Genomic DNA, 57,671 nt, shown 5'->3' on the forward strand with positions numbered 1-57,671 from the left:
AAGATGAAACTTAAAGCAGAAAATATATCATTCAAATATCCCTCCGCTAAAGAATATCTATTGAAAGACGTCAATCTTGAATTAGACAACAACAAGGTTATCGGTTTGATTGGAGATAGTGGAAGCGGAAAATCAACATTATGCAAAATATTATCAGGATATGTTACACAATACGAAGGAAGTGTAACATTTGATGGAAATCCTCTTCCTAAAAAAGGATTCAAACCAGTACAATTAATCTATCAGCACCCTGAAAAAGTAATGAATCCAAAATGGAAAATGAAACAGGTTTTAGAGGAATCATGGGACGTTCCGGATGATATTTTAAAGGAATTTGGTATTCAAAAATCTTGGCTTACAAGATTTCCGCAGGAATTGTCAGGAGGAGAACTTCAAAGGTTTTCCGTTGTAAGATCCCTAAATCCGAATACAAAATTTTTAATAGCTGATGAAATGACAACAATGCTTGATGCAATAACCCAAGTGCAGATTATTGATTCAGTATTGAAACTTGTAAAAGAAAGAAATATGGGATTTTTACTTGTAAGCCACGATATGCCATTAGTTGAAACAATCTGCGATGAAAAAATCTATTTAAAAGACATTAATAACATATAAAATATACTGAAAATATTTTCAATATCAGGTGACAAAAATGAGCTGTTATAAATATTGGGGAAAACTTGAAGAAATTGCAAATAAATTATCTTCATATGGAGATTTAGACAAATACGGAAATTCAACACTGGACGACATCAATATAGACGAAATCATCGAAATATTAGATGACGTGGAAATCATTGCACATGACAAAACCATTGATTTTGATTCTGCAAAACATATTTTAGATGATGAAAAAATGAATAAGGCATTGAAATTAATTAGAAAATTTTATGTTTACATTGGTGCAAGACTTGAAACTGAAAATGCCCTAAAAATTTTAGAATCAGATAATCCTAATGAAACCCTTGATTCATTTCATTTTTATGACAGATATATCGGCCTTGTTGAAAATGAAAGCAAATTAGCTAAATTCAATGAAGATAAAACATTTGTATTTTTAGGTTCAGGACCACTTCCATTAACTTTGATAATGTTTAATAAGGTATTCGGCTGCAAATGTATTGGAATTGAACAGCAGGAAAATGTTGCAGAATTGTCAGTGAAAGTTTTAAAAAGACTTGGTCTTGAAAATGACATCAGAATTGTAGTGGGTGATGAAACAACAATCAAAGATTTGGAATATGACATATTAATGATTGCTGCATTGGCAGAACCTAAAGACAGAGTTTTTGCAAATATCTGGGAATATGTTGATGAAAACACCCCTGTAATATATAGAACATACACAGGAATGAGAGCAATATTATATTCACCTGTTCTTGATAAGGACACAAGAGGATTCCATAAAGAAGTTATGATGCTGCCTTCCGGTAAAACCAACAACACTTCAGTTTTAATTAGAAAAATAGAATGAGATATATACCAAAACAATTAATTCCTTGAAAATGAAAATTAAATAAATTTTAATGAAAGAAGCATTAAGTTAAATGGAATATTAATCCTATTCCTTGAAAATAATTTAAGCTTTCTTTAATTAAAGTTATTGCAAATGAAAAGGAATTAATTCATTAATTTTTTAATTTGCCAGTCAGCCCAGACCATAGTAATATTGTTTGAGACAATTTCACCCAGAACAATTCCCATCCATGCTCCCCATACACCATAGCCTAAAACTACACCCAATAAAACTGCAAAAAGTATTGTAAATCCTGTTTCTCTCATAATTGTCTGAAACATTGCAGTTAATCCTTTACCAATACCCTGGAAGACATATGTTGAGGCCACACCAACTGCCATTGTAGGATAGTAAATCACAATCCATGATAAAAAGCTTGTCAGCTCTGAAGCGATTCTGACACTGCTGCCGCTTGATGCAAATACCGATGCAACATCCCCTGCAAAGAAATTTGTTAAAAAGGCTACGACAAATGCAATGACAATTGATACTTTCATTGCATACCTGTGAACAATTTGAATGTTTTTATAGTTTCGGGCACCGTAATTTGCTGCAATAACACTTATCAAAGCTGTCCCAATAGCTAAAAGAGGAGTTGTTCCAATAGTAACTATCCTCCAGCCTGTTGAATATACCGCAACAGAATCAGTTGAACCTAAATATGCCAAAAGTGCCGAAAAAACTGCTGCAAAAAATGCATTGTTCAGAAGTTGAATACTTGCAGGAATTCCCACTTTTACAATATCTTTTGAAATATCCTTTTTAAAATGGAAATTAACCTTATTAGGCTTCAAATAGGTATCTTTTTTAATATAAAACCAATATAACAATATCAAAATAACAAATATTGATGAAATTAGTGTTGCAATGGCCGCTCCTTTAACTCCCAAATTCAAAATGTAGATGAAAACAGGATCTAAAATCATATTTAAAATAGCTGATGCAATCATTGCATACATTGGCCTTGTTGTATCACCTTCACCTCTAAAAATACCATACAAAGCATTTGAAAAGATTACAAAAACAGAACCTAAAATAATTATTATCCCATAATCTGTTGCATAGCCAATAGTTTGACCTGCACCCATAGCATTTAAAATAGGATTTAGAAAAACCAACAATAAAATAGTAATAATCAAGGAAACAATAACATTAATTAAAATAGAATGAACGGACGCATTATCTGCTTTCAGCTTATTGTTTTCACCAAGATATTTTGACAAAGCAAATGCGGCACCCGAACCCAGACCATTTCCAAAACCAACTAAAATCATGAATATTGGTGTGAAAAATCCAACACCCGCAAGTGCATCAGCTCCAAGGCCAGATACCCAAAAAGCATCAATTAAATTATAAAAACTAGTTATAAGAAGTGAGATTATCAAAGGTATGGACATTGTTATTAATGCTCTTTTAGGATTTTGAAGCATTACATCCACATTATTTGTTGAAACATCACTTACCATAATGTAATTATTAAAATTTTTTCAAATATAAAATTAGTTATTTAACAAAAAAAAGAAAAAAAATTCTAAAATTAAATTATAAATACAATTCAATTTTAGAGATTATTTATATCCTTAAAAAGTAAAATATCATCACACAATACTTCCAATAGCTCTTCATCATGACTAACAGCCAATATACCAATATTATTAGCTTTACAATGACCTATAAGAGCTTCCCAAATTTGAACTTGAGTGACAGCGTCAAGCATGGTTGAAATCTCATCAGCAATGATAAATTTTGTTTTAGGATTAAGAGCCCTCAATATACTGAAACGCTGCAATTCCCCACCTGAAAGCTCACTGGGCCAACGTGTTAGCCAAGAATCCTTTAAACCGAAAGTGTCTTTTAAATCTTTAGAAGGAGTCCATGATTCATTCAATACCTTATCCATTTTCCACTTTGGATTCATGGTCTTTTCTGGATGTTGAAAAATTAATTGTACAGGATAGAAATCTTTATCAGGTATTTTTTTACCATCAAGAGTAACTTCACCTGAATAATTACTGATATAACCAGACAGAATTTTGCATAATGTGGATTTACCACTACCGCTATCTCCGATTAAACCAATAATCTGATTACTATTAATAGATAATGAAACATCCTTCAATATTTGTCTTTTCTTATTATATGAAAAAGAAATATTATTCGCCTTAAGATCCATCATTAACCCCCTCAAAATTGAAACACCTAATCATCACACCGTCATGTTCTACTAATTTAGGTTTATTCTTTTCACATTTATCCATACGTATCGGACAATTTTCCCAATATGGACATCCTGAAACAGCATCTAGAGGCTGAACTCCTTCAGTTAATTTAAAACCGTTTCTTGGAAGAGAATTGATTAAAGCTTTAGTGTATGGATGCAATACATTATCAGCATTTTGGAAGTTTTCAACCTTGTTGATTTCAATTACATAACCTGAATAAAATATAGCTATACGGTCTGCTGTTTTTAAAGCTACATCAATTTCATGAGTAATTAGCAATACCCCTTTGCCGTTTTCCTTCAGATTTTTAATATCTGTGATTGTCTCTTCAACACTTTTTTTATCAAGACCTGGTGTTGGTTCATCAGCAATCAACAGCTTAGGATCGCCAATTAATGCTGTAGACAACAATACCTTTCTGGCCATTCCACCAGACAATTCAAAAGGATATAAATCATCCACACTTTCATCCAAACCATATTTAGCGAATATTTCTCTTTGCTTTATTTTTTTCTCATCATGTTCCTTTTCATCCTTGCATTCACCGATTGCCTGTTCTGATACTTTCATTAGAGGATCCAAGAAATTTACTGATTGAGGTATTAAACATATTTCTTTTCCCCTTAATTTTTCCTTCAACTCCTGATTTAAAACATTTCCCCCATATTTAATCTCACCGGTAACATGAGCATTGTAAGGCAAAATACCTAAGATTGAATGAGCTAAAAGACTTTTACCAGAACCACTTGAACCTAAAATGGCGACAATTTCGCCTTCAGCAACATCAATTGTTAAATCAGATATTACCTTTAGGTCATGCCTGTTTAATCCCTGAACATACTGTGTGAAAGATATGGATAAATTATTTACTTCTAATAAATTTCTCATAATATCACCAATCTAGTTATTTGCCTGTGAAGGGTCAACCAGTCGTTTCAGATTATCTCCAATAATATCAAACAACAATACAACTATCAATAATGCAAGACCTGGGAAGAATGCCAACCACCAAGCCCCCATTGCAAGATAAGTCATTGATTCAGACAAAATTATACCAATTGCAGGTTCATGCGGAGATAAACCGAACCCAAGGAATGTTACACTTGATTCGTGCATAATCGCATGAGGGAATACTAATAATGTTCCTACAAATATCTGGGACAATACCAACGGCAAAATGTGGTGTCTAGCAATCCATAATTTGCTTTTACCAAATCTTCTGGATAATGAAACATACTCGGAAGTGTTGATTTGCAATACTTCGGCTCTAAGCACCCGTGTCAAGTTTACCCAATGGGTAAATGCCACCGCCATCATTACTCCAAAAGCACCTTTTCCCAATCCTATGGAAATCATCATTATTAATAGAATGTGAGGTATTGACGCAAATAGATCAATTAACCATGATACAACCTCATCACAAAACTTGTTTGTACTTGCAACAAAAGCTAATATTGTAGCTATTATACTGGAAAGAATTGAAGCAGCCAATCCAATCATGATACTTAAACTTAAACCTTTCAATGTTCTAATGAACATGTCTCTGCCCATCCAATCAGTTCCAAAAGGATGTTCAAATGAAGGAGGCTTCATTTTTATGGCAAAGTCAGTAGGCAAATTGGCGTCAATCATCCAACCACTTATGAAAATGACTAATAAAACAAATCCAGTAAGCCCAATAGTCAAAAGAGTTTTTTGCCGTAAGTTTAGAGAACTGAATAATCCCCTGTTATACCAAGGAGTTTCACTCATCATCCTCACTCCTTAATCTTGGGTCGACATATTGATAAACCAAATCTGCGATGAAATTTCCCATAAATACAAAAATAGCACTGATAATAACAATACCCAACAATAAAGGAACATCTGACCTTAGTCCTGCAGCTACTGTTGCCTGACCAATTCCAGGGTAAGCAAATACCTGTTCAACAAGGATTGTTCCCCCAAATAATTCATTGAATGACAGAAATTGAATTGTGATTGCCGGAAGTAAAATATTTCTTATTCCGTGATTTTTGATTATACCCCAGAAACTTTCACCTCTAGCTTGTGCAAACAGGAAATAATCGCTTCTTTTTACACTTATAAGCTTATCTCTTGTATACATAGTAAGAGAAGCAATTCCCACAACACTTAAAGTTATTGCAGGCAATATCAACCTATATAACCATTGCCAAAATGTCACCGTATCAGACAGTTGCCCGATTGGAACCGAAAGTCCTATTGGGAACCATCCCAAATACACTGAAAAAACCATTAAAAATACTAATCCTATCCAAAAAGTTGGTGTGGACTGTAATATGTAACAGTAAGTTTTAATTGCTTTGTCTGCCCAACTGCCTTCCTTTGCACCGGCAATCACGCCTAAACCAAAACCTACAACTGCAGATATCACCCATGAAACCACCATAAGTGTTAATGAAGCTGTGAATTTTTGTGCAATAACTTCAGTCACAGGAACCCTATAAATCAATGAAAAACCCATGCTTCCAGATGCCAATGTTTGAAGCCATCCCACAACTCTTTCTGCTAACGATAAATTTGTTCCCCAATATTCTCCAATAATGGCTAATTGTTCTTGACTGACAATTCTTTGTCCAAGATAAGCTTTTACAGGATCAATTGGAGATAATTGTACCATTATAAAACTGATTGCTGCAATAACAATTAATAAAATTAGTAATCTAATAGCTTTAAACCCTAAAAATTTAGCTAATTTCTTATTGTTAATTTTAATCATCTCGTAATTTGTTTTAAAAAAAAAGGGAATAAAAAATGATTTATAAAATAAATCATCCTTTATTTAATTATTTACCTGCAGTTCCGTTAGAAGTTTCATTTACACGTTTCCAATCGTATATGTTACCCCAGATATCTCCACCGTGTGGGTAAATGAGATGTGTACCGTTGGAAATGTCTAAATCATTACTTACAAAGTAAGTATAATCTACAGTACCAATCCATAAAAATGGATAACTGGTAGCAGATTGTTGAGCTGCTTGAGACCATGTGGAATATGAACTGTTTAAATCTTGAGCCATAGCCTGGTCAATTAATGAGTCTACTTGAGAATCATTGAGACCCTCAGGGTTATCATAACCCACGAAAGCTACTCTTGAATCGTATTGGTGTTCAATTTCATATGGATCTGCTGAACCGAATCCCCATACTACGCCCTGACTGTATATATTAGGATCAATATCATCCCAGCTTCCACCTACAGGAGTGACTTCAATACCAATTTGTTTAGCCTGTTCTGCAACAGCTACTGCAATAGCTTGTCTTTCAGTTGCTTTGGCATTATAATATATTGAAAATGCTGCTTTTGTACCGTTTTTCTCTACAATACCATCACCATTAGTATCATTCCAACCGGCATCTGAGAGAACTTTTTTAGCTTCATCTACTTGACCGTCTTTCATTGAAGAATTATATGACCATCCTAATTGGTCAGCGACACCAGTGTAGGATACGTTACCATATCCATTAAATGCACCATCCAATAATGATTGTCTGTTAATACCAATGTTTAATGCTTCCCTAATTGCAGGATCACCAGTTACATTGTTACCTATAGTAACATTATCTTCACTTAATTTTCCTTCAGCCATTTGTGTTGGCAAGGATATTCCACGTACATCAATAGAATCAAAGTATTCCAAGTGGTATCCATTTACAGTTTCATTTGCGTATGCAAGTTGTACTTCAGCAATATCCACATCACCGTTTTTAACTGCTGCAAATGCTGCATCAGGGTCTAGGAACAAATTGGTTATTTTTTCGAAATATGGTTTTGGTCCGTAGTAATCAGGATTTTTTTCTAAGATAAATTGTTGTCCTTTATCCCATTGAGCTAATTTATAAGGACCTGAACCAATTGGGTTTTGTCCATAGGAATCTTCTTTATAATTTGCTTCAGGAACAATTCCTACATCAGTTAATTTGTTAATGAATGTGGAATCTGATTTGTTAAGAGTGAATACTACTTTATTTCCTTCAGCTGTTGCATTATTCATGGAGCTTAAATCTGCTCCTTCACCTAATTCTTTAGCTTTATTATATGAAAATGCTACATCTTTTGCTGTTAATTTTGAACCGTCAGTAAATTTAACATCATCACGAATATCTACTGTGTATGTTTTAAAATCATCAGAAATAGTATAATTTGTAGCCAAATCATTTACGAAATTGTTGTCTTTATCTCTTTTAAGAATTGTACTTTGTATAAGAGGTTCTGTTCCAGAATCGTGGTATCCCCAACCGTGCATTGGGTCAAAACCAAATTCAGGTTCTTCACCGTGAGCAGCAACACAAGCTACTAATTCATTAGCAGCATGCTTTGTGTTTCCTCCCCCCATGGTGACAGCTGCTATACCAACTATTGCTATAACAACTATAATTGCACCTATAATATATTTGTTATCCATTTTTATTTCCTCATCATAAATTAATAAAATCAAAGGCAATATCATTAGTCAGTATTACGAAATTATAAAAATTAAATAAATAAGTAATACTTATTTTAATAAAGATATTACAATAAATAGTATATTTATAAGAGTATTTAAAAATTACGATTAAATTTAAAAAAAGTATTACTAAATGAATTAAAAAAAAATGAAATTAGAATAGTGGATCTTTCACCATTCCAATTCTAAAGGAGTTTAAGATAACTAAAAGAGTTAATCCCAAGTCCCCAACACCAACAGACATCATCAGAGTTATAATACCTACAATTGCAAGTACTGCACATAAAAATTTAATTACAATTGCAAAAGTAATGTTTTGTTTGATAATGCCCATTGTTTTACGGCTTAAAGAGAAGAGATACGGAAGCTTTGATATGTCATCCTGCATTAATGCAATATCTGCTGTTTCAATAGCTACATCAGAACCCGCTGCACCCATTGCAATACCTATGTTTGCACGTGCCAGTGCCGGTGCATCATTAATACCGTCACCAACCATTGCAACATCACCGAATTTGTTTCTTATTGTATCCAAGATATTTAACTTATCTTCAGGAAGCAAATCTGAAAAAACATGCTGAATACCAATTTCAGAAGCAACCTTATGGGCTGCCAGTTTATTATCACCAGTGAGCATTACGGTTTCAACACCTCTCTGTTTTAAATCGTTGATAACTTCTGAAGCGTTGTCCTTGATTTTATCTGATACTGTGATTAAACCAATGACTTTTTCAGCATTTCCAATAAATATGATTGTATTTCCTTCAGCAGTATATCTATTAATTTCATCTCTTGAAATATCAAATGAACTTCCTTCAATCAAAGATTCATTTGCTGCATAGAACTGTTCACCGTTAATGTAAGCAATAATTCCTTTTCCAGGAACATTTTTAAACTCTTCAATTGTATCGGAAACTATATTATTTTCATTAGCATAATTCACGATTGCCTGAGCAATTGGGTGGGAAGATTCAGATTCCAGAGCAGACGCAATTTTAACAATGTCTTCTTCAGAATAATTTTCATCTAAAACCTTAATCTCATTTAATACAAATTTTCCTTCTGTTAAAGTACCAGTCTTATCAAAGATTACTGCTTTAACATTACGCATTTCTTCAACATATGAACTTCCTTTGATAATAACACCATTTCTGGTGGCTGAAGTAATTGCAGAAACCATTCCCACAGGTGTTGAAATTAAAAATGCACATGGACATGAGATTACCAGCAGTGAAAGAGCTTTATAAACCCAATCTATTAAGTTTTGGCCAAACAATAATGGCGGAATTACTGCAACACACAGTGCACCAATCATCATGGCAGGAGTATAATATTTAGATACTCTCTCAACCAGGGTTTCGGTTTCTGATCTGTTAAGCTGTGAACGTTTAACCAATGTCACAATTTTTGAGATAACTGAATCTTTAGCTGCAGTAGTTACTTTAATTTCCAGGTATCCATCTTCATTTACAGTTCCAGAAAATACATCATCCCCAATTTCTTTTAGGACTGGAACGCTTTCACCAGTAATGGAAGCCTGGTTAATTGAAGAAGAACCTGAAATTACTTTCCCATCCAATGGAACCTTATCACCAGGTTTTACAATAACAATATCACCAATATTTACTTCATCGACATTCCTAATTTCTTCTTTATCTCCAACTTTAACTCTTGCAGTATCCGGAGTAATTTCAACTAATGATTTAATTGAACGTTGAGCTCTAAGTTCGGCATAGTCCTCTAAAAATTCTGCAATATAATACAAGAAAGTGACCGCAGCACCTTCTTCAGGATGTCCAATGATAAATGATGCAATACAAGCAATTGACAATAACATTGCAGGACCAACAGTGTGTCTTTTAACTAATGAGTTATAAGCGGAAATAGCAATTTCATAACCTGCAATAACTGCACCAATCATATAAGTTATAGTAACAACAGTTGGACTAAATGACAGCCATTCAAAAATATGTCCTAAAACAAATAATATACCACTGGCAACGATTATTTGTATCGGTCTATTGGACAATAGTGGTTTTCCTTCAGCCAATAATTCTTCATCATCGTCATCATCTGCACAATCAGGACAACCACAAAGACTTATATCACCATCATGCTCATGGTCATGACAACCACAATCATCATCAGTACAAACATCATCTTCATGATGATGCTCATGCTCATGATTATGCTCATGTTCGTGGCCATGGTCATGATGATGCTCATGCTCATGATTATGCTCATGTTCGTGGCCATGGTCATGATGATGCTCATGTTCGTGATCATGGTCATGTTCATCATCATCTGCACAATCAGGGCAACCACAAAGCTTTAAATCAACATCTTCATCATAATCTATTTTTTCGCTATGATCATATATACTTAAATCAGTTTTTGCCTGATAATCTCTCAGTAACTGCTTATTATAATGGTCAGGATTTTCACAGTGAATTTCATCACAATTTGGGTCTAAACAGATGTAATCATAATGTTTGGGATTGCGGCAATTCTCATCAAGGCAATCAGAATCATAACATCTATTTTCTACCATAGTATCACCAATTAAAAATTATTCTAATATATGTTCTAAACCTACTTTATAAATCATTTCAATGTGAAGGTCTGTGAGGGAATATCTGGCCATTTTTCCTTCTTTTTGATATTTTACCATATTGTTGGCACGTAATATTCTTAATTGATTTGAAACAGTAGTTTGGTTTAAATCAAGTGCTTCACAGATATCGCAAACACATAAATCTTCAATACACAGCAGGGAAATAATTTTTAATCTTGTCGGATTTCCAAATATTTTGAAAAATTCTGAAAGTTCTGTAAATTCAGCTTCATCGGGTATGCGCTCTTTTACACGACCTACAACATCTTCATGAGAGTCGAATATTTCACACATATCCTCATTTTTGTTTTCAAGATTATTATTTTCCATAGTCATCACATATATTATATATTTACATATTATGATATGATTATGTATTTAAATGTTTTCATATCATGATATTGTGATATGTTAAAATTTGTTTATTAAAAAATGGAAAAATAAATCACACAGTATATATATTAAACTCATGATAATGCTAAAAAAGCACGATATTTAGAAAATATTTATATGCTTTGAAATAATAAATTAAAAACATAATAAGTAATTTAAAATAAATTTTTAATACTTTTTATAAAAAAATATTTTTAAATTAAGGATAGGAGTAAATATGATAAGAAGAAAAAAACTGATTATAGCAATTTTACTTGTTATTCTTCTTGGACTTCTTGCTATGATTGCTGGAGCATTATTCTTAGGCGGTCCCGATTTGACTGCAGAAGATAAAAATATCTTAGTATTAGCTTCAGATAAGGAAGAACAGTCCCATGGATCGGTAGATATGGCATTTATGGTACACTTAGTAAACGGTTCACTTGACAATTATACTCCAGTATACCCTGGAGGAATGACACATCCAAGTGTAGCCTCACCAGTTACATCAGGAAACCTGCTTCTTCACGATTCATTGTGGAGCGGAACTGATCAGGGTATGGATTATGCTGCAGAGATTGTAGAGGCCAATACCGGAATGCATGCAGATGCAGTAGTAATTGTTTATTCTGATGGTGTTGATGCAGTAATCGATTCAATAAGGCCACTTTATGTTGACGGCCAAGTAAGTAATTTGTCCGCAACTGACATTGTACGTTCAAATGATGCTTACAATGGATATCCTGGAAGTGAAAACGTTCAAGGAAACATGTCCAGAGGAGATTCAGTAATGGTTTTAGTAAAAGCTCTTGTTAACGCTACTAAAGACCCTGAAAAGAAAAGTACTATGGTAAAAACTGCTCTTGATCAGTACACAAAAGGAAATATCCTCATGAAACCAAGCGGGTCATTTACAAAATTACTCGCAACTAAAGGATTCGAAAGCTTGGCGAGATGAAACATATATTAATCTTTAAAGAATTCATATTCTTTAAAGAACTTTTTTTATTCTATTTTAAAATTTAATTTAACATTAACAATTTGAGCCAACAGGCAAAACTTGTTTTTTAAAAGTTCTAGATATATATCCTGACTTAAATTTAGATTTGATTTTAAAAAACATCAACGTTAATGTAAAAACTCATTAATTAAATTAAAAGAAAATATTCATGTGTTGGTTTTATTCGCCGCAAAATAGTGCAAATTGAAAAACTGAAATAATATTGAAACAATATTAATCAACATCCTTTAAAGCTTCAACCATGTCCAAATCATTGATTTTATCTGAAAACAATAAGTTTACAAAAATGGATATTGAAAATGTTATTGCAGCAGTTAACAGAATATTTCCCCAAGTTAAAGAAGGAACATAATAAAGTGAATCACCAGCAGCATTCATCATTAATGTCATGAAATAAAATCCTAGAGGAATTCCAAAAATAAAACCTATTGAAGTGAAAACCAGATTCTGAGTCAATAATAATTTCCTTAAGAAACGTGTTTTAAAACCCAACACCTTTAATGTAGCAATTTCCCTTTCCATTTCTGTAAATGATAGAATTTCCAAATTATAAATAACAAGAACGGCCAAGATTCCTGCAACTATTGTCACTACATAAACCATCATCATTACAGATGTTGTCATCAAATCCCAGCTTTCCTTCATATCATCAATACTGGTGGCAGATTTAATGGAATCAAAGTTCTCTCCGAATTTTTCAGAAGTTAAAATATTTGTTGGAGTGAAATTCAAACCCTGATTATCCAAAGTATCCGGAGACATTATCAAACCTTGGGAGATAGGTTCTGCATGTATCTGACCTATTTTAGATGTAACCCAGTCATCACTTCCCACAATGTGCCATCTAATCTTATCTCCCTTAGCCAGATTAAATCTATCTGCAAGCTTTGTTGAAATGGATACATCACCCTCATCAATATCAATCGGATTTCTGTTGCTGTCCGTATATGATATCAAATCCGTGTTGTTCGATGCAAGTAATGTCACCGTGTCTTCAATGCCATTGGCTTTAATCTCAATTGACTGCTGCATTATAAAACTGCCGTTGGTTTCGTTTAAAACATAATAAAGTTCCATTGGATTTGCATCTCTGGCAATTTGGAGTTTAGATTCAAAATGACTAATGTCATCGTATTCCCATGATTTCAATTCATCCAAACTGTCATTCATACCAAAAGCAGCAATTAGAAGTGCAACACAACCCATAACTCCAATTATTGTCATGACTGCCCTGAATTTATTAACACTTGCATCCCTCCAATTCCACCGGATATTGAAATTTAAGTGCTTCCAAAGTCCTGACCTTTCAATGAAACTCTTTGAAGAAATGTTGGGAGCCTTTGGCCTCATTGCATTTGCTGGATTTTCCTTGGAAATCCTTCTGCATGAGAGATAAGTAACAAAAACTGACAGCACAACCAGCAATACAGCAATGTATACGAAACTCATATCAAAACCGGGATGCCATGAAGGCATGCTATAATTGACAGACATTGACGGATAAAACATTTTGGGAATAATCATAGGTCCTGTTATCAAACCGAGAATAGCTCCTGCCAAAACCGGGAAAAATGCATAGGACAAATAGTGCAGGATTATTCTTGAATCTTTAAAACCTACCGCTTTCAAAATGCCAATTTGTGTCCTTTGATGAGAAACTATTCTTGTCATAGTTGTAAGAAGTGTTAAAAAAGTTACCAAAATAAAAACAATCGGAAATACATCCCCTATCATCTTGTGCTGAGTCATTTCATCTCCAAATTTAGATACACTAAGATGGTCCTGCTGTTTAGTGAATGACAAATAATCAATAGAATCATCAAGTTTTTGGTTAAATTCTTTATCTGATAAATCATATTTAACCAGAAGAGTATTGTATTGCAAATCTTCAGGATATGCTTTGCTTGACAGGTATGCAAAACCCATCTGTGAAAAATCAGGAGTGAACGAACTTGGAGAAGTTTCATATACATATTCAGGAGAATAGCCTATTCCTTTAATCTCCTTTTTAATTTTCAAACCATCAAATTCAAATGTGAGGTTATCTCCAACATGAAGGTCCCTCTCATCTGCAAAACGTTTATCAAGCCATACTCCTGAATCATCAGAAGCATTAAAATCGTTACCTTCTGCGGTATAAAACTTCGAAATCGTTCCTTTCTCTACAAAATGCAGAGTAATATCGGGCTTTCCGTCCATTTCCGCCACTGACTGAACAACCCCCTGTCTGTCAGACTGGGTTGAAAATTCATTTATTTTGCCAACATCAACTGAATCAAAATCCGTATTGTAAATCCAGCCATCAGCCAGATTAGTTTGATCGTAATAATCATTGGAAGTTTGCACTAACCCATAATACTCTGAGTATATTCCGCTGTAAGCAAATATACCTATAAACGCCATTAGAAATATAGCAATAAACTGTGTTTTATTGATTTTTATATCCCTAAGCATTTTTCGAGAAAGTGACATAATATAATATTAGAACATATTTATATAAAAAACTGTTTAAAAATAATTTCTTTGATTGAAATATTGTGCAACATTTATTGAAGCAAATCTACAAACAACATCACTATAATTCAGATTAAATAAGTGAAATTTGATTAAAAATTCAATTCTATAGATACAATCAAATAATCAAAGAAAAACCACAGTAAAAACATAACCGGCTATATATATAAAAAGAATTACAATTGAAAAATAAAATGCCATTTAAGTTAATAATTGCAAATTAATCCATAAACAGAAGAACTCTAGCTCTCCCGCCATATTTCAGTTAAAGATTTACTTAACAAAAAAATCAAATTACCATTCCAAATCTGCAACCTGTTTAGGATTTTCATTAACGACAATACTTTCTATCTGGCCGTTCTTAATTCTTATAACCTTATCTGCCGCTTCTGCCAATATGGCATTGTGAGTTACAATAACGACTGTAGTTCCATTGTTGTTACTCATATCCTGAAGCAGAGTTAAAATTAATACACCTGTTTTTGAATCAAGTGCACCGGTTGGCTCATCACATAAAAGCATTGTAGGTTGTTTAGCAACTGCTCTTGCAATAGATACTCTTTGCTGTTCTCCACCGGACAACTGTGCAGGAAACTGATTAGCATGAGCTTTAAGCCCGACAGAATCTAAAACATTCAATCCGTTGATATCAACATCCACAATATCCTTCATAAGCTCCACATTTTCAAGAGCTGTAAGGTTTGGAATCAGATTATAAAACTGAAAGATAAAACCTACATTTTTAGCCCTATATGTTGTAAGCTCATCATCTGAAAACTTTTCCACATGACTGCCTTTTACAACAATTTCACCTGAAGTAACCGTATCAAGACCGCCCAATAAGTTTAAAAGTGTTGATTTACCGGCACCTGATGGTCCTAAAATTACAACAAATTCCCCTTCATCAATTGTGAAATTAACACAATCCATAGCTTTTAGAATATGTTCTCCAGATTTATAGACCTTATCCACGTTTTTAAATTCAATAATTGTACTCATAGGTATTGCCTTCCTATATCTATTTTGTAATTCATATTAATTAAATTATACTTTTGTTCATCTGAAAACATGATTCAAAGATTAATTTATAACCAAAAGATATTACTTTTCAAAAATACAGAATATCAAAACATTGCAAAAATTGAATAACATAACATTTTTCAAAATAAAATTTTGAAGAAATAACCCTAAAATCACTCACAAATAAGAAACATATAAAACATTTCAAAACTAAAAAGTATATTATAATAAAATAGTACAGGAAAAATGTAAATGTCATTTAAAAAAGATGAAATGTTAGTAATGCCGGCAGTGGACATAAAGAATGGAAAATGTGTCCAGCTTGTTCAAGGCGAACCTGGAAGTGAAATGGTTGAAATAGAAAATCCTGAACTTGTTGCAAGACACTGGGAAGATTTAGGAGCAAAAAACATACATGTTATTGACCTGGACGGTACAATAAACGGTGTTGCAAGCTTTGATATTATTAAAAAAATCTTGAATGAAGTTTCAGTTCCTATCCAACTTGGCGGAGGAATAAGAAGCACAGAATATGCTCGTCAGTTACTTGATTTGGATATCGAAAGACTGATAATCGGAACCATGGGTATCCAAAATCCAAAAACAATAACTGAACTTTCAGAAGAATACGGTTCAGAAAGGATAATGATTTCACTTGACAGCAAAGACAACAGAGTAGTTATTAAAGGATGGCAGGAAAAAATCGACAAATCACCGTCTGAAATCTCACAGGAATTTAAAGACCATGGAGCAGGAAGCATATTATTTACAAATGTGGATGTTGAAGGTCTTTTGGGCGGTTTTTACACAGAACCTGTAGAAGAGCTAAAAAAATCTGTAGATTTGCCTATTGTCTATTCAGGAGGAATCACCACAATAGACGATATTAAAAAATTAAATGAAAGTGGTGTGGAAGGAATTGTAATCGGTTCTGCACTTTATACTAATAAAATTGATTTGACTGAAGCTTTAAAATATCAGAAGAGGTAATTGAATGAAAATAATGGCGACCGGAACATTCGACATACTCCACCCGGGACATGGAGTTTACCTGGAAGAATCTAAAAAACTAGGTGGAGAAGATGCCGAGCTTTATGTTGTTGTAGCACGTGATGCTACTGTTGAGAGAAGAAAAAGAGTGCCAATAGTTGGAGAGGACCAACGTTTAGAATTAATCAAAATGCTAAAACCAGTAACTGACGCTTATTTGGGTGATGCAAACGGCGATGTTTTTAAAATCGTCCGTGAAATTGACCCGGACATTATCACTGTAGGAGCTGATCAAAACCACGATATTGGAAAACTGCAGACAGCCCTTGAAAAAAGAGGATTGAAAGCAAAAGCCGTACGCATTGAAAAATATCGTGACTGTGAACTTGACAGCAGCTGCAAAATTATCAGAAAAATAGAAAATACAGACTTTGAAGGAAAAATATTGGACCATTGTGAAGATTAAGGAGATTATGAAAATGTTTAAAGTAGCTATTATAGGAGCAAGTGGATACACTGGCGGTGAACTTTTAAGAATGCTTTTAAACCATCCTGAAGTTGAAATCACTGATATCACTTCAAGACAATATGATGGAACACCAGCACATAAAATTCACCCACATGTAAGAGATTCAGGACTTGTATTTACAAATAAAAGTCCTTCAGAACTTGATGTGGATGTTGCATTTACCGCAACACCACACGGCGCATCAATGAAAATCGTTCCTGAACTTTTAGATGCAGGCATGAAAGTAGTTGATTTAAGCGGAGACTACAGATACCGAGATACTGCAGTTTATGAAAAATGGTACGGTATGGAACACACTGACAGCAAAAACAAAGGAGCCTTTGGACTTCCTGAGCTGTACAGAGATGAAATTAAAAAAGCAGACCTTGTTGCAAATCCTGGCTGTTTCCCAACAGGAGCAATTTTATCCTCCTACCCTCTGGTTAAAAACAATTTGGTTGACAGAATTATTATCGATTCAAAAACAGGAGTCAGCGGAGCAGGAGTCAATCCGTCTGCAACCACACATTACCCTAATATTGCAGACAATGTAAACCCGTATAAGATTTCATCACACAGACACATGTCTGAAATTCAACAGGAACTACATGGATTTGAAGATGTTAAAGTATCATTCACACCTCATCTGGTGCCTGTAATCAGAGGAATACAAACAACAAGCCACAGCTTATTGAAAGATGAACATGCAGACATCACACCAGAAGAAATCAGAAAAATATATGAAAAAGAATATGGAGAAGAATTCTTTATTAAGCTTATGGATGAAGGAGAAATCCCACACTTAAGTTCAGTTAGAGGATCAAACTTTGTACACATCGGAGGATTCGAAATTGATGAAACCGGAAGACTCATAATGCTTTCAGTAATTGACAACCTTGTAAAAGGAGCATCAGGTCAGGCCATACAAAATATGAACATTATCCTCGGAATTGATGAAACATTAGGTTTAACACATTTCGGTCTTCATCCTTAAATAAGAGGAGATAAGATGAAAACACTAATAATCTATTATTCACAGGGCGGAAAAACAGATTTAGTGGCAAGAACCTTGGCTAAAAAATTACATGCAGATATACTTAGAGTTCATGATTTGAAAAATCGTGAAGGATTTAAAAACAAACTATTTGCTTCAATTAATGCATTTAGAGAAACAAAAACAGACATAGCCCCTGCAAGTGTTGATTTGACCCCATACAGTACAATCTATTTTGGAACACCAACATGGGCGGGAAATCCAACACCTGCAATCCTTACAATCATTGACAGATGCAACCTGAGAGGAAAAGATGTGATACTCTTTGCTACAATGGATGCCAATCGTGGCGACACCAACATCAAAAGACTTGAAGAGAAAGTTAAAATGCGTGGAGCCAGAGTTATTGAAAGCTTTACCATTGCTACTAAAGACAAAGACCCGGATAAACTGGCTTTGGATACAGAAACAATTATAGAAATGAAAGATTTAAAAATGTATAAAAGGTAGATTGAATGGCTAAAGACAAATCCGAATTAAAAATTAAAGCTATTGAAAATGGTACAGTTATTGACCATATCACTGCAAACAAATCATTACATATCCTTAAGATTCTAGGTCTTCCTGATGATGACGTTGTAAATGTTACCATTGCTATGAATGTTTCTTCAGGCGAAATCGGTAGAAAGGATATTTTAAAAATTGAAAGCAGAGAGCTTGACCATAAAGAATTAAATCAAGTTGCTTTAATTGCACCTAAAGCTACAATTAACATTATTAGAGATTATGAACCTGTCAAAAAGGATAAAATTAGGCTTCCTGATACAATCACATCTATTCTTAAATGCACAAACCCAAAATGCATTACAAACTATGAAAATGAGCCTATAACCCCTATATTTAATGTTATTGAAAAAAATCCTCCAGTTGTAAGGTGCCATTACTGTGAAAAATTAATAAAAACAGAAGATATCGATAAACAATTCGAATAATCTTCTTCTATTTTTTTAATAAGTAATCAGCCAGTCTTTTTGACAATGCCAGTATTGTTAAAATAGGAGGCTTTCCAGGAGATACCGGAAGAACACTCGCATCACAGACAAAGAGGTTAGGAATTTCAGTTTCAAGATTGCTGTCTACAACATTACCAATCTTTGCAGTTCCGCCGGGATGTGCTCCTCTGTAGTGTGTTGAACGTATTGTTTTTGGATCAACGCCCATTTTTTCCAAAATAAAACCAGCAGTCGCCACACCTTCAGCCAAATACCTGATATCTTCAATAGTATTGACTTTCTGAACAAAGCCATCACTGTGAACATATCCTTTTGCTTCATCCGGAGTTTTTACCATTATTGAAAATATATCCTTGTCTTCAACATCATCATCAAAAGTAAATGTTGAGAAATGAGGAGATAAAACAAAGTGTTCACCTTTTACAAGACCAGCCATCTGAACCTCACTGTTAAAGTTAACATCCTTCAAATATCCTCCAACAGTTACAAATGGATCAAAGAACAATTCACGGCCAATACCTGTCAATCCCATATTTTTCAAAATTACAGGAGTATTGATAGCACCGGCACACAATATAATTTTATCAGTTTTAATTAAATTCTCTTCATGATCCTTAACATATTTAACACCACAGGCTTCCATATTACAAAGGATAATGTCAGTCACTTCAGCATCACAAATCAAAGTTGCACCAGCTTCAACCGCTTCATCTACAAAATCCTTTGCAGTCCATTTGGCATTAACCGGACATCCAAAAGCGCATTTACCGCACTGTATGCAGTCTTCCTCACGAATTGCCTTTGGCATTTTCTGCACATCAAGGCCCAAATCACGGGCAGCATCTAAAAATAGCTGGGTTCCCTGACCTATATGAGAATCATCCAATTCATGAACTCCTACTAACTCTTCAACATATTTATATTCTTCAGTTAAATCAATACCATACTCATGAAATTCTTCATCAAGAGCCCTTACCATATTGGCCATTGATACAATTGTAGAGCCTGCAATACATGTTGTTGATAGTAAATCAATTCCATGCCCATATTTATCATAACACTCAAATGCATCCTTAGGTTCTATGTAAGGACCTTTTTCTAACATGACCACTTCTTGACCGTTTTTGGCGAGTTCACGGGCTAAAATCCCACCACCAGCACCAGTCCCAATAATGACAATCATAGTCTCACCCAATAAATAACTACTATTATATATAACAATCCATATATAAAAAAGTTTATTATAATATTGGAAACAAATATATATTAGATTAAAAATATTTGAGGGATAAAAATGGAAGAAAATATTTCTTTATTTGAAAAAGTTATTGAAAAAACAACCCCCAAAGTAGATTACATTGACATCCGTTGTGGAATCGGTGAAAACACATCAATATTAATGAAAGATGGAAATGTAGATGAAATTAACACTGGAATGAGTTTAGGTGCAAGAATTAGAGTGTTAAATAACGGAGCATGGGGTTTTGCATACACAACAGACTTATCAAAAATTAACGAAATCACTGAAACTGCAATCAAATTATCCAACTCCCTTAAAGGAGATGTCAAACTAAGTGAAAGTGAAGTAATTAAAGACAATATTGCAGTTGACGTTAAGATACCTTTCAAAGACATTCCCATTGATGAGAAAAAAGACTTAATGAAAGATGCAAGCGATGCTGCTGCAATCGATAAAGTCAACAGTACAACTGCAAGCTACACTGACAGCGAAGTAAATGAGCTGTTTATGAATAGTGAAGGTTCTGAAATTCAAGTAAAAACATCAAGAGTCAGAATGGCATTGAATGCATCTGCAACAGATGGAGAAATTATCCAATTTGGTCATGGAAGTCTTGGAGGAGTGAAAGGCTTTGAAGCAATCAGCGAACAAGATATTGAAGAATTTGGAAGAAACATCGGGGAAAAAGCAGTCAGATTGCTTGACGCCGAACCTGCACCATCAGGACAATTTCCGGTAATAGCAGACCCCGAACTGACAGGCGTTTTAATCCATGAAGCATTAGGTCATGCTGTTGAAGGAGATTTGATTCTGCAGAACGATTCCATCCTTAAAGGAAAACTCGGAGAGCAAATCGCTTCAGATATTGTCAATATCTTTGATGATGCCAGTCTAAAGGAAGGTTTTGGATATTATCCCTACGATGTAGAGGGAATTAAAACAAAACCAAATCAGCTGGTTAAAGACGGAAAACTGATATCTCTTTTAAATTCAAGAGAAACATCATCACAGTTAGGCATGAAATCTTCTGGAAATGCAAGGTCAATTATTTCTGAAAAACCAATAGTCAGAATGAGCAATACCTACCTTCAGCCAGGTGACAATAGCTTTGAGGAACTGCTTGAAGATATTCCTAACGGAATTTATCTGAAAGGTTCCAGAGGAGGACAAGTCGATACAGGAAAAGGAATTTTCCAGTTCAATGCAGCCGAAGGATATCTGATTGAAAACGGTCAGCTGACCACTCCTGTAAGAGATGTTTCATTATCAGGAAATATACTTGAAACTTTAAAAAATATTGATGCAATTGGAAATGACTTTAAATTGAGTGTCGGATTTTGTGGAAAAGATGGTCAGATAGCCCCAGTAGGTGATGGAGGACCACATACAAGAATATTAAATGCATTAGTTGGAGGAATGGGATAATGATAACTGATAGAGCCGGACAATATTTGGTAGATTTAGCTAAAGAAGCTATTGGACATTTTATAGAAACTGGAGAAAAATTAGAAATACCTGAAGATTACCCAATTGAATTAGATGAAAAATTAGGAGTTTTCGTTACATTAAACAAGAATAATACATTGAGAGGATGCATAGGATATGCAGAACCAATTGAACCTGCAATAAAAGCAACAATCGATGTGGCCATTGCAGCCGCTTTCAACGATCCAAGATTCAGTGCAGTAACCAAAGACGAATTTCAAATTCTTGACTTTGAAGTGACCGTTCTAACCCCTCCTGAATTAATTGAAGTTGCCGCTCCCGAACAGTACTTTGATGAAATAGTTATCGGTGAAGACGGTTTAATCATCCAAAAAGGCTATTCAAGAGGACTTCTGCTTCCGCAAGTTGCAACAGAACATGCATTTACTGTGGAAGAGTTTTTAGAAAACACCTGTATGAAAGCTGGAATCAGTGCAGATAGCTGGATGGATGAAAGCTGTGACGTCTATAAATTCCAAGGACAAATTTTTAAATAGTGATTAAAATGATGATACCGACAATACCTACGACTAAAGAACTTTTAGACAAAGGGTTCAGCCGAGGAAAAAAACAAGCAGACCTAGTGAGAAGTCAAAAAATACCTAAACATTTAAAGGGAAAAAGGATTGAAGAGAGAAGAGTAGTCACTTCCTGCCAGGTCATCAAAGACAAATTGAAATCAATACTTGATGCAGTTCCCGAAATTGAAAGTTTACACCCATTTTATCAGGATTACATTGACATTACCGTCGGAGTAGATGATATGAAACAGGCTCTTGGAGGGCTTAACTGGGCTTATGGGATTATAACCCAACTTGAAAAGGAGTACGGTGCAAAAATTAGGAAAAATCCGTCTGAAAATGCAACAGCAATTCAAAAACAGGCTTATGGAAGAATTGCATCTGTTGTAGATAAGATTAAAAAGGATTTGGACTTTCTCGATTTTGCAAAACAAAACCTGAGAAACATGCCTACAATCGATTTTGACGCAACCACAATCGTAATAGCAGGTTTTCCGAATGTTGGAAAATCCACACTTTTAAAACAGATTACCGGAGCTGATCCTCAAGTGGCGAATTATCCTTTTACAACAAAGGGAATTCAAATCGGACATACTGAAAGGCATTGGAAACATATCCAGATTATTGACACTCCAGGACTTTTAGACAGACCTGTTTTGGAGATGAACGATATTGAAATGAATGCAATTGTAGCACTTGAGCATTTGGCTGATGCAATTTTATTTATTTTTGATGCATCTGAAACATGCGGATTCCACCTGGAAAATCAGTATAATCTCCTAAAGCAAATAGAAAAGATTTTTGCCGAAATTCCAGTATTCTATTTATTCAATAAAATGGATCTTGTTAAAGACAAAGAATACCTCAACGAATACATTGACGATGAAGAGAGGTCAATATTCATATCCGCAATTGAAGGAGAAGGTATTGATTTAATTAACAAAAAAATTGATACCATTAAAAAAATAGACCGCAACTTTGAAGTTAACGGTGAAGAAGAAGATGATGATGAGTATTACTAATATCCATTAGTAATCAACTCATTCATACTAATTTTTAAAAATTATAGGAAAAATTTGAAAGAACTATTTGTAATCATATGTTATTTCATTGTTTTCCCAAGTGGTTAACTTATAACCATCCTTTTGATATTCAATATTCTCTACAGGCACCAGAGGTATTTTACCGTACCCTCCCGGTGAATTGAATACATATGTCGGCTTGCACATACCGCTTGTTCTGCCTTCAAGATGCTTCATAATCTCCAAACCTTTGGAGATATCAACCTGAAAGTGCTTAGTGCTTTTAACATCTTTCGGATGGAACAGATAATATGATATAACGCGATACTTCTGAAGCTCTTCATTGGTTTTTTGTATGCAGTACTTGTCATCATTGACGTTATGAAGAAGCACCATCTGATTTCTGATGAGCACTCCATGGTCAACAAGCATATCGATTGCTTTTACAGCCTCCGGAGTAATTTCAGATGCGTGGTTGAATTGGGTTGAAACCTGCACCTTGTATTTTCTAAGAAGAACTGCAAGCTCTTCATCGATTCTGAATGGTAGAGTTACAATTACCCTTGTACCTATTCTTATTACATCAACATGATTTATCTTGGATAATCTAGAAAATATATATTCCAACCTATCATTAGACAGAAGCAGAGCGTCTCCTCCTGTAACCAATACTTCCCTTATAGTCGGATGATTTTCAATAAATTCAATTGATTCATCAAGATCTTCTTTAGAAGAATTTTTATCGAAATTGCCAAATAATCTGCGTCGCTGGCAGTGCCGGCAATACATAGGACAAGCATTGGTAACATTAATAATCAATTTATTAGGATATCTTCTTGTAATTTTTCCTGAGGGATTTGACTGTTCCTCATTCATAGGATCCAAGTGTCCGTCCTCATCCAGTTCCCTGATATCTGGAATGGACTGTAATTTTATCGGACAATTTGGATTGTTAAAATCAATCAATGAAAAATAATATGGAGTGATTGCAAACCTGTGCTCTTCACTGACCCTTTTTATATTTTCATATTCTTCATCAGTTAGATTTACATACTTGGAAATTTCATCAACATCACTGATACGATTTTTTAATTGCCATTTATAATCATTCCAGTCTTCTTCAGTTGCATTCAATTCCTTTAGTATTTTATTTTTAGTATTGGAATATAATTTTTTAGAAAAATCACTAAAGCCTAATCTGACTTTTGATTTATGTTCCATATCTCCCAAAGCTATTTTATCAAGCTCATTGGAACGAATTAATGACTTTTCTCTATTGATATCTATAATACCATACCTCATTTAATATAATTTTCCATAAGTTATTAGTTTATTTATAATTTGTTTTATAAATAAATATCTTTTTTTAAAGGAAAATGCATTACAATTTTATGAACAAAGTTTTTTAAATAGAAGATATAAATTATTAAAGTAATTGAATAATAAAAACAGGAGATAATTAAAAATGAAAATTACAGTTGCGGGGGTGGGATATGTAGGTCTTTCCCTTGCAGTTTTACTCGCTCAAAAACATGATGTTACTGCAATTACAACAACAGAATCAAAAGCTGAAATGCTGAATCAGTTTATAAGTCCCATTCAGGATGATGAGATAGAAAGATTTTTTACAGAGGTCCGTGAAGGTGAAAGGAAACTTAATCTTTATACAACCACAGATAAGGAAGCCGCTTACAAAAGTGCTGACCTTGTCATTATAGCTACACCTACAAATTATGATGATGTCAATCATTTCTTTGATACCTCAGCTGTTGAGGATGCAATAGAATGGACCTTAAAAGTCAATCCTAACGTATTGATGGTTATTAAATCAACAATTCCTGTCGGATATACCGAGTCTGTACGTGAAAAGTACGGCGTTGAAAACATTATATTCTCACCAGAGTTCCTTCGTGAATCAAAGGCTCTTTATGATAACCTCCACCCAAGCAGAATAGTTGTAGGATGCGATGATAATCAAAAAGATGAAGGGCAAATGTTTGCAGATTTACTTCTGGAAGGTGCAAGAGAAGAAGAAAAAAGATCAGGCTGGCCAGAACAGGACATTCCAATACTATTGGCACATTTGACAGAGGCCGAAGCAATCAAACTTTTTGCAAACACCTACCTTGCAGTAAGGGTGAGTTACTTCAACGAACTTGATACATATGCACAGACCAAAGGCCTTGACACACAAATGATTATCGACGGAGTATGTATGGACCCTCGTATTGGAGGACACTACAATAACCCTTCATTCGGTTACGGAGGATACTGCCTGCCAAAAGATACAAAACAGCTATTGGCAAACTATAAAGATGTTCCGCAGACCATGATAAAAGCAGTTGTCGATTCAAATGCTGTTAGAAAAGAGTTCATAGCAAACCAGATTATTTCAAGAAATCCGAAAACTGTAGGTGTTTACAGACTTACCATGAAAAGTAACAGTGACAATTTCCGTGCATCAGCAATACAGGGCGTCATGAAAAGGATAAAAGCGGAAGGAATTCCAATAATTATATATGAACCTACATTAGAGGATGGAAGTGAATTCTTCAAATCCGAAGTGGTAAATGACATTGATCGTTTTAAAGCTGAAAGTGACGTTATTTTAGCAAACCGCTATGATTTAGACCTTCTTGGAGATGTTGTGGATAAGGTATACACAAGAGACCTCTTCAGAAGAGACTGATTGAATGTGAAAATGTGCTTTAAATTGAGCACATCTTTTTTTATTATTTTTTGCAATGTTCATTTTACATCAATACCTCTTAGAATTTTTGAACAAGCATTTAAATATTATTAAAAATATATATTTTTTTACAAATATTACCGAGGTGAAAAAATGAACTTTACAAACGAATACTTTATTGGCGGAGTCCTTTGTTTATTAATTTCAATAGGTTCAATCATTATAGGTAACAGAATTTCTGCAGCAACAGTTGTATCATTTACACTATTCCTTTTTGGTATTTACAAAGCAATGAAATAATAAAAAAATGTAGAGAATTCTACTATCCACGACACCACCAGTCGTGGCATTCTGTTTTTTAACGAAATTTCACCAAATTTCAAATCAATAACAAAAAATAAAGTTTAAAGGAGAGTTAATCTCCCAAAATTAAAATATGGAGAAAAATTAATAAATTGGGAAAGGAGTTTCCCAATTGACAATTCCGGTTTTAGAATGCTACCGGTTTAACATTGTTGTTTTTGTTGAATTGATTTAATGTTGAAATCAGTTTGGCAGTGTTCATGTTGCTTGAGTCTTTAGCCCATGCAACAACAACGTATTGTTCCCCTCCAGCAGATACAATTTCAGATGCACCATGGGTTGCGTGATCATAGTCAGTGAAGTTTGCAATGTGGTCAGAGTTTACATTAACACTTAAATCGTCATCAGAATATAGGTATTCTCTTCCGTCGTGGTGAATCACATTATCCAAGATGTCATCGTTTTCCACATCGTCGTAAACATCATCATTTACATTTTTATAAATTGAAATTCCTGCATCCTGATTGCCGTTTGCGGATACTGAGTAGTATTCACCATTATAGATACTTTTATAATTGCTGTCTAGTTTAAAATCGTTTACACTTGCGGCACAAACGCCTCCCATTAGAAGTGCAGTGACGATTATTGCAAAAAATATTTTTTTTGTATTCATGATAATCACATTTAATTTTTTTAATTACACCTGAGAATGGTTTGAGGTAAGTGTGCCTCTCGTAAGTATAGTTAATTATATAAAACTAGCCATATATAACTTTTTTCGAATGTAAGTACACACTTACATAATTATTAAATAAATAAAAGCCATTAAATTATTTATTTGCTCAAATATCCATTTTAAAGATATTTTAAAAATATATTGAAAGGAATGATGAATATGACAGCTTCAAATGTCACACTTTCATTTAATTCAATTAGATTTTCGGATATTTTCCCATCCAAAAACAATTGCTGGGCAGAGAAAGTTTTTCAAGGAATGTTGTATTATATCCCTATTTTTTGCTAATTCATAGGCCGTTTCAATGCCGATGAAAGATTTGAGATGAATACTATATCATTTTGTCCGTGAGGGATTCCTGAATGATTTTTCTATCCCCGATGTTGGTCAGCCGAGAGACGTCATTCCACCCATCAATGTCAAATTTCAGCAATCAGTTGAGATCCTATTGCAATAACTAGATTGTCATATGCATTGTTCCTGTAAATTATACAAGAGAAATTTATTTTCAATCCCATTATAAAATTATTATTAAAAAAGGTAATATGACTAACAAATCATGAAATCAAGTAAAAGATTAAAAAAAAGTAATTATTGAGAAAAATTAATCCCCCATAGTTTAAATCTATTTTAAGCTATATTTTGATTTAGTGCAAGACTCTAATCTAAAAACTCGAAATACTTAGTTTCTATTTCAATATTGGAATCAATTTCCATAATCTTTTGAGAAATTAATGTTTTTAATTTTGAAAGGTCTTCTGGAGACTCAGAGAACAGATAAATTGTTTCAGGTTCAAGAGGCTTGTTTTCAATTGATATATTTTCAACTGAGCGAAAATGAGGATTATAATTTTTGCATATACCGAATTCAGTTTTTAAATGATTAAATGCATCTATTTTTTCGTAGGTACCTTCATTCATAAATTTAACATTGTCAAATTTAATTACAAGTGCTATCGCATCTTCAACTATTAAAATTATTTCACCCGTATCCTCATCTCTAAGGGAGTATAGAGTATTTAACTGGTTCAATTCTTCAACCAAATCATATACTATTTTATCCCGTTCGGATTCGTTTTCAACTTCTAAGTAGAAAACTGTAACATCCTGGTTGACATCTTCACTTTTCATGGGTCTGAGATGAAAATAATCATAGGTTGAATGCTGTTCAATGAATGCAGCATATTTTAGTATAATATTATTTATTTCTTCTATTTTTTCAATATCCACAATTCCAACTGAAAATTTTCTTTTGACAACCATAATTAATACTATATTACTCATATAATAAACCTTTTTTTGAAATATTTCCAAAAAAGCAATATTTATAATATACAACAAAAAAAGCATACTGAACAAAAATTCATAAGTATTTCCAAATCCAATATCAGACCTGATTTAATATTTCTTTTCTAATCTTTCATAATCCAAAATGCAATATAATATCCATATTACAATACTAAAAAAGTCATTTAAGTTAATATAGCCAATAATAAAAGAGAACCCAACTAAATTATTATAGAACATAGTCTTTCCACCATTGATAAACTTTTAATGTCCCATGGAAGTATTATTTTCAATATTCGTGAATTGCCCATATTCCCCCAATATATAAATTATTTTTGACATATCACCAATCATATATTAATTGTAATTAAATCCTGTGCATTTTAATATTGACACCACCATTTAAAAAAAAAAATAGTTATTCCAAAATATAATCAATATAATTTAACTAATTAAAATAGACATAATCCAATTTTAACAATTTAAAAAGCATTATTTATACCATTGATTGAAAAACTCGTGATTATTATAAAATAAAGTATCAACAATATATAAAACAAAAGTTTAACAGAATTACTTTTTAATAACTTTTAGTAAATTTAATAGAAAACTTTATATAGTAACAAAAGGTAAATAAAATATATTCATACATTAATCCTAAAAAGGAGTGTGAAATTTATGGTAGATTCAGATACAATCGAAACTAAAATTTCAGATAAAAAAGAAGAATTCGAAGAAGAAAAAGTTGAAGAAACTGCAGAAGAATTCGATGAAGAAAAAGATATTAAAGAAACTTTTGAAGATAAAAAAGAAAAAGGTAAAAATATTGCAGACAATGTAATTAGCGATTTATCTAAAACCATCGACGAATTTAAAGACAGTATTAAAAACATGCAAAAAAATGCTGATCAGAAATATCAAGATTACAAAAAATCAACCGTACAAACTTTAGACATCGATTTAATTGAAACTCCTGATGTTTACCACATTAAAGCAGCAGTGCCTGGTGTAAGCAAAAAGAACATTTTAATCGAAGCCGGTGACAATGACATCACTATCGAATGTACATTCACACCATTCATTGAAGAATTCGATGAAGAAGATGAAGCTGAAGTAATTGTCTCCGCCATTAAATACGGTAGATGCGTTAAAACTGTAAGATTCGAAAACAGTATTGACATTGAAAACATTAAAGCTAAATTCAAAAACGGAACTGTTAGAATAACACTTCCAAAATTAATTATACCAAAACATAAAATTAAAGTAGACTAATTATCTACTTTTATTCTCTTTTTTAAAAAATAAAATAAGTAATGTAGATTAAATCTACATTTAGTATCTAACTTTTCCTATGTGTCTGGTTGCACCAGGATCTTCATCATTAAAGTGAGCAAGATAGTATACAAACCATTCAAGCGGAATTACAAAGATAAATGGGGACAATAATTTATCCACATCAGCATAATCTTTTAATTCATATAATATTGTTTTTGCTTCAAGGTTGACGCAAAAATCAATAGCTTTTTGAGTAATCTCATCAGATTCCAAATCAGATGATATAATAATTACCGGAACATCTTTTTCTGCTCTTTCAATTAATCCATGTCTGAATTCAGCTGCATATTCCGGACATGCATGCTTGATTGCTCCTTCCATAAGCATTGTCATTGCCAATTTGTATGCAAGACCGAAATTAGGACCGCTTCCTAAACAGTAGAAAATATCTTCACCAGCATATTTTTCAGCTAAAGCCTTGTTGTCATCTTCAGTTAAAAGTAAAAGTTTTTCAAGCATTTCAGGCATGGTGAGCAATTCTTCTAATAATTGCGCTTTATTTTCATAGTCTGATGCTTTGAACAGAATGTAGTAAAGGCTTGCTAGTTGAGTAATGTAGGTTTTTGTACCAAGAATAGCAGTTTCAGTATCACATCTTGTTGTGATTGGAGTTTTAGCTTCTTTAATCATTGAACTTTCAGGTTCATTTGAAATAGAAACAGTGTGTATTCCATACTCATTAGCTTTTCTCAATGCTGCTAAAGTATCGGCGGTTTCACCAGATTGTGAGGTGAATATTGCAATAGAGTTCTCGTTTTCTGTCAGTTTTTTGTTATAGTAGAATTCATAGCCTGCATACACTTCAATATTAATATTGGTGGAAGACATTCTGATTGCGTCACGAACGCTGTAACAGGTTGAAATAGAACTTCCGCACCCTACCAAATAAACTTTGTCGGCTTCTAAAACCTTTTGTGAAACTTCATCCATAGTTGGAAGTTCACTGTCAAAAGTCCTTTGAAGTGACTCTGGCTGTTCCATCATTTCATCATACATTTTATATTTCATAGCTTAAACTCCTTTAAAATTAAATATTATAATTAATATATTGTAAATTAACATATAAAAAGGTTTTTTAAAAAATATTAAAATGATGATTATGGAAATTGATTTATCACTAATCGGAATGGAAAAAGGAAGACAATACGAGACAATAATTACCACAAAAAACACTGACAACACATTCAATGCAGCACCTATAGGTGTGATATGTTCCGGTCCGGACGTTATTGTAATCCGTATTTTTAAAGGAAGCCACACCTTAGACAATATCATTGAAAACAGAGAGTTTATTGTAAACATTACCTATGACCCAGAACTTTTTGCAGTTTCAACACTCCAAAACCTCCCCCAGGATTCATTTGATGAAGATATGACCCTGAATGATGCTGATGCCTATTTTAAATGCGAAGTTATCTCACTAATTGAAGCGGTAAAACAAAGCGATCCTATAAAAAAGAAAGATGAAGCCATTGTAATCAAATCAAAAGTGACTGAACTGGTCATCAATAAAAATACAAAAGCATTCAACAGGGGTTTCAGCTATGTAATCGAGTCTCTGACAAATTTCAGCCGTTTTGATAATGTTAGCGATGCTCAAAAAGAAGATTATCTGAATAAATTCAGGGAAGCCTACCGTGTTGTAAAAAAAGTTGGCCGCATAGATGATATAAAGGCCATGAAAGAAATAAAAAAAGAATTGGAAAGTAAAGGCTATGACCTTTAGTTTCTAATGACATCCATCATCTCAAAGTTATCTGCGTCAAACAATCCCTTATCAGAAAGTTTGATTGACGGAATTACCAGAAGGGCCATGAATCCCATTGTCAGGAATGGTGCTTCAAGCTTGCATCCAAGAGAAAATGCTCTTTTCTGCAGTCCGAATAATTTTTTTGCAGTAATCAAACCGTCTTCATTGCTCATCAAACCCGCAATCGGAAGAGACAGCAAGTCTTCAAAGTCATCACCGACTACAGCAATTCCCCCGCCATTGTCTATTACCTTATTCACGGCTTTGGCCATCATTTCCGAAGAACATCCCACAGAAACAATATTATGTGAATCATGTGAAATTGATGAAGCGATAGCTCCTTTTTTAAGACCGAATCCTCTAATAAATGCATTAGCAACATTGTTTGAACCGTGACGTTCAACAACAGAAATCTTCAATACATCCCCAGATATGTCAGGCTGGACAATACCGTCATTTGAGGAAAGTTTTGCAATTCCTTTTTGAGTAATAAGGCCTCCGCTGGCACATTCAATGACGTTTACTTCACATTCATCACCATTAAAGTAAATATCAAAGTTACAAGGTGATTTTTTCTCCACATTCATCGAATTATTTGCCTGTACTTCTTCAGCATCAAATAAAACGTTTTCACCATCGAAAACACATTTTCCGGAAATGTATGTCTTCAATACGTTGAGATTATCCAGATTGTCTACAATAATGAAATCCGCCTTAGAGCCTGTTACAATTGATCCTCCGTCAATTCCGTAATGGGCTGCAGGATTTATAGTTACCATTTCAATAGCTTTAATCACATCAACTCCCAAATCAACCGCTTTTTTGACTGATTCATTTAAATGACCATTAACCAAATCTTTCGGATTTTTATCATCACTTACTATAAAATCAAAGATAGGTGAGTGAAGTCTTCTTGAGAGAACTTCATTAGGTATTATTCCGAAACTGTCCTGATTTCTGTAAAATTCTATACGTTGCGAAAAATCAAAGAGGGCTTCCATATCCTTGGCAGATGAACCATCACGTACCATAATTTTCATGCCTTTCTGCTTTTTCTCGATAGCTTCTTTGAAAGTGCTGCATTCATGGTCAGTTACTATACCCTGCTCAATATATTTATCCAAATCTTTTCCGGAAACAAGTGGTGCATGACCATCTATCGGCTTTTTATACATTCTTGCAATTTTAAGTTTCCTTAAAACCTCATCATCCCCGCCGATAACTCCAGGATAATTCATCATTTCGGCAAGTGCAATGATTTCAGGTTTTTGAAGCAGATATTCAATGTCTTCAGAATCTATTGTTGCACCTGATGTTTCAAATGATGTTGCAGGAACACATGAAGGTGCGGCAAAATAAAAATTAAAGGGAACTGTAGATGCATTTTCAATCATAAATTCAATTCCGTCAATGCCACTTACATTGGCTATTTCATGAGGATCACATACAACAGCAGTAGTACCGTGCCTTACTGCAACCCTTGCAAACTGCGCAGGTGTCATCATACTGCTTTCAATATGAATATGTGAATCTATAAAACCCGGCAGCATCAGACCTTCAACATCAATTTTAGTTTGTGCATTAACGCTGATTGGAACTATTTCCTTAAAAATTCCCTCTTCTATTGTTATTCTGGCAGGATAAACGGAATCTGTTAAGACATCCAAAATAAAAGCAGTGAATTTCATGCTAATCATCTTGCAGTGCATTATATAAAAGCGGCAGGAATGTGCCTATATCAGTTACAATACCTACAACCTGCGCACTGCCTCTGTCAGATAATTTGGTAACTGTGGATGGATTGATATCTACACAGATACTTTTAACCCTTGACGGAAGAAGATTACCCATTGCAATGGAGTGAAGCATTGTGGAAATCATTAAAACCATATCCACTTCCTGAGCATATTTCCTCATAAGCTTTTGGGCTTCAACTGTATCGGTTATGACATCAGGAAGAGGTCCGTCATCACGGATAGAACCTGCAAGAACATACGGAACATTGTTTTTTACACATTCATACATTATTCCGCCAGTTAATGTTCCGTCTTCAACCGCCTGCATAATGGAACCTGACTTGTTGATTCTGTTGATGGCCCTCATATGGTGAGTGTGGCCGTGACCAACAATTTTTCCTGTTTCGACCTCAATACCCAGTGAAGTTCCAAAAAGATTGGATTCAATATCATGAGTAGCCAATGCATTACCTGCAAGTATAACATCAATATACCCCTGTCTTATAAGAGAAGCAAGATATTTGCCGGAACCAGTGTGTACAATAGCAGGTCCGCCGACAATACCTATTTTTCCACCTTTAGCTTTGATTTCTTTCATTTCATCAGCTATACCATTGATTAAACTCATAAGAGGTTTTTCGGAAGACACTTCACTGTTCATGAATTCAAATACCTGCTGTTCGCTCCTTGATCTGTGAGGTGGTGTAACTCTGACACCGTCAAGACCAACTACAATCTTATCTCCGGATTTTACATCAGCAATTGGCTTTACATAAGCCCTTGGAACATCCTCATCAACAACAACTACGCAGTCCATTTCAATATCTTCAACAAGCATCCAGTTTCCATTGTAATAGATGTGGGTTGTGTGATTGGATGATGAATAAAAACCTTCAGGAGCAACTTTGTCTTTAGTTGATGATATAAGATTAACTTCCTTTATCTCATCAATTGAAGCACCAAGAACAGACAATTCATCTAAAATGGAATTCAATAATTCGGGAGATTCTGCAGAAACTTCAATTTTTGCTCTACTAACATCTGATTTTTTTCTTCCAACATCAATTTCCAATATATCAAATTCTCCGCCTTTATCCATGATTATTGCCATTGTCTTTGTTAACATCAATGAGTCAATAATATGGCCTGAAAGCTCTATTTTTCTTTTATTCATAACATTATGCTCCACTTGTTAATGTTATAATTTTAGTTTTTGGTGATATTTAATGGTATTGTTAAATATAAAAAAAGAAAAGATTAATGAAAATAACTGATTTATTATTTTTCATTTTTTAAAATATTTTAAACCAGATATGGAGGACATGTTTCCAAAGGTAGACTCTTTAATTTTTCTTTTATAGAATTCATCCTCATCAAATGTTCCATTCTGTTTTTCTTGGTTGATTTCATTTTGAAGACTGTTGGCCATATCAACATAATATTGGACGGCGTCATCATGAGACATTCCAGTTGTGGGAGTATTTACTTTTGTTGCAACTATTCCTACAAGCCCTCCACCTTGATTATCGTGCTTTTGTCTTACCACAAGCAAAATAGATTTTAAATAATCATCGTCAATTGAATCGTAAACTTCTAAAAATACAGGCTCAATTTTTTCATAATATTTACGGTTTGCCGTACTATTATCTGCATTGCCGTATTTTTTTCTAATAGATAATGATTTATCTATTATTGAATCCATAATTCTACTTTTACCCAAAGTTTCTCCAAACTTACCCGCAACAACTTCTTCAGCATTGATAATTTTATCAACACTAGATTTCGGATAATTTTGAGATTCAGACCAACCACAATACGGGCAGAAATTTGCATTTTCATTTAAAGTTTTACCACAACTGGGGCAAGTTTTTTCCAGCATTTCTTCACCCATTTTTGTGCCGCATTTCGGACAAAAAATACTATCTCCAACATCTTCACCACAGCTTGGACATAATGTTTTAAAATCTTCTTCAACTATCTTAGTACCACAATTAGGACAGAAATTACTATCCCCCGCATCAACACCACAATTAGGGCAGATAGAACTATATTCCTCAACAATTATCTTAGTACCACAATTAGGACAGAAATTGTTATCTCCCGCATCAACACCACAATTAGAACAATTTACCATATTCCTCTCCTAAAAATCATCATCAAAGAAGTCATCGAATGAATCATCATCAATATCATCTTCATAGTAGTCAATTTCACCATCACCGTCTTCGTCAATACCATACTCATCGATTTCACCATCTTCATCATAGTCAAATCCATAAGTGTCCGGATTCCCATCACCATCTGTGTCAGCTACATAGGTATCCGCATAACCATCACCATCGGTATCCACAGCCGCAATATCAATGTTTCCATCACCATCAACATCCTGTGCGACATAATCGGCATAACCATCACCATCAACATCACCTGCAAATGTATCATATTGACCGTCACCTGTGGTGTCTGCAGCTTCAAAATCGGCATAACCATCACCGTCAGTATCATAAACCCCATAATCCACATTTCCATCACCATCAGTATCATATTCTACTGCATCAATATAACCATCACCATTAGTGTCATATCCAAAGGTGTCGAATTCACCATCTCCAGTAGTGTCTGCTGCTGCAAAATCGGCATAACCATCACCGTCAGAGTCAACTTCTGCATAATCAGCATAACCATCACCGTCAGTATCATAAACAACAGTATCTATATTCCCATCACCTGTTGTATCCACACCTGCCGTATCTGCATAACCATCACCGTCAGTGTCCATTACAACAGTATCATAGTTACCATCACCGTCAGTATCACTTACTACGGTATCATAGTTACCATCACCACTTTGATCTGATACTATACTTTCTTTATAACCATCACCATCTAAATCAACATTTTCTTCATTAGCCATAATATCACTAATCCTTTATTAATTCTTCATATCTAAAATCTAAGAGATAAGGGTCAAAATCCACTAAAGTTGAAACCTCCGGAAATCCATTTGAATCATAATCAATAGTGAAATATTCCCTAGGTTTCTTTTGTTTTTTTGTAGGGGTTTGGCTTGAACTATTGGACCGCCTATTTTGAGATTTTTTTAATTTTTCTTGATGTTTTTCTTCATCATAAGTTAAACTATCATCAGAAAGAATAGTTCCAATATTTGCAGCCATCATTACTGGAATTCCAACACCTGTTGCCATTCCTGCTGCAGTCAAACCATACATCCCTAGTCTTTTAAGATTTTTATTTCTTTTTTTAATACGATTATATTCAATTTTTTGCTCAGGAGTTAAACTTTCATAATATTCTTTTTCTTTTAGTTTTTTTTCATCTTCTCTTTCTGCTTGATCATCAATTGCATCAAAGACAACCTGAAGCTGTTCCATATTTTGGATTTTTTCATTTTCCAAAGCTTTATCTTTGATATGTTTCATATTGTTAAAAAAACCCATTTAAACACCTTAATTTAACTTAGTACCACATGATTCACAGAAAACATAACCTTCCCGAATCTCAGCCCCACAATTTGGACATGAATTTTTATCATCTTTTGAGTCTTCTGTTTTTTTAGGAACATCATTTTTTGAATTAGATGAATCACTACCAACATCTGAAGATTTTTCCTTCATATCATTAAATAAATTAGTTGCACTGGCAACATAATTAGTTTCATGTTCTTTTGGAGGTAATTCAACTTTATTAGAAGAGTTATTGGAATTTTTAGGTTTAGAAGAATCATTCTGAGGATTTGTTTGTGAAAACTGTTTGGATTTATTTTGTTCCTCCTCTAATTCATCAGTTAATTGTTTAATTACTTCTCCATAATCCTTGTGTAAATCTTGTTGTATTTTAAGTTGTTGTTCCAATTCCTTTTTTATTTTTTTAACTACATTTTTATGCTGGTTAACAGTTTTGTTCATGTCCATTAAGAGAGTTTTATGTTTTTTTATATCCTCCCTTAAAATTTGATTTTGCTTTGATAACTCATCATTTACTGTTTGTTGTTGGTCAAACTTAGCATCCAAATGCTTTAACAAATCATCTTGTTTGTCAATAATCTTTTCTAATCTTCCAATATATTCATTTTCATCAATCATAAATTATCAACCTCCCCTATTCAAAGTATTTAAATAATCCAGGAACATGTTTTTGGACAAAATCATGAATACTGTCTTTTAAATATACATTTGAAACATATCCCATTATTATCCCAATAATAACTAAAAGAAGGATTTGTCCACCAAATAACCATTCATAAGCGGCCAAACCATAGACTCCAAATAAAAATTCAACAAGAGGATGTTCTAAAATTCCCAATATCAAACCAACAACTAAACCTGAAACAATTGCATTTGCATCGTTGTCTATCAAACCTGCAAAGAATCCTACACTTATGATTATTGCTAAAATAAATGAAACCCATATAAAACCAATAATCAAACCAATTATAGATAAAATAATCGATGCAATAGCCATAATTATAATGGGTTTAATTAATGTATTAATATTGACTTTATCTAAAAAGCCTTGATTTGAAATTTGTATATTTTGCTTTTGTTGAGTCTTTTTACCCGTATTAACATTAATACCGCATTCTGGACAAAATATTGCATCTTTTTCAATTGGAGATCCGCAGTTTCTGCAAAATTTATCATTATTTTGCTGTTGGTTCACTTTATTTCCGCATTTTGGACAAAATGCAACATTCTCAGGAATTTCAGCACCACACATTTCACAGGAATTATTTTTTTTAACTTCATTTCCACATTTTGGACAAAAAGTAGCTCTTGGATTTAAGGTATTGCCACAGTTAGTACACTTAATTCCATTAGATTCACTCTTTAAAGAATTTCCACAATTTGGACAAAATTCATTTGAATCATTAGCTTCAAATCCACATTTACTACATTTAACCATAACAAACACCTAATTAAACAGCAAATCTTTTTTAATATTATCAAATTCCTCTTGAGATATAGCGCCACTAACAAGCAGTTCATGGAATTCTTTAATCTGTTGAGCTTTATTTGGTTTGGATGTTTGATTTTCAACAATTACTTTTTGCGGTTGATTTCTTAATGATTCAAATAAATCAATTAGATTCTGACCGAAATGATAGTTAGGAAGCCTAATTTCATAAAAAGTATTATCAACAAGTTTTATTAACAATCTGTCAAACATATCCGCACTGTCATTGTTTGCAATCATATCTTTAAATCGTGTAGCTTTAAGAGATTGAATATCATTTTGAATAACTCTTTTTATATCCTGTGCAGAGGTAGGGGCTCTTTTAGTAATATCCTCATATCTACTTTCTTTTCCAAGACCTAATGTGACCCTCATTGAAACGATTTTATCAAAATAGAAATTATTTATTCCTGCATTGACTTTTTCCCAATCCCTATTATCAATTTCCATGAACACAAATTTATCCTCTTTAATCATGAAAAATCCATCAATCATAGTCTCATTTCCAAAGGCTTTAGAAACATTCATAAAGGGTATTCCTGCTGAATCAAACAAATATCTATCTGTAAAAAGTGCATTGAGAGTGTTATGTTTTGAAGTACCTTTTTCTAACCTATTAAATCTCCTGACACTTGTTAAGAAATAATTTTCATCTTTTATTCCAAATTCTTCTGCAAGTTTATCATAACGGGAAATTACTTCATCACGCCTAGCATTCCATTCCTGCTCTTTAAAAGAAACTGTGGGACCATTAGCCAACTTATTACCACATTCTTTACAGAAATTAGTGTTTTTTGTATTTTTAGCACCACATTTTGGGCAAACATCGGAATTAATTTCATATTTTTCGACTTTTTCACCACAATTAAAGCAAAAATCAGAATTTGTTACTTCAGCACCACAATTACTACATTTAACCATGTAATCACCTATTGTTGATTAATTGTTTTTCTAATCTTATTTCCCCAGGTATTCTCTTCCATTTCTGTAACTGTGTTTTGGAAGCTACTAGAGACATCAGAAAGAGATGAATTCAATGCATTTATTTTATTTTCAAGAATATCAATTTCGAGTTTCATGAATCCTTTTTCAATATCCCGATATATATTTGAGTTTTCTTCAGTAATCTTTTCAACAGCATCTCCCTCTGTTAACATATCCATTAATCTTAAAAATACATGTTCCTGATGCTGTTTTTCATATTCTTTGATATCTGCAAAACTATAAATTTTGTCAAGCAGCATTTTAATTACATTAATAAAATCTCCCCTATCTTGATGGTCATTAACATTATTCGGAAGAATATCAGTTTTGAGTAAAAAAACAGAATTTATTTTATTATTATCTTTTAAAACAAGAGAATATCCTTTATTTTCAATGTAAACTAAAGCAATTGAGTTTTTGTCGTAGATTTCAACTTCAACTTTGGAAAATTCTTTAGGTATAGACAAAAAATCTAAATTACGCACCAACATGTTTTCACCTCATTTAAATTCAACAGTACTTGCATAATGTTTTACATCATTAATGTTCCTACCTCCAACAAAAACAACCTCGCTTCCATCTTCATTGCTTACTCCCACCAAATATGAAGGCACTGCATTCATTCCTATATCATTTGTTAAAATAATCAAATCAGAATCTTGTTGCAGTTGAAATAGATACGATTTTGTAAGAACATTTAATGAATGTTCTAAAGCATTAGATTCTCCTTTTGATAAAAGTGAGTTATTATAGTAGTATACTACAATTTCCCCATCATTAATTATACCATCCAAATCATCATCAGCCCAATATTCATTTTTACATCCCAATCCTCCATTAGCCCAACACCAGGCAACATCACTATAATGTTTTCCAATTGGGACATTCATGGTGAATAAACCATCAAAATCCTGATTCAGTGACATTAATGGAAAAACAAACATTAGTAAAATTATTGCAAGGATTATAACAACTACCAATATTTTTTTGTTCATGGAGACTCCTACTTTTGATGTTAATAATTATTTTTAACACAACATATAAATATTGCTATTAGCATGCTAATATCATATACATATCTATTAAATAGCCAAAGTCTAAATTCAAAAATATGAATAAAAAAGATGATATGAGCATCATATCATTACTAGCCCGCTCCAAAAAAAGAATTAACGTACTTAAATCACTTGAAAAAGAAGATAAAATACCTTCAAAAATTAGTAAAGATATTGATGATAATAGCAACCATGTTTCAAAATACCTAAAAACATTGAAGGATGCTAAACTCGTAGAATGTCTTAATGAAGAAGATAAACGCTACAGATTTTACAGCATTACTGATAAAGGCAAATATTATCTTGATAAAGTTGAAAAAGAGTATAAAGAATAAATTCATTCAATTAAAGTTAAAAAATCATATATTATTTTTGCCGCAACAACTGCTGTATTGTCACCTAATCTGTCTGTTGCAGTCTCCACCACATCCATCCCTACAATATTCTTACGGGACAGACTTTTAAGCAAACCTTCAATTTGATGAACCAATAATCCGCCAGGAGTCGGATTTCCAACACTTGGAGCAATAGCAGGGTCAATCACGTCCATATCTATTGAAATATAGATTGGTCCGTCAATGTTTGTTATATAATACTCTATTGCATCCATATGCTTGTGAGTGTCCTTATTTTTGAAAGTCTGAATGTTGTATGTTGATTTAACGAATTCCTCTTCTTCGGCTGATGATGACCTTATTCCAATCTGGACCAGATTTGCTCCGAATTCATGAGCCCTCCTCATTACTGTTGCATGAGAGTATTTTTCGCCTACAAAGTCAAATGCTAGGTCTCTGTGGGCATCAAGGTGTATTACGGTTAATTTTTCATGCCTATCTGATAATGCCTTGATGGCTCCGATTGATGCTGAATGCTCACCGCCGATAATAAGAGGCCTTAGATTCAAATCCAGAATTTCATTGACTGTATCCTCAACTATATCAGATGTGGCCTGACAGTTTCCCGGAACGACATTAACATCACCGAAATCATAAAAAACAGATGTTAAATCTTTATTAAAAACAGTATTGTATTTTTCAAAACCAAATGAAGCTTCCCTTACTACAATTGGTCCTAAACGTGCACCGGAGTGATAAGAAGTAGTGCTGTCAAATGGAACTCCGATAATTCCAAATGAGTTTTCTTTAATATCCTCAATTTCTTGAGAAAATGCAAATTTCCACGGTTCGTAAGTATTTAAAAGCATAATTAATCTCAAAAGGAAAATAAATAAGAGAAAAGGAATCTAGTTAGATCCTCTGGTTCTCATTATTTTCATGTTTCCTAAAGCGACAATGTATTCAACTTCAATACCTTCAACGATTGAGTCTTTTAAGTCTTCAGGCATTGGTAAGTCTATGGTGTCGTAGTTTTCCATATCCATTAATTGTACGGTTGGACCTTGGATAGAAATAACTTGACCTAATCTTTTGTCGATAATAGGAGTATCTACTTTACTGTCTACAGGTTTTACAAGACTTCTTTTTTGACCATCGAAAACACCGATAGCTTCGATTCTTGCTTTTGCAGCTCCGTGTTTACCCGGAGATGAAGTAGAGTAACTACTAATTTTACATGCTTCACCGTCTAAAACGATGTATTTTCCAACTTTTAATGTTTTAATTTCTACAACTTTTGTTGACATTAATTTTCCTCCATAATTTAAAAACCGGTTTTTAATCTTATAATAAGGATTATTATTAGATTAATATTAACTCTATAATCTATTTTATATAAAGTATTCGTTTATATTCAAGTTTTTTATGAATTTGAAAAATATTTTTAAAAAATAAATATCCATAAAAATTTTAACCTATACGATTAAATATAATATTCAAGTGATAAGATGAGAATAGCTATCGTTAGTGGAAAGGATGAAGGTCCTACAAAATTGAATGCTTTTGACAATGCATTGACAGATGCAGGAATAGGCGATGTTAATCTGATTAAGGTATCAAGCATGCTTGCAGCCAATACCAAAATAATGGACTTGCCAAAACTTAAAGCAGGACACATGGTGAACTGTGTTTTATCAGAAGTCACATCAGACACCCCCGGAGATGAAATAACTGCTACAGTAGCAGTGGCTATAGGAGAAAAATTGGGTTGTGTTGTTGAAACAACAGGAGTCAATAAAGACCCGCAGGACATTGCAGATGAAGCCGAAGAGATGGTGAGATATATGATGGACAGGCGGGGTGTTGAAATAAAGAATCTAATTATCAAATGCGAAAGTACAACTGTAAAAAATATTGCATCAGTCATATCAAGCGTAGTATACATTAATGATGACATCATAGACGACAACTAAAATTCAATATAAAAAAGGTGATAACATGGATGCTCAAGATAAGAAATTGGCAACAGACCTTGCCTATGAAATCATTAAAGAGGTAAGCAGAGCTACAAGACCATACATAGGAAAACCCGAAGCAGGCGAAAAAGTCAAGATGGGTGCAGACGGAACACCGACCTCCCTAATTGACGTAGTATCTGAAGAAAAAGTTGTTCAGATTTTAAAAGAGGCTCCCGTATATTCATACATTATCAGTGAAGAAATCGGAGAGCTGAGACTTGGTAAGGGAACAAAAAGAAGCGTTACATTAACTCATGAGCTTAGACGCAAAGACATTCCTGAAGACGAAAAGGCCAAATTCATCTTTCTGGTTGATCCTATTGACGGAACAAGCAACGCCATTAAGGAAATTCCTGCATTTGCAATTTCACTTGCTGTGGCAAATGTCCCTGAAGGCAGAGTTGCAACATTGAATGACGTTGAACTTGCTTTCATAAGCAATCTTGCAAACGGAAACTTCTTTGAAGCCGAAAAGGGAAAAGGATGCTGGCTCAACAATAAAAGAGTACAACCAAGTGATGAAGTGAGAATAAGCAATATGACCCTTGGAGGATTTACAAAAAGCGGAACCTCAGTTGCATCCAAGCTTGTCGACAATGCAAGAAGGATGAGAGTGCTTGGAAGTGTAGTTCTGGAACTGTCTTACGTTGCAAGCGGCAGATATGACGCATTTCTTGATTTGAGAGGAAGCAGAATCATCGACATTGCAGCTGCAAAACTGATTCTGGAAGAAGCAGGAGGAATCATCACAGACAAGTACGGAGAAAAGCTGAACAATACCTTAAGCATCTATGAAAAAACAATTGTCGTTGCTGCAAACACTCCAATACTTCACAAACAGATGATTGACATCTTAAATGACAACAGAACCGATGTAATCGGTAAAATAGGAATCTTCGGAAGAATCGACCAGGACCGTGCAATACTATTTTCAGCAAAAATCATAGATTATCTTTTAACCAACGGAAGGGAAGTGATTGTTGAGAAGAGACTTTCCAAAAAAATCATTGAACTTGCAAACAATCCGGAACTTCCCCAAATTATCGAAAATACAAAGGAAATCTATCCTGAAATTGCAGATGAACTTTCAAACATCAACTTCAACATTAATTATGATGCCATTTCAAGAAACATATTCGATTTCGACTGCGATATGGCAATAATTCTTGGAGGAGACGGAACACTCTTAAGAGCAGAATCAAAAATGAAGCCTACAATACCTATTTTTGGAATCAACATGGGAACTGTAGGATTTTTAACCGATACAGAAGTTAAAGACACATTCAATGCACTTGATGAAATCCTGAAAGGAGAGTACTACAGGGAAAAAAGAACCAGACTTGTGGTATCCCACGAAAACAATCATTATTCAGCCATCAATGAAGTGGTTATAATGACAAACAAAACCGCAAAGATGCTTCACTTCCAAATCAAGGTTGACGGCGAAATCATTGATGAAGTGAGAGCTGACGGACTTATCATTTCAACTCCGAGCGGATCTACAGCTTATGCTATGTCTGCGGGAGGACCTATTGTTGATCCGAAAGTCGGAGGATTTATTATCATCCCTATTTGTCCGTATAAACTTGGAGCAAGGCCTTTTATCGTATCTGACAACAGTGAAATTACTGTAAAACTGCTTAAAAAAGGAAAAACTGCAGTCTTTGTGATGGACGGTCAGCGCAATGAAGAAGCAGAATATGAAGAGGAAATCAAATTCAAAAAGGCCGAAAAAGATGTGTACTTCATCAGAACTTCAACAAAATACTTCTACAAAAAGGTTAAGGACAAGCTTAATGCAGGCGGAATAACAAGCAGCAATGGGTGTATGGATGAATAATCTTGTTATTGACATGACCCATGGAGGAGTTAAAATAGCAGTCAGCCTTGCAAAAAAAGGCCGCAGCGTACTTGCATTTGACATCTACAATACCTTAAATGACATTGACCAAAGGATGCTTGAAATCTATGACGTGCATCTTTTAAACAGCTTAGATGAGCTTTCAGGATACAGGGGAGATATGAGGATAATCCATCCTGTTCATCTTCCTTTGACACATTCTGAAATCATGGAAAACAACCCTGATTTGAATTATACTTTTATGACTCATCATGAAATCATATGTGAAATCCTGAAAGACTGGGGAGACGATATTCCTGTTGTTGAAGTTACAGGAGTTAAGGGAAAGACAAGTGCAGTTTTTATGCTTAAGGAAATCCTGATTGACAAAAATCCACTAATCCTTTCAAGTCTGGGAGCCATACTATATGAAAACGGAAAGGAAATCACCCTTAAAAAGAACATATCAATAACCCCTGCAAACATCAAGGAGACAATTGATCTTGCCTACAAGATTGCAAATCCAGTCTGTAAAATCGCCGAAGGAGTTGTTGAAAGTGAAAACCTCAAAAAATACTCCTCAGCAATTTTCGAATCATCACTTGGCGTAAGCGGAGTTGGAGACGTAGGGCTTTTGACAAACATTTCTGAAAACTATCCGATTGCAAAAGCAAACAGCAGCGCAAGCAAAGCCAAAAGGCAGGTATTCAGATGCGATACTGTAGCATGTGAAAAGGAAAGCTATGATAAATATTACAGTGATGTCAAACATTCCAGAACAAATACCTTTTCACTGAATGACAGAAGTGCAAATCTCTATCCCGAAAGCGTTGACTATTCACTTGACAAAAGCGAAATCAGAGTCAAATACTCAAATGTAAAAACAGTGAATGACAAAAATTTATCCGGAGAAATTACCGTTAAAACATTTGCTCCAGGACCTCATCATGTATCAAATGTATTGGGAGTAATATTAACCTGTATTTGTCTTGAAATAGATACTGAAGATATAATTAAAGGATTGGATAATTTTAAAGGACTTACTGGAAGAACTAATAAAAGAAGTAATGGAGACTTTCTAATAATCGAAGAGATTAATCCTGGAATCAACACCGATGCTATAAAACGTTCCATAGAGATGATTGGAGATATCAACACATATGTCGTTGCCGTTGGTGGAGACTATGGAATTACATGTGAAGAAATTGACGAGACAAAAGTTGCCAACTATTTAGACACAACCGATTGCAATATTATACTTACAGGAGACGTTGGTTCTTCAATAGCTCAAAAAATGACAAAAAATGTTAAAGTAATTGAAAATGCAGATGATGTTTACGATATGGCTTTAAAAGATGAGAAAAATCTTCTGTTTATCTATAGGTCTGATTACAGCAAAGTTTCAAAAAGGTAATTTACAGCTATTTTTAAAAAAAAATTGAAACATTTAATAATAAATAATTATAAAAATTAACAATGTAGAACTAGTTATAAGTAAAAACTTATATTCTAGTAAAAATTGATTTTTCTAGAAAGAAAAATTCGGAGATTTAAATAATGATTGTTGGAACTCGCGGAAGTCAATTGGCCCTCGCTCAAACTACACAAGTCTGTAATGACTTGTCTAGAATAACCGGCGAGAAAATTGACGTAGAAATTATTAAAACCAAAGGAGATAAAATTACTACTTCACAGCTATACAATATGGATTCAAAAGGTCTTTTTACCAAGGAATTGGACATTGCACTGCTTGAAGAAGAAGTTGATTTTACAGTCCACAGTTTTAAGGATTTGCCAACCGAACTTGACGAGGATTTAACCGTCATTGCAGTTCCGAAACGTGAATCTCCACATGAAGTCCTTATATCACATAAAGACTGGGATGAACTTGAGCCCGGTTCCAAGATTGGAACAAGCAGCCTTAGAAGAGAGGCCTTCATAAATCACTATGAAAAAGATTTCGAACTGAAACCTATTCGGGGAAACATTGAAACCAGAATAGACAAGGCTTTAAACAGTGATTTGGATGGTACCATAATGGCAGAAGCCGGACTTAAAAGGTTGAATCTTACCAAATACATTAAAAATGTATTTCCAATTGATTATTTCACACCACCGGCAGGACAGGGGGCTTTAGCAATCATTACCAGAAAGGATTGCGAATATAACAGGACAATTTCAAAATTAAATGATTATGTCTCAATGCAGGAAGTGCTTGCAGAGAAAAAAGTGCTTGAAGAACTTGGAGTTGGCTGTCAATGGCCAATCGGATCAATAGCACGTATGAATGACAAAGAATTTAATATTTATTCAATATTATTAACTAAAGAAGGAGAAATCCTTAAAGAGCAAACTGAGAAAGGGTCTATAAAAAATGCGCTTGAACTTGGCGAGCGTATTGGAAGACTTTTCGCTGATTATGTTTAAACGGAGGAATTGTAGTGAAAACTGTTAAAGTAGGAGTTATCGGAGTAGGAGCGATGGGTGAAAACCACGTCCGTGTATACCACAAAATGGAAGAAGCAGATTTGTTGGCTGTTTCTGACGTTAGTGAAAGAGCACTTAAAAAAATAGAAAAGAAATATGGTGCAAAAGGATATACGGAATACAGCGAACTACTCAAAAACCCGGAAATTGAAGCTGTAAGTGTATGTGTGCCGACCACATTCCACCATGCCGTGGTAATGGAAGCTATTAAAGCTAAAAAGCATGTGCTTGTAGAAAAGCCTATTGCATTTACATTGAATGAAGCAGAAGAAATGATTGCTGCTGCAAAGGAAGCAGGAGTCATACTTGCAACTGGACATGTGGAACGGTTTAATCCAGCAGTTCAAAAGGCTAAGGAACTTATTGATGATGGAGTTATTGGAGACATAGTGTCTGCATTTGCAAAACGGGTAGGACCACTCCCACCAAGAATAAAGGATGTTGGTGTTTCAATAGACTTGGCTATTCACGATTTAGACATTATGAATTACTTATTTGAAGAGGAAGTTACTCAGGTTTACGGAACAATGAACTCCAGTTTTGATGATTCAGAGTTCGAAGACCATGCAGAAATTATGGTAAACTTTGACAACGAATCAACTGGTATAATTGAAGTAAACTGGTTAACTCCGTACAAACGTAGAGAATTGGAACTTACCGGTACTGCAGGAATCATTTCTGTTGATTACATTAAGCAAAGCATAGAAGTATACGGTAAATTTGCTCAAGATATTCAAATCAAACATGAAGAACCATTGAAATGCGAATTAAAATCATTCTTAAATGCTGTTGTCAATGATTTGGAACCAGTAATTACTGGTGAAGATGGACTTAAAGCTCTTAAAATGGTTATTGCAGCTAACAAATCTTCTAAAGAACATAAACCTATAAGTTTTGAGGAATTAGAATAAGGTGATAGTGTGAAAGAAAAATTGATTCAAAAGGCACAGGAACTTAGACAACATGGATTTACAACCGGAGAAATTGCAGATGAGCTTAACGTAAGTATGGACACCGCAAGATGGTTGACCCTTCAAAAAGCGGAAGCACCAAAAGCAGAAGCACCAGTGGACTTTGCAATTAACTGGAAAAACATTGGTGGAAATTCAACACGTTTAAGTTATGTTTCAGGTGCATTAAGTGATTTGGCACTTACACACGGTGATGTAGAAGTTGTCTGTGGAGTTGCAGTAAGTGGAATCCCATTTGCAACAGTAATGACTGAATTTTTAGAAGACATGACTGGTATTGACACTTCCCTTGCTATTTTCCACCCAAACAAACAAAGAAAAGACTCAAATGATATTGATGATGAAGGTACAATAAGTACCAATTTCGGGTCTGTTGAAGGCAAAAAAGTCGTCATTGTAGATGACGTAATTACAAGCGGAAAAACCGTACGTGAAGTCATTCACACCATAAAGGATTTAGGCGGAGAACCAACATGTGTTGTCGTACTGATTGATAAGGCAAGACTTTCAGAAATTGAAGGAATTCCAGTCGAATCCTTAATCAAAGTCGGTAGATTATAAAATCTACTACAATTTTTTCTTTTTTTAACCTAACCACTCAAAAACTTCTTTTAACCAAGTCAAAAACTATTTTAAATTCTCCAAAGAAGATTTGATACCATTTATCACCACAGGGAAAACATCAACAAATTTTTCGAAAGCATTAAATAGTATTAACTAACAAAATATACACAAGGTGATAACATGTACATTACAATAACCTCATTTAACAACATGCACGGTGAAAAGGCACTGAAGATAGAAGGAATTGTCAAGCTGGTAAAGGAACCGGACAATAAATACGATACCGAAGCAATATACTGCGAAATGAGACACTTTGGAAAAATAGGATATGTTGCAAACAGCGTCCAAACCGTAATCAAAGGATGCATGAGCTCAGGACGCCTCTACGACAAGATAAACGATGAATACTTTGCACATATAAAATTCGTATCAGGAACAAATGCAATCGCAAAAATACTGACTGCCGACGAATACATTAAAGAAGTGGAAAATCCGGAAAGCGATGTTCATTACCTGCTTGAAAATCATGAAAAAATAGATGTGGAATTCATAAGAAAACACTTTGGAGATGATTGAATGATTGCAATTGAAGACATTGAACTTTTGGAAAGTCAGTCCTATAAAAATGTTGCAATAATTCCTGTAAAAACACCTCCAACATACAAATTTGACATGATAACCCTCAAAAAAGGATTTGAACTGGGTCTTGTAGAGGTGAAAGAATGTGAAAACTCTACCGTAAACACTATTATTGTCAAAAACAACTCAGTAACACCACTTATTTTAGTTGACGGAGAGGAAATAATCGGAGGAGACCAGAACAGAATTGTCAATGCAACAATTCTAATTGCAGCAAAAAGCGAATCAGCAATACCAGTAAACTGTACAGAACATGGCCGCTGGGGCTACAAACATGAGTTTAAACAATCTGAATACATTGCAAATTTCAGAACACGCAGCGCAAAAGAAAAAGCAACACGCAGCAATATGAATGCCCAGCAGGCAGTGTGGGATTCAATCAGCGGTCTTGAGCATTCAAGATCCTTTCACTCACCTACACAGGCAATGAGCGAAAGTTATGACAATGCAAAAGTGGATCTTGATAAAACACTAAAAAATTTTAATGTTGCTGACGGACAGAGCGGCGTTGTTGTAATAATCGATGGAGAAATTAAAGGATTTGAACTCTTTTTAAACTCAGCAATATACAGAGAATATCACGAAAAGATTCTGAAAAGTTATCTGGTCGATGCAGAAATAAATAATGACGTCTTTACAATAAATACAGACGCAGCAAAAAGTCTTATCAGAAGTGCCATTGAATCAGAACATGCAGATAAACCTTCAAACGGTCTTGAAGAGGTATTTGAATTTGAAAACTCCGAAGGGCTTGGAAGAGTCTATGTCCACAAGGATGAAATAATTCACATGTCATATTTTAAAAATGAAGAAGAAAATGTTACTGAGTCAGATAATGATGTGGATGTAATGGCTGAAAATTATTAGAATCTAATGTTCAGTTCATCCATCATCATATCTATTTTTTTATTTAATATTTTGATGTTTTGAGTTATTTCCCTTTTTTCATTTCTTAAATCTTCCAGTTTTACAAATTCTCCTTCAAATGTGTCAACATATCTTGAAACTGACAGATTATATTCATTATCTGCAATTTCAGAAATAGCTACAGACTGTGAAAATTTATCGATGCTTTCTCTTTTTGTGTAAACCTCAACAACATTATTTATTGAATCCGGATGCAGAGTGAGGTTTCTTTTAAAGAGTCCCGGAACGGAATATTTTGAACTTACGGCCTTATAGTCTGATGACATGTCAACAAAGAGAATGTCATCATGAATCCTGTGTTTTTTAAATACGACAATGATTTCTGAAGGATTTGGCCTTGAAAGCTCATTTGGAATGCTTATGACAGCATCAATACAGTTTTTTTCATATGTCAGATATTTTCTCAGAAGTCCAAGAGTGTTTTTGGTTAAAAATCCCTGTGAAAGAGATACTGCCATGATTCCGTCACCATTAAGGCATTTAATCAGATTGATTAAAAAGAGATACTCACTGTCTTTTAAGCTTTCATATTCTCCTGAAAATTCAACCTTTGAGTCATCCAGATCCATTTTCTCCAAAAGGCTTTCAAGCGTGGTGTTAAGCTCCTTATCATTTGCAAATGAATCTTCATCAATGTTGAACTTATCACTTAATAGATTTTCAAGTTCCTTTCTTTTGTTTCTCTTTGCAATTTCGCGTCTTTGAGCCTTGTTAAGACGGTGAATATTTTTGTTTGTTATTGGAGGAATCCTTGCGGTTATAGTATCAAATGATGTTGAGCTGACACCTACTGATTCGAAAGGGGATGCAAACTCAAGATACATAAAGTCAAGAGGATAATCATTGATTAAGAATTTGACAATATTGCTGGTGTAGGTGATTTTATCCTGGCTTTTTGCAAATGTGTTTTTGCTTGCAATTTCATATTCTGAAAGCTTTAAAATAGATGAAGCGTCATTTAAAAAGGGATTGTAGAAGTTGTCAATATGATCTTTGTCTGATTTTATTAAGCTGATTAAAAGAGAGGTAATGTAGTCCGGATCACTATCAACCTGAATCAGCTTGGACTCGCTGATTCTGTCAAAAACGCTTGCAAAGGGAAATTCCCCATCAAAGGTGTCCAGTTTTGAAATGAGATAAATGATTTCTTTTACTATTATATGGTTTTCCCCTTCAAATTCATATTTGTTGAAGTTGACTGTGTCCTTGACTGCATCGAATATGAAGCTGAAGTAGCGTTCATAGTTGGAACCTTTCTGAAATTCCACGTTTTTCACAAATGCCTCAAAAAAGTTACAAAGGAAAAAATCATCCATGTATTTGTCGTTTATGACTTCATCGAAAAAGTAGCTTGAGTCTTTTATGAAGTATCCGAAAATATTAAGGGCATCATCTCTGAAAAGCTCTTTGAAACGCATGTCTGAGTATGCCTCGTCCAATGTGATTGGCTTGTCCTCAATTATTGTCATGAAATAGTCCCTGAGCATGTCTGAGCAGTACTTGTATAAAAATGTGTAGATTGTCATGTAGGAGATGTCCGGAGATATTGAAAGCTGTCTTGTTTTTGAGATGATTTCCCTTAAGACTTTAAAGTTTCGAGACATTTTAGATTTCCTCATCACTATCCCTCCAAAGTTCATTTAAAATTCCTTCCTTGAGACGCCTGTCATATTCGACAACCCTCAAATCCTCGACGATTTTTTCATTAATGGTGTCAAGAAGATCTCCCAATTTACGTTGTGTTTCAATGTCCGGCAGAACAAATTCAAGTTCCTTAATCTGTTTGAGTGAAGCATGCGGAATTCTTTCAGTGTTTGTAAGTTCGTATAACTGTTTTTTGATATGGGCGTTTGTAAGCAAGTGAGCTACAAATTCAGGGTGATGGTCTTGCTTTAATCTGATTATTGCGATTCTGTCACTTACTACAAGGCCCCCCTGGCTGACACAAACAACGTCGTAGGGATATGGCATTTTCATCAGTATGTCTCCGGGTTTGGTGAAATGGTGTGGTCGGATATTATCCGGGTTTAGCTTGACTGATTCAAAATCGTCCAAAATTCCGTCTTTTTTTATTGATCGCTGAAGGACTATATCGAAATCCACTCCTGAATCGTCCAGGTATCGTCTGTATGAAAGTCCTGTTGACACTTCTGCGACTTGTTTTAATTTTACTTTGTTCATGTTTTCAGCCTCTTTAAAAGGAGTATTTTTGGGAAGTGGTGAGCTTCCCTAAAACAATGACATGGTTGAAATAAGCATTCTATTGGTAAAGACCATCCACATCGTCGAGAAGCGGGGTCTCAGGGATTTCAGAAGGATCCACTTTTTCTGCAGAAACTCCTCCGATTACGCCGACGCTTTGGATGTTATCCTTAAGCACGGTTGTTGAAGTTATGCCAGGCCCCTGTGGAGATAGAACGAAAAGGTCCAAAAAGACTTCATCCTCTCCAACAATGAATGCCGGTTCAATAGGTTCAGCGGATTTTGTTTGCACCTTGATTAGGATGTGTTTGGCTTCGTTTTCTCCTTCGATGCCTATTTCGTCTCGTATGGTTTTGTCGAGACTTTTTACTTTATCACTCCAGTTGATTGAATGGTTATGGTTCACATTATCACCTCTATTTTTTTACAATTCCCACGTTTTGTGGCGTTATTCAACAATCTTTTTTAGAAAAAAACTTTCTAAAACCATTGCATTTTTTTAGAGTAAATGCAAGTTGCAATATCATGTTGAATGTAATAGTATATAAACCTTACGATTTTTTTATAATTTTCTTAAAAAATTCAACATACTATTGTCACAATTACTTTTATCTTTGAAGTAGTATATAAACCTTTGTATTATTTTTGCATATTTTAAGAAAAAACACAAAAATGACTATGCAAAAGGGCGGAAAATAATAAAAAAAATTCTGCGAAAATGTGCGGCAGAGTATTTTTCTGCCAAAAAAAATAGAAGGAAAGCTGAAACTATGCTTCAGCTTCTTGTTTTTTGTCTTTTTTACCGGATACAATTACCATTTTTTCGTTTTCTTCATCAACTTCCATGACAATCGGATCCGCTTCAAGTGCACCAGAGTCCTTTTCAACACATTCGTTGATTTTGGATTGAATTGCACCAATATCCTCAGTGTCGATTAAATCAACAATTTCGAGTTGCTGTTGGAATCTTTCGACACCTTCCAGAGGGACATTTTCAACAAAAGGAATAGCTCCTGTTGCCCCAATGATTTTTTTCTTGTCGGGGTCTGCCCCATTTTCATGAAGTGCCTTGAAACTCTGACCTGTAATGTGGCCCTGCACTTCAGCTCCAGCCAAAATTAAAAATCTAATATTAGGATTTGAAATGATGTTTGCAACAACCTTTTCAATACCTAAGTTCTCTGTTTTACATGGTCCTGCAATGGCAGCTCCTGAAAGTTCTGCTTCAATGTGAGAAGCGAGGGTTGTTACTGCAACCGGACTTTCCGGATCGCCGACAATGTAATCTCCACTGATTACCGGCCAGCCGTCTGCAGGTGCTTTTTTATCAGCCATGATTTAAACCTCCTAGATTTTTGATATTTAAAAATATATTTTAAGCATATTTAAAGATTATGCAATGTGTAAAATATTTAAATCAGATGAACAAAAGTAATACTGATGAATATAAACATTGAAGCTTTTTATCTTATTAACAATGGCCTTGCAAATCCTTTTTTTGATATGATAATGCCAATATTATGCGACTGCGGTGGATTTCTGACACTCCTCGGATTGTGTATCATTGCGCTTATTGTATTGAAGTATTTTAAAAAGGAGAGATATTTCGAGATTGCAAAGCTGTGCCTTTTTTCACTTCTACTTGCAGGAATAATTGCAGGTTGTCTGAAATTGGCTTTCCACAGTCCACGGCCATTTACCGTTCTGGAACATGTCAGACAGCTTGTTATTCCAACAGAACCGAATTCATTTCCATCAGGACACAGTGCCTCATCCATGAGTATCATAACAGTTCTTGTAAGTGAATTCAGAAGCCATAAAATAGCTGTAATTCTTTTGATTGCCTTTGCAGTGCTTGTTGCATTTTCAAGAGTATATGTCGGTGTTCACTATCCTCTGGACGTTATAGTCGGTGCTACAGTAGGTGTAATGAGTGGCGTGGTTGTTTTAAAAGTGTTTAAGAACTAGAAATATAAATCGGAAGGCTTTCCGATATATTCAAAATCATCCTTGTTCTGGAGATATTTAACTCCGATTACTTTTTTGTCGGGAAATACAGTAACCACGCTCATTCCGTCATTAACATCGATGATGATGACCTTACGTTTATCACCGCTTTCAGCCTCTATTTTGATTATTTCATCGTTTTCAATTAGTTTTCCTTCTTCAAACTCGTTTCCAATGTCTGTTGAATACCAGTGCTGAGGCAGTTTTAGCCTTAAGTCCAGACTGTCCAATAAATCCTTGACATGCATATTTAAAACTCCTTTTAATCTATTTGATAGTTTATGGTGGAATCTATTTAAAGATTTTGTAACTTCTCAAGGGTTAAAAAGGGTTAAACCATGAAATGAATCTTATTTTTATCAATGTCTCTCAAATCATGTGCCGGAGGAATGTCATCCGAATGGCCCAGCGCCATGATTCCTGCAATCCTGTAGTGTTCGTCAAGCTTTAAAATATCCCTGACAACTTCCTCTGCATATACACCATCCTTTTTTCTCATGTGAATCTGTACCCAGCAGCTTGCAAGATTCAAATCTGTTGCAGCAAGATGCAGGTATGTTAAAGCAATTGATGAATCCTCACACCAGGTATCACTTATCATAGTATCTGCAATGACAACAATGGCCTTGTCAGCACCTGCCAGAAGTTCAGCCCCATGGTCTTTTACCTTTGACAATTTCTCTAAAGTTTCTTTTCGCTCAACAACCATAAAATTAATCGGCTTCCTGTTCATGCTTGAAGGAGCCAGTAGACCAGCCTGCAGAACTTTATCAAGTTCCTCTTTGGTAATTTTTTCACCGCTGAATTTTCTTGTTGATCTTCTTTTGAGTAAAACATCCATGAATTCCATATTTAAAATTAGTTTTTCAAGATATAAAATTTCATCGTTAATGTAAAATTGCTTTAATTTAAAAAAATTATACGACCCATGAAAGTTTTATTTTATTAAATAAAATTGATTTAGCTTTTATTTACTATATAAATCTTTTTAAATCTTTTTTTAAGAAATCTATATATAATAAATTCGATAAATAAGATATTAATTGATTTTATAAGACATTTTTAATTGACAATGTAAGATATCAAAATCAGTTTTTATAATCACCATTAGAGGAGATGTTTTTATGGAAAACCGAAAGACCATCCCTTATACAGAAAAAATTAAAAAGATTGTAAATGACATTATGAACGAAAAAAATGACAATCCCCGTGATTCAACATTTAGATTCCTTCAGGAATATCATAGTGAAGCACAGCACATTAGTTTAAGATTTCCAGGGATATTTGTAAAAACGTTACCTACTGACGTTTTTACCATCAACAACAGAAGCTTTAGAATGGATGGTGCCGAACTGGTATTACCCGACGACACACTTCCCTGCAAATCAGTGCTGAATCCGGAACAACAAAGCAAAGCATTGACGCCTGAGAAAGTTCATGTATTATATGATTACAAATTACAATTAACATTTAAACACAAATTACCAAGTTTAAATGTAGTAGTAACCAACATAGGAGATGAAGACCATACAGTAATCTATGAGTCACATGGAGATGCATTTAAAATATACCTCCGCGTATTTAATGACAAAGAAATATCCCAAAGATTAAGTACTCTAACAAATAATATACAAAATAAGAACAAATTATCTGAAATTGAAGTTCTGGATTTTGCTTATATCTTATTGTTTGCACAAGAAAACAAAGCAAATGAATATACAAAACAGATTGTGGAACTATTTGGAAAAGTGAAAAATCTTGAAACAAATCTCCAATTAGAAATACATTACGTACTTAAAAAACTAATTAGATTACATTTCAGAGACGATAAAGAAAAAACAAAGGAGTTATTAACAATGATAACTAAAGCCATACACCCCGAATTACTTGACGAATTACCAACACTAAAAAAAGCAATTGAAAATGAAGAAAAAAGAACAGAACAACTCAACAACACCATTGATAAACTTAACGACACCAGAAACAAACTCACCAACACAGAAAACAAACTCAATATCGCCGAAGAAGAAGTAGCACGATTAAAAAAAATACTAAAAGAAAACAACATTGAAGCCAACTAACCAATAATGGAACCATTTAAAAAAGTAAAAAATCTTGAAACAAATCTCCAATTAGAAAAACATTGCGTACTTAAAAAACTAATTAGATTACATTTCAGAGACAATACATAAAAAGGAGTTATTAACAATGATAACTAAAGCCGTACACCCCGAATTACTTGACGAATTACCAACACTGAAAAAAGCAATTGAAAAGGAAGAAATAAGAACAAAACAACTCAACAACGCCATTGATGAACTTAACGACACCAGAAACAAACTCAAAATCGCAGAAAACAAACTCAAAATTGCAGAAAATAAACTTAAAATCTCCGAAGAAATTGCACGATTAAAAAAAATACTAAAAGAAAACAATATTGAAGTGGACTAAAAGTCAGCTTTAATAATAGGTATCTAATTTAAGGATTTCTTCATAAACCCTTTTGGAATTGTTTTTGTCAATGTATTTGAAAAATCCTTCCACCCTTTTTACATAGACTTCATCCATTCTGCAGCCGTTGTCAAGTATTTTAAATATTGTCTCCTTTAACTCATCGTGTGTCCTCACAACCGGCCCTAAACCGTCATCCTCATAGCTGAAATAGGCATTTTCAACATCAAAGTGATAATTATTGTCAAATTGATAGTAAATAAGTGGCTTTTTAAGATAAGCAAAATCAAAAGCTATTGAAGAATAATCTGTGACGATAAGTGAAGAGTTGTTGAATATATCAGTGTAGTTTGTTAAATCCAAATCAAAAGTTACGTCAGGATGATTTGTAAATGCGGAAATGAATTTATGCAGATTTCTGTGAGGCTTGAAAATCAGCTTGTAGCCCTCTTCTTTTGTACGTGAAATAAGTTCTTCATCAGTTATCAAATCATTGAAATACTTATAGAAATCAGTTTTGACAAAATCAGACGGTGAAAGCTGGTCAAGCTGACGTCTCCATGAAGGCATTATGACTATTTCTTTTTTATCGTTATTTTCAAGCTTGTCAAACCTTGAAAATCCCAATGTTTTGATGATGTCTGGAGAATATCCGTAGTTTGGATTATTGAATGATTCCTTTTCCCTGTCAGATACTGTAACAAGCATTGCAAGGGGTTTGTCAAAATCATTTAACCATTCGGCTACATTGTCCTTTGTAACACCATGCTGTAAAAATACGGTTTTTGACTTGATAAGACCAGATACATGCTTGTAGTTACCCCAAAACGGATATATGATTGTGTTGTCGGGGTGAG

61 protein-coding genes and 1 pseudogene (2 of these 62 cut by a window edge) are annotated in these 57,671 nt (G+C 34.1%); 28 read left to right on the plus strand and 34 right to left on the minus strand.

The window, feature by feature from the left end; genetic code table 11:
* The 3 genes in view from QZU75_RS00320 to QZU75_RS00330 are tightly spaced (at most 37 nt apart) and all read left to right on the plus strand, a layout consistent with a single transcriptional unit that may run on beyond the window.
* Positions 1–14, plus strand: partial view of an ABC transporter ATP-binding protein gene (locus QZU75_RS00320; protein WP_296880955.1) — the end only. It extends 946 nt beyond the left edge of the window; only the last 14 of its 960 coding nucleotides appear in the window; its start codon lies off the left edge, out of view; it ends in the stop codon at positions 12–14.
* Entirely contained in the window at positions 4–618 is a 615-nt protein-coding gene (locus tag QZU75_RS00325; RefSeq protein WP_296880956.1) for an ABC transporter ATP-binding protein, read from the plus strand. Before QZU75_RS00320 ends, QZU75_RS00325 begins: the two co-directional genes overlap by 11 nt.
* Positions 619–655: 37 nt before the next feature.
* Positions 656–1,477: a nicotianamine synthase family protein gene (locus QZU75_RS00330; RefSeq protein WP_296880957.1), complete on the plus strand. Its 822-nt coding sequence runs from the start codon at positions 656–658 to the stop codon at positions 1,475–1,477.
* A 146-nt stretch (positions 1,478–1,623) separates the two neighbouring features.
* On the opposite strand, the gene QZU75_RS00335 is transcribed toward QZU75_RS00330, so the two are convergent.
* The 8 genes from QZU75_RS00335 to QZU75_RS00370 form a co-directional block, all read right to left on the minus strand.
* A complete protein-coding gene (locus tag QZU75_RS00335) occupies positions 1,624–2,985 on the minus strand; it encodes an MATE family efflux transporter (RefSeq protein WP_296880958.1) in 1,362 nt (453 codons plus the stop codon).
* A 95-nt stretch (positions 2,986–3,080) separates the two neighbouring features.
* A complete protein-coding gene (locus tag QZU75_RS00340) occupies positions 3,081–3,692 on the minus strand; it encodes an ABC transporter ATP-binding protein (protein WP_296880959.1) in 612 nt (203 codons plus the stop codon).
* Complete coding sequence (locus QZU75_RS00345) at positions 3,682–4,629, minus strand: ABC transporter ATP-binding protein (RefSeq protein WP_296880960.1); 948 nt, start codon at positions 4,627–4,629, stop codon at positions 3,682–3,684. Before QZU75_RS00345 ends, QZU75_RS00340 begins: the two co-directional genes overlap by 11 nt.
* 12 nt (positions 4,630–4,641) lie before the next feature.
* Positions 4,642–5,496: an ABC transporter permease gene (locus tag QZU75_RS00350; RefSeq protein WP_296880961.1), complete on the minus strand. Its 855-nt coding sequence runs from the start codon at positions 5,494–5,496 to the stop codon at positions 4,642–4,644.
* Positions 5,486–6,481 (minus strand): ABC transporter permease, encoded by a 996-nt coding sequence (locus QZU75_RS00355; protein ID WP_296880962.1) that lies wholly within the window; start codon positions 6,479–6,481, stop codon positions 5,486–5,488. The genes QZU75_RS00350 and QZU75_RS00355 overlap by 11 nt, the downstream gene beginning before the upstream one ends.
* Before the next feature lie 67 nt (positions 6,482–6,548).
* Positions 6,549–8,168 carry an ABC transporter substrate-binding protein gene (locus tag QZU75_RS00360; RefSeq protein WP_296880963.1) on the minus strand — a complete coding sequence of 540 codons (1,620 nt, stop codon included), beginning with the start codon at positions 8,166–8,168 and terminating at the stop codon, positions 6,549–6,551.
* A gap of 196 nt (positions 8,169–8,364) precedes the next feature.
* Positions 8,365–10,761 (minus strand): cation-translocating P-type ATPase, encoded by a 2,397-nt coding sequence (locus tag QZU75_RS00365; RefSeq protein ID WP_296880964.1) that lies wholly within the window; start codon positions 10,759–10,761, stop codon positions 8,365–8,367.
* A gap of 18 nt (positions 10,762–10,779) precedes the next feature.
* Positions 10,780–11,154 carry a helix-turn-helix transcriptional regulator gene (locus tag QZU75_RS00370; RefSeq protein WP_296880965.1) on the minus strand — a complete coding sequence of 125 codons (375 nt, stop codon included), beginning with the start codon at positions 11,152–11,154 and terminating at the stop codon, positions 10,780–10,782.
* A gap of 280 nt (positions 11,155–11,434) precedes the next feature.
* Between QZU75_RS00370 and QZU75_RS00375 the strand changes: the two genes are divergently transcribed.
* Positions 11,435–12,154: a DUF4012 domain-containing protein gene (locus QZU75_RS00375; RefSeq protein ID WP_296880966.1), complete on the plus strand. Its 720-nt coding sequence runs from the start codon at positions 11,435–11,437 to the stop codon at positions 12,152–12,154.
* 276 nt (positions 12,155–12,430) lie between these two features.
* Here the strand turns inward: QZU75_RS00375 and QZU75_RS00380 are convergent, their stop codons facing one another.
* Together QZU75_RS00380 and QZU75_RS00385 are read right to left on the minus strand one after the other, a co-directional pair.
* Entirely contained in the window at positions 12,431–14,689 is a 2,259-nt protein-coding gene (locus tag QZU75_RS00380) for an ABC transporter permease (protein ID WP_296880967.1), read from the minus strand.
* Between the two features lie 336 nt (positions 14,690–15,025).
* The gene (locus QZU75_RS00385) at positions 15,026–15,730 is read right to left on the minus strand and encodes an ABC transporter ATP-binding protein (RefSeq protein ID WP_296880968.1); all 705 of its coding nucleotides are present in this window, start codon (positions 15,728–15,730) and stop codon (positions 15,026–15,028) included.
* A 273-nt stretch (positions 15,731–16,003) separates the two neighbouring features.
* On the opposite strand from QZU75_RS00385, the gene hisA reads away from it, so the two are divergent.
* Genes hisA through pyrI form a run of 5 tightly spaced genes read left to right on the plus strand, consistent with a single transcriptional unit; the run spans position 16,004 to position 19,235 of the window.
* A complete protein-coding gene (hisA, locus tag QZU75_RS00390) occupies positions 16,004–16,741 on the plus strand; it encodes a 1-(5-phosphoribosyl)-5-[(5-phosphoribosylamino)methylideneamino]imidazole-4-carboxamide isomerase (RefSeq protein WP_296880969.1) in 738 nt (245 codons plus the stop codon).
* Between the two features lie 4 nt (positions 16,742–16,745).
* Positions 16,746–17,207: an FAD synthase gene (locus QZU75_RS00395; RefSeq protein ID WP_296880970.1), complete on the plus strand. Its 462-nt coding sequence runs from the start codon at positions 16,746–16,748 to the stop codon at positions 17,205–17,207.
* Between the two features lie 13 nt (positions 17,208–17,220).
* Positions 17,221–18,243, plus strand: coding sequence for an N-acetyl-gamma-glutamyl-phosphate reductase (gene argC / locus QZU75_RS00400; protein ID WP_296880971.1), 1,023 nt, complete (start codon positions 17,221–17,223; stop codon positions 18,241–18,243).
* Positions 18,244–18,258: 15 nt separating this feature from the next.
* Positions 18,259–18,753: a flavodoxin gene (locus QZU75_RS00405; RefSeq protein ID WP_296880972.1), complete on the plus strand. Its 495-nt coding sequence runs from the start codon at positions 18,259–18,261 to the stop codon at positions 18,751–18,753.
* 5 nt (positions 18,754–18,758) lie between these two features.
* Positions 18,759–19,235: an aspartate carbamoyltransferase regulatory subunit gene (gene pyrI, locus QZU75_RS00410; RefSeq protein WP_296880973.1), complete on the plus strand. Its 477-nt coding sequence runs from the start codon at positions 18,759–18,761 to the stop codon at positions 19,233–19,235.
* Between the two features lie 7 nt (positions 19,236–19,242).
* On the opposite strand, the gene QZU75_RS00415 is transcribed toward pyrI, so the two are convergent.
* A complete protein-coding gene (locus QZU75_RS00415) occupies positions 19,243–20,439 on the minus strand; it encodes an FAD-dependent oxidoreductase (RefSeq protein ID WP_296880974.1) in 1,197 nt (398 codons plus the stop codon).
* Positions 20,440–20,550: 111 nt separating this feature from the next.
* Between QZU75_RS00415 and QZU75_RS00420 the strand changes: the two genes are divergently transcribed.
* The 3 genes from QZU75_RS00420 to QZU75_RS00430 are packed head-to-tail and all read left to right on the plus strand — an operon-like array spanning position 20,551 to position 23,524.
* Positions 20,551–21,921: a TldD/PmbA family protein gene (locus QZU75_RS00420; protein ID WP_296880975.1), complete on the plus strand. Its 1,371-nt coding sequence runs from the start codon at positions 20,551–20,553 to the stop codon at positions 21,919–21,921.
* A complete protein-coding gene (locus tag QZU75_RS00425) occupies positions 21,921–22,478 on the plus strand; it encodes a TIGR00296 family protein (protein ID WP_296880976.1) in 558 nt (185 codons plus the stop codon). Before QZU75_RS00420 ends, QZU75_RS00425 begins: the two co-directional genes overlap by 1 nt.
* 8 nt (positions 22,479–22,486) lie before the next feature.
* A complete protein-coding gene (locus tag QZU75_RS00430) occupies positions 22,487–23,524 on the plus strand; it encodes an NOG1 family protein (protein WP_296880977.1) in 1,038 nt (345 codons plus the stop codon).
* 63 nt (positions 23,525–23,587) lie between these two features.
* Here the strand turns inward: QZU75_RS00430 and QZU75_RS00435 are convergent, their stop codons facing one another.
* Complete coding sequence (locus QZU75_RS00435) at positions 23,588–24,826, minus strand: KamA family radical SAM protein (RefSeq protein WP_296880978.1); 1,239 nt, start codon at positions 24,824–24,826, stop codon at positions 23,588–23,590.
* 163 nt (positions 24,827–24,989) lie between these two features.
* On the opposite strand from QZU75_RS00435, the gene QZU75_RS00440 reads away from it, so the two are divergent.
* Both QZU75_RS00440 and QZU75_RS00445 read left to right on the plus strand, forming a co-directional pair.
* On the plus strand, positions 24,990–26,213 hold the full coding sequence (locus QZU75_RS00440) for a nucleotide sugar dehydrogenase (RefSeq protein WP_296880979.1): 1,224 nt from the start codon (positions 24,990–24,992) through the stop codon (positions 26,211–26,213).
* A 153-nt stretch (positions 26,214–26,366) separates the two neighbouring features.
* A complete protein-coding gene (locus QZU75_RS00445; RefSeq protein ID WP_296880980.1) occupies positions 26,367–26,513 on the plus strand; it encodes a hypothetical protein in 147 nt (48 codons plus the stop codon).
* A gap of 190 nt (positions 26,514–26,703) precedes the next feature.
* On the opposite strand, the gene QZU75_RS00450 is transcribed toward QZU75_RS00445, so the two are convergent.
* Together QZU75_RS00450 and QZU75_RS00455 are read right to left on the minus strand one after the other, a co-directional pair.
* Positions 26,704–27,189 (minus strand): hypothetical protein, encoded by a 486-nt coding sequence (locus QZU75_RS00450; protein WP_296880981.1) that lies wholly within the window; start codon positions 27,187–27,189, stop codon positions 26,704–26,706.
* Between the two features lie 723 nt (positions 27,190–27,912).
* The gene (locus QZU75_RS00455) at positions 27,913–28,536 is read right to left on the minus strand and encodes a hypothetical protein (protein WP_296880982.1); all 624 of its coding nucleotides are present in this window, start codon (positions 28,534–28,536) and stop codon (positions 27,913–27,915) included.
* Positions 28,537–29,217: 681 nt separating this feature from the next.
* Here QZU75_RS00455 and QZU75_RS00460 point away from each other — a divergent pair.
* Positions 29,218–29,811: an Hsp20/alpha crystallin family protein gene (locus tag QZU75_RS00460; RefSeq protein ID WP_296880983.1), complete on the plus strand. Its 594-nt coding sequence runs from the start codon at positions 29,218–29,220 to the stop codon at positions 29,809–29,811.
* Between the two features lie 60 nt (positions 29,812–29,871).
* Here the strand turns inward: QZU75_RS00460 and QZU75_RS00465 are convergent, their stop codons facing one another.
* The gene (locus QZU75_RS00465) at positions 29,872–30,882 is read right to left on the minus strand and encodes an SIS domain-containing protein (protein ID WP_296880984.1); all 1,011 of its coding nucleotides are present in this window, start codon (positions 30,880–30,882) and stop codon (positions 29,872–29,874) included.
* Between the two features lie 82 nt (positions 30,883–30,964).
* Here QZU75_RS00465 and QZU75_RS00470 point away from each other — a divergent pair, with 82 nt between their 5' ends.
* Positions 30,965–31,600 carry a DUF447 domain-containing protein gene (locus QZU75_RS00470; protein WP_296880985.1) on the plus strand — a complete coding sequence of 212 codons (636 nt, stop codon included), beginning with the start codon at positions 30,965–30,967 and terminating at the stop codon, positions 31,598–31,600.
* On the opposite strand, the gene ade is transcribed toward QZU75_RS00470, so the two are convergent.
* From ade to QZU75_RS00520, 10 genes are all read right to left on the minus strand, one after another.
* Complete coding sequence (gene ade / locus QZU75_RS00475) at positions 31,597–33,312, minus strand: adenine deaminase (protein WP_363139626.1); 1,716 nt, start codon at positions 33,310–33,312, stop codon at positions 31,597–31,599. The two genes, QZU75_RS00470 and ade, sit on opposite strands and share 4 nt — an antisense overlap.
* Position 33,313: 1 nt before the next feature.
* On the minus strand, positions 33,314–34,534 hold the full coding sequence (locus QZU75_RS00480) for a TIGR00300 family protein (protein WP_296880987.1): 1,221 nt from the start codon (positions 34,532–34,534) through the stop codon (positions 33,314–33,316).
* 111 nt (positions 34,535–34,645) lie between these two features.
* Entirely contained in the window at positions 34,646–35,494 is an 849-nt protein-coding gene (locus QZU75_RS00485; protein ID WP_296880988.1) for a zinc ribbon domain-containing protein, read from the minus strand.
* A 9-nt stretch (positions 35,495–35,503) separates the two neighbouring features.
* Positions 35,504–36,274: a hypothetical protein gene (locus tag QZU75_RS00490; protein ID WP_296880989.1), complete on the minus strand. Its 771-nt coding sequence runs from the start codon at positions 36,272–36,274 to the stop codon at positions 35,504–35,506.
* A gap of 7 nt (positions 36,275–36,281) precedes the next feature.
* A complete protein-coding gene (locus QZU75_RS00495; protein WP_296880990.1) occupies positions 36,282–36,818 on the minus strand; it encodes a hypothetical protein in 537 nt (178 codons plus the stop codon).
* Positions 36,819–36,827: 9 nt separating this feature from the next.
* Entirely contained in the window at positions 36,828–37,463 is a 636-nt protein-coding gene (locus QZU75_RS00500) for a zinc ribbon domain-containing protein (RefSeq protein WP_296880991.1), read from the minus strand.
* A gap of 16 nt (positions 37,464–37,479) precedes the next feature.
* On the minus strand, positions 37,480–38,283 hold the full coding sequence (locus QZU75_RS00505; RefSeq protein ID WP_296880992.1) for a zinc ribbon domain-containing protein: 804 nt from the start codon (positions 38,281–38,283) through the stop codon (positions 37,480–37,482).
* A gap of 9 nt (positions 38,284–38,292) precedes the next feature.
* Positions 38,293–39,255 carry a zinc ribbon domain-containing protein gene (locus tag QZU75_RS00510; RefSeq protein ID WP_296880993.1) on the minus strand — a complete coding sequence of 321 codons (963 nt, stop codon included), beginning with the start codon at positions 39,253–39,255 and terminating at the stop codon, positions 38,293–38,295.
* Positions 39,256–39,263: 8 nt separating this feature from the next.
* Positions 39,264–39,809, minus strand: coding sequence for a hypothetical protein (locus tag QZU75_RS00515; protein ID WP_296880994.1), 546 nt, complete (start codon positions 39,807–39,809; stop codon positions 39,264–39,266).
* A gap of 9 nt (positions 39,810–39,818) precedes the next feature.
* A complete protein-coding gene (locus tag QZU75_RS00520; protein ID WP_296880995.1) occupies positions 39,819–40,313 on the minus strand; it encodes a hypothetical protein in 495 nt (164 codons plus the stop codon).
* A gap of 134 nt (positions 40,314–40,447) precedes the next feature.
* Between QZU75_RS00520 and QZU75_RS00525 the strand changes: the two genes are divergently transcribed.
* A complete protein-coding gene (locus QZU75_RS00525; protein ID WP_296880996.1) occupies positions 40,448–40,708 on the plus strand; it encodes a winged helix-turn-helix domain-containing protein in 261 nt (86 codons plus the stop codon).
* 2 nt (positions 40,709–40,710) lie between these two features.
* Here QZU75_RS00525 and speB read toward each other — a convergent pair whose 3' ends face one another.
* Both speB and QZU75_RS00535 read right to left on the minus strand, forming a co-directional pair.
* Positions 40,711–41,577 (minus strand): agmatinase, encoded by an 867-nt coding sequence (gene speB, locus QZU75_RS00530; protein WP_296880997.1) that lies wholly within the window; start codon positions 41,575–41,577, stop codon positions 40,711–40,713.
* Positions 41,578–41,616: 39 nt separating this feature from the next.
* The gene (locus QZU75_RS00535) at positions 41,617–42,015 is read right to left on the minus strand and encodes a translation initiation factor IF-5A (protein ID WP_296880998.1); all 399 of its coding nucleotides are present in this window, start codon (positions 42,013–42,015) and stop codon (positions 41,617–41,619) included.
* Between the two features lie 201 nt (positions 42,016–42,216).
* Here QZU75_RS00535 and QZU75_RS00540 point away from each other — a divergent pair, with 201 nt between their 5' ends.
* The 8 genes from QZU75_RS00540 (at position 42,217) to QZU75_RS00575 (ending at position 50,094) form a co-directional block, all read left to right on the plus strand.
* Positions 42,217–42,681, plus strand: coding sequence for a pyruvoyl-dependent arginine decarboxylase (locus tag QZU75_RS00540; protein ID WP_296880999.1), 465 nt, complete (start codon positions 42,217–42,219; stop codon positions 42,679–42,681).
* Between the two features lie 25 nt (positions 42,682–42,706).
* Positions 42,707–44,566, plus strand: a complete 1,860-nt coding sequence (locus QZU75_RS00545) for a bifunctional NADP phosphatase/NAD kinase (protein ID WP_296881000.1) — start codon at positions 42,707–42,709, stop codon at positions 44,564–44,566.
* Positions 44,559–45,980: a coenzyme F430 synthase gene (gene cfbE, locus QZU75_RS00550; protein WP_296881001.1), complete on the plus strand. Its 1,422-nt coding sequence runs from the start codon at positions 44,559–44,561 to the stop codon at positions 45,978–45,980. Before QZU75_RS00545 ends, cfbE begins: the two co-directional genes overlap by 8 nt.
* Positions 45,981–46,123: 143 nt before the next feature.
* A complete protein-coding gene (hemC, locus tag QZU75_RS00555; protein WP_296881002.1) occupies positions 46,124–46,993 on the plus strand; it encodes a hydroxymethylbilane synthase in 870 nt (289 codons plus the stop codon).
* Between the two features lie 14 nt (positions 46,994–47,007).
* Positions 47,008–47,964: a Gfo/Idh/MocA family protein gene (locus tag QZU75_RS00560; RefSeq protein ID WP_296881003.1), complete on the plus strand. Its 957-nt coding sequence runs from the start codon at positions 47,008–47,010 to the stop codon at positions 47,962–47,964.
* Between the two features lie 9 nt (positions 47,965–47,973).
* Positions 47,974–48,585 carry an orotate phosphoribosyltransferase-like protein gene (locus tag QZU75_RS00565; protein ID WP_296881004.1) on the plus strand — a complete coding sequence of 204 codons (612 nt, stop codon included), beginning with the start codon at positions 47,974–47,976 and terminating at the stop codon, positions 48,583–48,585.
* Between the two features lie 183 nt (positions 48,586–48,768).
* On the plus strand, positions 48,769–49,164 hold the full coding sequence (locus QZU75_RS00570; RefSeq protein ID WP_296881005.1) for an HIRAN domain-containing protein: 396 nt from the start codon (positions 48,769–48,771) through the stop codon (positions 49,162–49,164).
* Complete coding sequence (locus tag QZU75_RS00575; protein ID WP_296881006.1) at positions 49,165–50,094, plus strand: ARPP-1 family domain-containing protein; 930 nt, start codon at positions 49,165–49,167, stop codon at positions 50,092–50,094.
* Here the strand turns inward: QZU75_RS00575 and QZU75_RS00580 are convergent.
* The 4 genes and pseudogenes from QZU75_RS00580 to mtrA form a co-directional block, all read right to left on the minus strand.
* Positions 50,091–51,773: an N-6 DNA methylase gene (locus QZU75_RS00580; RefSeq protein ID WP_296881007.1), complete on the minus strand. Its 1,683-nt coding sequence runs from the start codon at positions 51,771–51,773 to the stop codon at positions 50,091–50,093. The two genes, QZU75_RS00575 and QZU75_RS00580, sit on opposite strands and share 4 nt — an antisense overlap.
* Positions 51,760–52,335, minus strand: coding sequence for a restriction endonuclease subunit S (locus QZU75_RS00585; RefSeq protein WP_296881008.1), 576 nt, complete (start codon positions 52,333–52,335; stop codon positions 51,760–51,762). Before QZU75_RS00585 ends, QZU75_RS00580 begins: the two co-directional genes overlap by 14 nt.
* Before the next feature lie 79 nt (positions 52,336–52,414).
* A complete protein-coding gene (locus QZU75_RS00590) occupies positions 52,415–52,762 on the minus strand; it encodes a hypothetical protein (protein ID WP_296881009.1) in 348 nt (115 codons plus the stop codon).
* 413 nt (positions 52,763–53,175) lie between these two features.
* A pseudogene (gene mtrA / locus QZU75_RS00595) lies at positions 53,176–53,691 on the minus strand (tetrahydromethanopterin S-methyltransferase subunit A); the annotation flags it as partial.
* 105 nt (positions 53,692–53,796) lie between these two features.
* Here mtrA and QZU75_RS00600 point away from each other — a divergent pair.
* Complete coding sequence (locus QZU75_RS00600) at positions 53,797–54,324, plus strand: phosphatase PAP2 family protein (protein WP_296881011.1); 528 nt, start codon at positions 53,797–53,799, stop codon at positions 54,322–54,324.
* Here the strand turns inward: QZU75_RS00600 and QZU75_RS00605 are convergent.
* On the minus strand, positions 54,321–54,611 hold the full coding sequence (locus QZU75_RS00605; protein ID WP_296881012.1) for a hypothetical protein: 291 nt from the start codon (positions 54,609–54,611) through the stop codon (positions 54,321–54,323). The two genes, QZU75_RS00600 and QZU75_RS00605, sit on opposite strands and share 4 nt — an antisense overlap.
* A gap of 83 nt (positions 54,612–54,694) precedes the next feature.
* A complete protein-coding gene (locus tag QZU75_RS00610; RefSeq protein ID WP_296881013.1) occupies positions 54,695–55,213 on the minus strand; it encodes a nitroreductase family protein in 519 nt (172 codons plus the stop codon).
* 274 nt (positions 55,214–55,487) lie between these two features.
* On the opposite strand from QZU75_RS00610, the gene QZU75_RS00615 reads away from it, so the two are divergent.
* Both QZU75_RS00615 and QZU75_RS00620 read left to right on the plus strand, forming a co-directional pair.
* The gene (locus tag QZU75_RS00615) at positions 55,488–56,444 is read left to right on the plus strand and encodes a hypothetical protein (RefSeq protein WP_296881014.1); all 957 of its coding nucleotides are present in this window, start codon (positions 55,488–55,490) and stop codon (positions 56,442–56,444) included.
* A 127-nt stretch (positions 56,445–56,571) separates the two neighbouring features.
* Positions 56,572–56,814 carry a hypothetical protein gene (locus tag QZU75_RS00620; protein ID WP_296881015.1) on the plus strand — a complete coding sequence of 81 codons (243 nt, stop codon included), beginning with the start codon at positions 56,572–56,574 and terminating at the stop codon, positions 56,812–56,814.
* A gap of 9 nt (positions 56,815–56,823) precedes the next feature.
* On the opposite strand, the gene QZU75_RS00625 is transcribed toward QZU75_RS00620, so the two are convergent.
* Positions 56,824–57,671 carry the end of a CDP-glycerol glycerophosphotransferase family protein gene (locus tag QZU75_RS00625; RefSeq protein WP_296881016.1) on the minus strand. The gene runs 1,798 nt beyond the window's last position, so the window shows 848 of its 2,646 coding nt (coding positions 1,799–2,646); its start codon lies beyond the right edge, outside the window — the gene reads right to left on this strand; its stop codon occupies positions 56,824–56,826.

This window comes from uncultured Methanobrevibacter sp. (assembly GCF_902764455.1).
Taxonomy (GTDB): Archaea; Methanobacteriota; Methanobacteria; order Methanobacteriales; family Methanobacteriaceae; genus Methanocatella.

What these genes read in the sequence shown, in the direction of transcription:
- QZU75_RS00445 (WP_296880980.1), top strand. Translation starts at nt 26,367, where the DNA reads ATGAACTTTACAAACGAATACTTTATTGGCGGAGTCCTTTGTTTATTA.
- QZU75_RS00460 (WP_296880983.1), top strand. Translation starts at nt 29,218, where the DNA reads ATGGTAGATTCAGATACAATCGAAACTAAAATTTCAGATAAAAAAGAA.
- QZU75_RS00365 (WP_296880964.1), bottom strand. Translation starts at nt 10,761, where the DNA reads ATGGTAGAAAATAGATGTTATGATTCTGATTGCCTTGATGAGAATTGC.
- hemC (WP_296881002.1), top strand. Translation starts at nt 46,124, where the DNA reads ATGATTGTTGGAACTCGCGGAAGTCAATTGGCCCTCGCTCAAACTACA.
- QZU75_RS00585 (WP_296881008.1), bottom strand. Translation starts at nt 52,335, where the DNA reads ATGAACAAAGTAAAATTAAAACAAGTCGCAGAAGTGTCAACAGGACTT.
- QZU75_RS00525 (WP_296880996.1), top strand. Translation starts at nt 40,448, where the DNA reads ATGAGCATCATATCATTACTAGCCCGCTCCAAAAAAAGAATTAACGTA.
- speB (WP_296880997.1), bottom strand. Translation starts at nt 41,577, where the DNA reads ATGCTTTTAAATACTTACGAACCGTGGAAATTTGCATTTTCTCAAGAA.
- QZU75_RS00600 (WP_296881011.1), top strand. Translation starts at nt 53,797, where the DNA reads ATGAATATAAACATTGAAGCTTTTTATCTTATTAACAATGGCCTTGCA.
- QZU75_RS00440 (WP_296880979.1), top strand. Translation starts at nt 24,990, where the DNA reads ATGAAAATTACAGTTGCGGGGGTGGGATATGTAGGTCTTTCCCTTGCA.
- QZU75_RS00385 (WP_296880968.1), bottom strand. Translation starts at nt 15,730, where the DNA reads ATGAGTACAATTATTGAATTTAAAAACGTGGATAAGGTCTATAAATCT.
- QZU75_RS00575 (WP_296881006.1), top strand. Translation starts at nt 49,165, where the DNA reads ATGATTGCAATTGAAGACATTGAACTTTTGGAAAGTCAGTCCTATAAA.
- QZU75_RS00610 (WP_296881013.1), bottom strand. Translation starts at nt 55,213, where the DNA reads ATGGAATTCATGGATGTTTTACTCAAAAGAAGATCAACAAGAAAATTC.
- QZU75_RS00325 (WP_296880956.1), top strand. Translation starts at nt 4, where the DNA reads ATGAAACTTAAAGCAGAAAATATATCATTCAAATATCCCTCCGCTAAA.
- QZU75_RS00435 (WP_296880978.1), bottom strand. Translation starts at nt 24,826, where the DNA reads ATGAGGTATGGTATTATAGATATCAATAGAGAAAAGTCATTAATTCGT.
- QZU75_RS00510 (WP_296880993.1), bottom strand. Translation starts at nt 39,255, where the DNA reads ATGGTTAAATGTAGTAATTGTGGTGCTGAAGTAACAAATTCTGATTTT.
- QZU75_RS00605 (WP_296881012.1), bottom strand. Translation starts at nt 54,611, where the DNA reads ATGCATGTCAAGGATTTATTGGACAGTCTGGACTTAAGGCTAAAACTG.
- QZU75_RS00420 (WP_296880975.1), top strand. Translation starts at nt 20,551, where the DNA reads ATGGAAGAAAATATTTCTTTATTTGAAAAAGTTATTGAAAAAACAACC.
- QZU75_RS00405 (WP_296880972.1), top strand. Translation starts at nt 18,259, where the DNA reads ATGAAAACACTAATAATCTATTATTCACAGGGCGGAAAAACAGATTTA.
- QZU75_RS00350 (WP_296880961.1), bottom strand. Translation starts at nt 5,496, where the DNA reads ATGATGAGTGAAACTCCTTGGTATAACAGGGGATTATTCAGTTCTCTA.
- QZU75_RS00415 (WP_296880974.1), bottom strand. Translation starts at nt 20,439, where the DNA reads ATGATTGTCATTATTGGGACTGGTGCTGGTGGTGGGATTTTAGCCCGT.
- QZU75_RS00480 (WP_296880987.1), bottom strand. Translation starts at nt 34,534, where the DNA reads ATGAATAAAAGAAAAATAGAGCTTTCAGGCCATATTATTGACTCATTG.
- QZU75_RS00520 (WP_296880995.1), bottom strand. Translation starts at nt 40,313, where the DNA reads ATGAACAAAAAAATATTGGTAGTTGTTATAATCCTTGCAATAATTTTA.
- QZU75_RS00505 (WP_296880992.1), bottom strand. Translation starts at nt 38,283, where the DNA reads ATGGTTAAATGTAGTAAATGTGGATTTGAAGCTAATGATTCAAATGAA.
- QZU75_RS00395 (WP_296880970.1), top strand. Translation starts at nt 16,746, where the DNA reads ATGAAAATAATGGCGACCGGAACATTCGACATACTCCACCCGGGACAT.
- QZU75_RS00380 (WP_296880967.1), bottom strand. Translation starts at nt 14,689, where the DNA reads ATGTCACTTTCTCGAAAAATGCTTAGGGATATAAAAATCAATAAAACA.
- QZU75_RS00515 (WP_296880994.1), bottom strand. Translation starts at nt 39,809, where the DNA reads ATGTTGGTGCGTAATTTAGATTTTTTGTCTATACCTAAAGAATTTTCC.
- QZU75_RS00535 (WP_296880998.1), bottom strand. Translation starts at nt 42,015, where the DNA reads ATGTCAACAAAAGTTGTAGAAATTAAAACATTAAAAGTTGGAAAATAC.
- cfbE (WP_296881001.1), top strand. Translation starts at nt 44,559, where the DNA reads ATGAATAATCTTGTTATTGACATGACCCATGGAGGAGTTAAAATAGCA.
- QZU75_RS00465 (WP_296880984.1), bottom strand. Translation starts at nt 30,882, where the DNA reads ATGAAATATAAAATGTATGATGAAATGATGGAACAGCCAGAGTCACTT.
- QZU75_RS00335 (WP_296880958.1), bottom strand. Translation starts at nt 2,985, where the DNA reads ATGGTAAGTGATGTTTCAACAAATAATGTGGATGTAATGCTTCAAAAT.
- argC (WP_296880971.1), top strand. Translation starts at nt 17,221, where the DNA reads ATGTTTAAAGTAGCTATTATAGGAGCAAGTGGATACACTGGCGGTGAA.
- QZU75_RS00425 (WP_296880976.1), top strand. Translation starts at nt 21,921, where the DNA reads ATGATAACTGATAGAGCCGGACAATATTTGGTAGATTTAGCTAAAGAA.
- QZU75_RS00580 (WP_296881007.1), bottom strand. Translation starts at nt 51,773, where the DNA reads ATGAGGAAATCTAAAATGTCTCGAAACTTTAAAGTCTTAAGGGAAATC.
- QZU75_RS00485 (WP_296880988.1), bottom strand. Translation starts at nt 35,494, where the DNA reads ATGGTAAATTGTTCTAATTGTGGTGTTGATGCGGGAGATAACAATTTC.
- QZU75_RS00360 (WP_296880963.1), bottom strand. Translation starts at nt 8,168, where the DNA reads ATGGATAACAAATATATTATAGGTGCAATTATAGTTGTTATAGCAATA.
- QZU75_RS00330 (WP_296880957.1), top strand. Translation starts at nt 656, where the DNA reads ATGAGCTGTTATAAATATTGGGGAAAACTTGAAGAAATTGCAAATAAA.
- QZU75_RS00500 (WP_296880991.1), bottom strand. Translation starts at nt 37,463, where the DNA reads ATGATTGATGAAAATGAATATATTGGAAGATTAGAAAAGATTATTGAC.
- QZU75_RS00375 (WP_296880966.1), top strand. Translation starts at nt 11,435, where the DNA reads ATGATAAGAAGAAAAAAACTGATTATAGCAATTTTACTTGTTATTCTT.
- QZU75_RS00355 (WP_296880962.1), bottom strand. Translation starts at nt 6,481, where the DNA reads ATGATTAAAATTAACAATAAGAAATTAGCTAAATTTTTAGGGTTTAAA.
- QZU75_RS00340 (WP_296880959.1), bottom strand. Translation starts at nt 3,692, where the DNA reads ATGGATCTTAAGGCGAATAATATTTCTTTTTCATATAATAAGAAAAGA.
- QZU75_RS00615 (WP_296881014.1), top strand. Translation starts at nt 55,488, where the DNA reads ATGGAAAACCGAAAGACCATCCCTTATACAGAAAAAATTAAAAAGATT.
- QZU75_RS00450 (WP_296880981.1), bottom strand. Translation starts at nt 27,189, where the DNA reads ATGAATACAAAAAAAATATTTTTTGCAATAATCGTCACTGCACTTCTA.
- QZU75_RS00370 (WP_296880965.1), bottom strand. Translation starts at nt 11,154, where the DNA reads ATGGAAAATAATAATCTTGAAAACAAAAATGAGGATATGTGTGAAATA.
- QZU75_RS00495 (WP_296880990.1), bottom strand. Translation starts at nt 36,818, where the DNA reads ATGGGTTTTTTTAACAATATGAAACATATCAAAGATAAAGCTTTGGAA.
- QZU75_RS00470 (WP_296880985.1), top strand. Translation starts at nt 30,965, where the DNA reads ATGATGATTATGGAAATTGATTTATCACTAATCGGAATGGAAAAAGGA.
- QZU75_RS00430 (WP_296880977.1), top strand. Translation starts at nt 22,487, where the DNA reads ATGATGATACCGACAATACCTACGACTAAAGAACTTTTAGACAAAGGG.
- QZU75_RS00455 (WP_296880982.1), bottom strand. Translation starts at nt 28,536, where the DNA reads ATGAGTAATATAGTATTAATTATGGTTGTCAAAAGAAAATTTTCAGTT.
- QZU75_RS00570 (WP_296881005.1), top strand. Translation starts at nt 48,769, where the DNA reads ATGTACATTACAATAACCTCATTTAACAACATGCACGGTGAAAAGGCA.
- QZU75_RS00540 (WP_296880999.1), top strand. Translation starts at nt 42,217, where the DNA reads ATGAGAATAGCTATCGTTAGTGGAAAGGATGAAGGTCCTACAAAATTG.
- QZU75_RS00345 (WP_296880960.1), bottom strand. Translation starts at nt 4,629, where the DNA reads ATGAGAAATTTATTAGAAGTAAATAATTTATCCATATCTTTCACACAG.
- ade (WP_363139626.1), bottom strand. Translation starts at nt 33,312, where the DNA reads ATGAAATTCACTGCTTTTATTTTGGATGTCTTAACAGATTCCGTTTAT.
- hisA (WP_296880969.1), top strand. Translation starts at nt 16,004, where the DNA reads ATGTCATTTAAAAAAGATGAAATGTTAGTAATGCCGGCAGTGGACATA.
- pyrI (WP_296880973.1), top strand. Translation starts at nt 18,759, where the DNA reads ATGGCTAAAGACAAATCCGAATTAAAAATTAAAGCTATTGAAAATGGT.
- QZU75_RS00620 (WP_296881015.1), top strand. Translation starts at nt 56,572, where the DNA reads ATGATAACTAAAGCCGTACACCCCGAATTACTTGACGAATTACCAACA.
- QZU75_RS00490 (WP_296880989.1), bottom strand. Translation starts at nt 36,274, where the DNA reads ATGGCTAATGAAGAAAATGTTGATTTAGATGGTGATGGTTATAAAGAA.
- QZU75_RS00545 (WP_296881000.1), top strand. Translation starts at nt 42,707, where the DNA reads ATGGATGCTCAAGATAAGAAATTGGCAACAGACCTTGCCTATGAAATC.